The sequence below is a fragment of the Nannocystis sp. genome, assembly GCF_016714285.1.
Taxonomy (GTDB): Bacteria; Myxococcota_A; Polyangia; order Nannocystales; family Nannocystaceae; genus Nannocystis.
The window spans coordinates 115,344-172,661 of record NZ_JADJNN010000042.1; the positions used below are offsets into that span (position 1 = coordinate 115,344).

Here is a 57,318-nt window from a genome sequence, read left to right on the forward strand (position 1 = left end):
GACCCCGGTGTCGCCCAGGGCCTCGACGTAATGACACACGACATACGGGAGCCACAGATAATCGTCGGAGATGTGGGTGCGGACGCCGCGGCCGGTCGGCGGGTGCCACCAGTGCTGGGCGTCACCCTCGCGGAATTGCCGGCCGGCCGCGCGCAGGAGCTGCTCGCGCAGGACCGCCGGCTCGGCGTGGACCAGGGCGGTCGCGTCCTGCAGCTGGTCGCGGAAGCCGAACGCGCCGCCGGATTGATAGTAGCCGCTGCGACCCCACATTCGGGCGGCCAGCACCTGGTAGAGGAGCCAGCCATTGGCGAGGAAGTCGAGCGCGGGGTCGGGGGTCTGCACGTGGACTGCGCCGAGGGTGCGGTTCCAGTAGGACCAGACGGCGGCGAGGGCGACGCGGGCGGGTCCGGTGCCGCGGAAGCGGTGCACGAGGGTGCGCGCGTCGGCGAGGTCGCGGCCGGAGCCGAGGCAAAAGGCCAGCTCGCGCTCCTGGCCGTCGGCCAGATCGACGGTGACCTGCATGGCCATGCAGGGGTCGAAGCCGGCGCCGACGCGGCCCGAGAGGCGGGCGCGCTGCATGGCGGCGGGTCGGGCGAGGTCGCCGTTGCGGCCGATGAACTCGAGGCGATCGCCGGTGACGGAGCGCGTGCCCTCGCTGCAGTCGAGGAAGGCGACGCGCGCGGCGAATTCGCTGGAGTAGGCGTTGCGGGCGAACAGGGCCCCGCTGCCGAGGTCCTGCTCGGTGACGACGTGGGGCAGGTTGCTGGCGCGGCTGGTGCCGAGCACGAGCTCGAAGAGGCCGGTGATCGACAGCCTGCGCGCGCGCCCGGAGTGGTTTCGCAGCTTGAGGACCATGAACTTGATCGGCGCGTCGGTGGCGACATAGCAGCGCAGCTCGCTGGCGACGCCGGCCTCGGCGTGCTCGAACACCGAATAGCCGAAGCCGTGGCGGGTGGTGTAGGGCGCGGCGCCGCCGGCCGGGAGCAGGGTCGGCGACCAGAAGCGGCCGTCGTCCTCGTCGCGGAGATAGAAGGCCTCGCCGCCGGGGTCGCCGACGGGGTCGTTGTGCCAGGGAGTAATGCGATAACTGTGGGCATTCTCGCACCAGGTATATGCGCTGCCGGCCTCGCTGACGACGGTGCCAAACCACGGGTTTGCGATCACGTTGACCCACGGCGCGGGCGTGCGGTGGTCGCGGCTGGTGGTGATGATGTATTCGCGGCCGTCGCGGGTGAAGCCGCCCTGGCCGTTGAATGCGACGAGGTCGGGGCGGACCAGGGCGCGGGTGGGCGAGGGCTCGGGCGGGGCGGGCAGCGGAGCCTTGCCGGGGTGCAGGGGCGGCGGCATCTCGGCGTGCGCGCGGCGCTTCATCTGGTCGACGAGCGGGCCGTCAGCGCCGTGGACGATGAGGCGCGCGACGGTCTGCATGAGCACCCTGTCGTCCTCGGCGAGCTGCTCGCTGCGGGGCACGAAGATGCCGCCGGGGCGGTCGAGCAGGCTGCCCTCGGAGAGCGAGCCGATCACGGCGAGGATCTCGTCGTGCAGGACCTGGCGGTAGCCGGACGGGTCCTCGTTCCAGATCACGAGGTCCGCGGCGAGGCCCTTGAGGCGCCAGAAGGCGTGGGCCTTGACCATCTGGCGCAGCAGCGCGAGGTGGCCGCTGTCGGCGATGCGGACCAGCGCGATCGGCAGGTCGCCCGAGATGCCGTAGGCCCACAGCGCCGACTGGCCGTTGCGGTTGCGGGCGAGCACGCTCCGGGGCGCGCGCAGGCGTGGGTTCGAATACAGGATGTGGCCGGCGAGGCGCTCGTAGAGCTGGGTGTCCGCCTCGCTGGCGTCGATGCGGCGCAGCAGCACCTGGCTGTGGGTCCACGACAGCCCTAGCACGCGCTCGGCGGAGTGGCGATCGCTGTACTTCTCGATCAGGGCGAGGGCGGCCTCGCGGGTCTCGGCGATGCCGGTGACGAGGTGGATCCGTACGGTCTCGTGCGGGCGGAGCAGCACCGTGTTGCGGATCGCCACCACCGGATCGAGGACGGAGCCCTCGCTGTCGGCGAGCGCGGGGCGGTGCATCGCCGCCGGGTCGGCGAGCGATCGACCGCGGCCGATGAACGCGGCGCGGTCGGTCTCGTAGGAGGTGGGGCCGAGGGTCGCGCCCTGGACGCTCATGAGGTGCAGCATGTGCGGCGGCTTCTCGCCGCCGGAGCGCGGCCGCCGGGTGCACAGGATGGCCTGGCGCGGGCGCACCAGCTCGGTCTGGACGAACAGGTTGCTGAACGCGGGGTGGGCCGCGTCGGCGGCGGGGGTGGTGAGCACGACCTCGGCGTAGCTGGTCAGCTCGATGCTGCGATCGGGTCCGGCCGCGGTTGGTGACGCACACCCGGCGCAGCTCGACGTCGTCCTCGGGTGACACGCTGATCTCGACGTGGGTCTCGATGTCGCCGTCGCGGCGGCGAAACTCGGCGCGGCCCTGGGTGTAGATCGCCTCGTAGCTCGCGGCGGCGACCAGGGTGGGCTGGAAGGCGACCGACCAGAACGCGTGGCTGGTGACGTCGCGGAGGTAGCAGAAGCTGCCCCAGCTGTCGCGGGTGGGGTCCTCGTGCCAGCGGGTGACGGCCAGGTCGCGCCAGCGGCTGTAGCCGGCGCCGGCGTTGGTGATGGCGACGTGGTAGCTGCCGTTCGACAGCAGGTGCAGCTCGGGCGCCGCGGTGTTCGGCGTGGTGAAGATGCGCAGGTTCGGCTCGGCCTCGGCCGGGGTCACGGTGCTGAGGGCGACCTCGGCCGGGTGGGGATAGATCGGTGGGGTCCGGGCGACGCGCTCCTGTAGCAGGAGGTCGGTGGCGCGAAACGCCAGCTGGGCGTCGAAGCGGCGCTGCATCGGGCGGCCGAGCAGGAGGTAGGCGAACGACAGGAAGGCCATGCCCTGGTGGTGCGCCATGTACGAGCGCACGCTGACGCTGTCCTTGCCGCGGGGCAGACGGGCGGGGGTGTAGTCGATCGCCTCGTAGAAGCCGTGGCCGCCGAGCATGCCGTCGCGGGCGAGCCGGCGCAGGTTGTCGGTCGCGGCGGCGGGGTCGACCATGAGGGCCATCGCGGTCGCATAGGGGGCGACGACCAGGTCGTCGGCGAGGCCGCGCTTGAAGCCGAGGCCGGGCACGCCGAAGGCCCGGTATTGATAGTTGAGCTGGGCGTCGGTCTTGTTGTAGCCGGACTCGGAGACGCCCCAGGGCACGCCGCGCTCGCGGCCGTACTCGATCTGGCGGGCGACCACGGCGCGGTAGGTCTCGCCCAGGATCGTGCCGGCGTAGGTCGGCATGATCAGGAGCGGCATCAGGTACTCGAACATCGAGCCGCTCCACGAGAGCAGCGCCGGCTTGCCGCCGGTGGTGGTGAGCAGGCGGCCGAGGCTAAACCAGTGCTCCTGCGGGAGCTTGCCCTGGGCGATGGCGACGAAGCTGGCGAGGCGGGCCTCGGAGGCGAGCAGGTCGTAGTAGCTGGCGTCGAGGCGGTAGTCGTGGACGTTGTAGCCGATCGCCAGGAGGTGGCGCTCGCGGTCGTACAGGAAGTCGTAGTCGAGGTCGGCGAACTCCTCGCAGCGGGCCAGCGCGAGCCGGTGAGCGATCGGGCGCGCTCGCTGGCCGCGCAGGCGATCCGCAGTCGGCGAGCCAGGCGTGGTGTCGGCGGCGGGTCGTGGAGGCGCGATCGATCGGGGCCAGCGCGTGGGCGAGGCCGGCGACGTCCGTGAGGTCGGGCCCGCGTCGAGGCGGGCGAGCGACGCGGCGAGCTCGCCCGGGATCGACGCGGGCCCGACCATCATCGGGGCCGAGAGCAGGGCGGTCCACGGCGCCATGTGCTCGAGCTCGGCGAGCGCGTGCTGGCACTGCGACGCGATGGCCTGGGCGCACCAGTCGGCCTCGGGGTCGCGCTGCAGGCCGGCGAGGCGGGTGAGCTCGCGGGTGTCGGTGAGCAGCGCGGTGAGCGAGCGGTGGGCGGCCGAGAGGGTCGGCGGGGCGACGGCGGTGAGGCGCATTCGCTGGAGCTCGGCGTGCAGGTCGGGCGCCGACGGGCTCAGGTCGGCGAGCAGGTCGAGGGTGTCGACGAGGCCCGCGAAGGTCTCGGGGCGGAGCAGGCGGTGGTCGGCGAGCTCGCCGAGGCCGGCGGCGAGGGTGAGCAGGTGGCCGGCCAGGTTGCCGCTGTCGACGGTGGAGACGTACCTCGGCCGCAGGGGCTCGAGCGTGCGGGTGTCGTACCAGTTGAACAGGTGGCCGCGGTGACGCTGCAGGCGGTCCATGGCGGCGAGGGTCCTGCTGCAGCGGTCGATGAGGCCGGCGGTCGAGAGGTAGCCGAAGTCGTGGGCGGCGAGGTTGGCGGTGAGGGCGAGGCCGATGTTGGTGGGCGAGGTGCGGTGGGCGACGCCCTGGGGCGGGTCCTCCTGGAAGTTGTCGGGCGGGAGGTCGTTGTCCTCGGGGGTCACGAAGGTCTCGAAGAAGCGCCAGGTCCGGCGGGCCACGCTGCGCAGGAAGCGGAGCTCGGGCTCGGCGAGGCGGTGGGGAACGGGGCGCAGCGGCTGGCTGAGCCAGGCGGCCAGGGCGGGCGCGAGGGCCCACAGCGCGAGCACCGGGGCGGCGACGACGATCGCGTCGGGGCGCAGGAGGGCGAGGGCGAGGCTGGTGGCGAGCGCGGTCGCCGGTGCGATCCACATCAGCGCGTAGCAGCCAGCGAGGGTGGTGGCGGCGCCCCGCTGGGCGTCGGCGGCGGTGCGCCACTCGAGCAGCTTGCGGCGGGTGAACAGCACACGCAGCAGGGTCCGGGCGATCGCGCGGAGGGCGAGGAGGGCGTCGTGGGGCAGGGTGGCGACCGCGAAGCCCTCGCGCAGGAGCTGGCGTCCGAGGGTCCGGGCGACCGCGCGGAGGTGCTGGCGGCGCGGCAGCTCGGTCGGTCGGCGGACGAGCTCGGCGGCGGCGGTGAGCAGGCCGGGGAGCGCGAGGACGCCGAGCACGACCAGCGTCACCGCGAGCGCGGCGCCGACGGCCCAGCCGATCAGGAGCAGCGCGAGCAGGGCGACCGGGACCAGGCTGCGGCGCAGGTTGTCGATCAGCTTCCAGCGCGAGAGGGTGGAGATCGGGTTTCGCACCCGGCGCCCGCCGCTGTCGTGAACATGTCCCCAGAGCCAGGCGACGATCTGCCAGTCGCCGCGCATCCAGCGGTCGCGGCGGCACAGGTCCGCGGCGTGGGCCGAGGGATAGTCCTCGAACAGGGTGATGTCGCTGACCAGGCCGGCGCGGGCGTAGGCGCCTTCGAGCAGGTCGTGGCTGAGGATGTGATTCTCGGGCAGTCGGCCGTGCAGCGCGCGGGCGAAGGCGTCGACGTCGTAGATGCCCTTGCCGACGAAGGAGCCCTCGGCGAACAGGTCCTGGTACACGTCGGAGACGGCGAGGGTGTAGGGGTCGATGCCGGGCTCGCCGGCGAACAGGCGGGCGAAGCGGGAGCGGCCGACGCTGGCGAGGGTGATGGCGACGCGGGGCTGGAGGATCGAGTAGCCGCTGGTGACGCGGCCGAGGCGCTCGTCGTGGTGCGGCCGGTTGAGCGGGTGGGCGAGGGTGCCGGCGAGCTGGCGGGCCGCGTCGCGCGGCAGCTGGGTGTCGCTGTCGAGGGCGATGACATAGCGGACGCCCTGCAGCGCCGCGAGCTCGCCGACGATCGTGGAGAAGCCGTCGGCCTGGCCGCGCAGGGCCGCGTTGAACTGCTCGAGCTTGCCGCGCTTGCGCTCCCAGCCCATCCACACGCCCTCGCGCGGGTTCCAGCAGCGCTTGCGGTGGAACAGGTAGAAACGCCGGGCCGCCCGCGGGCGTGGCGGGCGTTCATGGCCTGGATGCCGGCGCTGGCGCGCGCGAGCAGGGCGTCGTCGCCGGGCATGCGCTCGCTGGCCGCGTCGCGGAAGTCGGTGATCAGCGCGAGGGTCAGCTGATCGTCGCGGTTGGCGAGGTAGCGGACCTCGAGCGCCTCGAGCAGCGCGTCGACCTCGGCGGGGTCGGTGAGCAGGGTCGGCACGGCGACGACGGTGCGGTGCTCGGCGGGGATCCCCGCCGAGAAGTCGAGGCGGGGCAGCAGGTGCGGGCGCACGAGCAAGGTCGCCGCCCAGTGCACGACGGCGAGGGCGAGCTGGCTGCACGCGAGCGCGAGGAGCAGCACGGCGGGGGCGAGCGCCCAGGTCGGCAGCGCGGCGTCGGCGGCCGCGTCGGCGATCATGCCGGTGGCCGCGAGGGCGAGCACGGTGACGGCGCTGGTGTAGGCGAGCAGCGGGTGGCGCCCGGCGAGGCGGCGGAGGCGGCTGCCGGGGCCGCGGTGCATCCTGGCGGCGCGCTCGAGCGCGGGTCGGCCGGCGTCGATGAGGAAATAACCGACGTGGCCGCGACCTGGCGTCGCGGTGTCGTCGGCGTGGGGATCGTCCGTCAGGCGCAGCGCGGCCTGTGCCACCTCGTCCTCGCGCAGCGGGCTGCGCTTGGCGATCGCCTCGACCACGTGGCGGTAGCGATCGCGGGTGGCGAAGTCCATCGCCGCGTACACGCCGGCGGGGTCGCGGCGCAGCGTGGCCTCGACGACGCTCATCGCCTCGACGAAGTCCCGCCAGTCGGTGGCCCCGAGGAAGCGCAGGCTGCCGATGCTGTTGCCGATCGCGACCTGGTCGGCGGCCTGGCTCTGGGAGGCCAGCTGAAACACCTGCTCGATGCTGAGGCCCTGCTCGGCCAGGCGCTGCTCGAGCCAGCTGACCGGGAACATCAGGGCCGGACCCTGGCCCTGCAGCAGGCTGGAGAACTCGGCCACGAAGGCGTTGGAGAGGGCGGGGCTGGCCTCGACCATGGCGGCGAGGACCAGCACGACGCGGGCCGGATCGACGGCGGCGACGGCGAGCATGCGCCCGACCCAGTGGGTGGCTCGCTGGCGATCGCGGCGCCCGGCGGTGACCCGCGCGGCGATGCGGCGCAGGTTCTCGACCAGCGCCAGGCGCAGCATGATCGGCATCGCCCACAGCTCGCCGAGGGCGGGCGGGCGCGTGGCCTGGTAGGCGGCGACGAAGGCACGCAGGCCGTCGATGTCGACGCGGCCGTGCGCGTGCGAGATGAGCTCGATGGCGATGTCGTAGACGCGGGGGATGCCCGGGGTGAGCGCGTTGGCGAGGCGCGGCAGCTCGCGGCTGTAGCCGCGGGGCAGGTGGCGCCGGGCGGTCCGGATCTGCTCCTCGATCAGGTGATAGTTGTCGATGAACCACTCCGCGGCGGGCGTGATGCGCGTGCCGGCCCGGACCGCGGTGGTGAGCAGGGCGTGGGCGTCGCGCAGCGCGAGCTCGTTGGCGCTGAGGCGCGGCAGCAAGTGATCGACGAAGCGGCGGCCCGGGGCGGCGAGCTCGTGCCAGCCGGCGAGGGTGCCGGCGTAGTGCTCGAGCTGGCTCACGCTGAACAGCTCGGCGCGCAGCGGCTGCTCCTCGCGCACGATGGCGTCCTGCGTGCGGGCGCGCGACCAGGCGCGACGCCAGGCGCGACGCCAGGCGCGGCCCGCAGCTGCGGTGACGCGGGTCAATCGTTCACGACGCTGTCGTGGCCGGGCCAGGCCCGGGTGAGCGCGTCGGATGCATGGTGGTGCGGCGCGTGAAGCAAGCTGGACCTCGATCGAGGCGCGAGGGTAGGCGAGGTCCCGGAAAGCGGTATTGCAAATCCGCGGGCAGTCGGCGCCGGCTGCGCTGATTGTGGATGCCGCTTCGGGGCAGCGCTCTGGGCGACATTCGCGGCCGTATTCGCGGTGCGACTCACGCTGCGAATCGCGGTGCCGTTCGCGGTGCGAATCGCGGTGCGAATCGCGGTGCGAATCGCGGTGCATTCACCGCTGGACGCCCGGGCTGGTGCTGCGCACGGCTTCGCGCGTTGGCGTGGGCCCGGGAATCAGCGATGCTCCGCTGGGACCCGGACCGCATGCTTCGCCAACACCACGCCGCAGTTTTCGTCGCCTCGCTGGTTGCGTTTCCATCGGCGTGCCGCAGCGACCGTCCGGGTCCGGAGCCGCGGCCGGCCCCCGCCAGTCACGCGGTCGCGCCGCGGCCGCCGGCGACGCGGCAGGATACGCGGGAGGCGGCGCCGGCGTCGAAGGCCGATCCCGAGTCGGGTCGACTCGTCGGCATCACCGCGGCGCACAACCGGGTGCGCGCGAGTGTCGGCGTCGGGCCGATCGAGTGGTCGCCCGAGCTCGCCCGCTACGCCCAGCGCTGGGCCGACAAGCTGCAGCGGCGCGGCTGCCCGCTCGAGCACCGGCCGCACGCGGGGCCCGACGCGCAGCGTCACGGCGAGAACATCTACAGCGCGACGGGCCAGGCGCCGGGCGCCGGCGAGGTGGTCGACACCTGGGCCGCGGAGCTGGCCGACTACGACGCGAAGCGCAATCGTTGCAAGGGGGTGTGCGGGCATTACACGCAGATCGTGTGGCGCGCGAGCCAGCGCCTCGGCTGCGCGATGGCGGCGTGCGGCGACACCGAGGTGTGGGTCTGCAACTACGATCCGCCGGGCAACTTCATGGGCCAGCGGCCGTACTGAGCCGCGTCCGCGGCCGGGTCACGAAGCCCTGCCCTCGATCGCGTGGCGCCCGACGCTGGCCGCACATGCCGCGCGCGTCGGGTCAGCCCGGAGGGACCACGACGTCGCTGAGCGTGCGGGTGCTGCCGCCGGCTGGATACGCGTACGACGAATAGCTGTCGAGGCCCCAGACGACCACGCCGAGGGGGCCGTCGCTGCTCGCGGTGTGGTGACCGTTGGTGCCCCCCCGGGGCGCCGGGCCCGCCCCCCCCCCCCCCCCCCCCCCCCCCCCCCCGCCCCCCCCCGGCCCGGCCCCCCCGGGCCCCCCCGGGGGCCCCCGGGCCCCCCCCCCCCGGCGGCGCGGCGGCCGGGGCCCCCCCCGGCGCCCCCCCCCCGCGGCCCCCCGCCCCCGCGCCCGGGGCCCCCCCCCCCCCGCCCGCGCGCCCGCGGGCCCCCCCGGCCCGGCGCCCCCCGGCGCCCGCCGGGCGCGGCCCCCGGGCGCCCGCCCCCGGCGCGGGCCCCCCCCCCGCCCCCCCCCCCCCCCGGGGCCCCCCCGCCCCGGGGGGCGGGGGCGGGCGCGCCCGGGGCGCGCGGCGGCGCGGCCCCGCGGCGGGCCGCGGCGCCCCCCCCCCCCGCGGGGGCGGCGCCGCCCCCCCCGCGGGGGCGGGGCGCCGCGGGCGGCCCCGACGCGGGCGGGCGAAGGGGGGGTCGGGCGGCGCCCCGGCCGGGGACAACCCCAGCGGCCGCCCGCCACCCCCACGAGGGGCGGCCCCCCCCCGGCCCCCCCCGCCCCCGCCCCACCCCCACCGGCGCCGGCCAGGGCCCCCCCGGCGGACAGGAGCGCGCGCCGGGGCCCCCCGGGCGCATGCCGGGCGAGGATATCAGGATGGGCACCCGGGATCGCGCAGCCGCGCCGCAAATAGCGAGCGCGAGCTCCGTCTGCGCGGGCCCTGTCCTGATATGCTGCCTCGATGGTGCACCGTACGATCCCAGGGTTGCTCGCGTCGCTGTGGTTGGTGAGTTGCGAGGAGGCGCCGGCGCCGGGGCGCAGCGAGGCGGTGAAGGAGCCCGTCGCCGTGCCCGTGGTTGCGGACAAGGCGGGCACTCCATCACCAGAGTCGGAGCGCTTGCAGGGGCGCCACGGCGAGCGCATCCAGCGGCTCCTGGCCCATCGCGAGATCGGGGCGGCCTACGCCGCCGGGACGCTGGGTGATCGCCTGGTGACCGACGGGTCGCTGCTCGTCGACGCCAGGGCCCCGGCCGATACCTCGCAGATGCGCTACTTCCTGCTCAACGGTGAGGTCCGGCCGGCGACCGACCTCGCGGGGCTCAAGGCGGCCCGGGGCGCCGACGGTGGGGCCGCGCGGGCGCTGCTCCTCGGCGGCGAGGACGGCCCGAGGCCGGCGATCTTCGACGATATCGCGGCCGGTATCTACACCGTCTGTGCGATCGTCGGTGGCGCCGCGCAGGGCCGCTGCGCCACGGCGACGGTCGACGCGACGGCGGCCAGTCGCGTCGTCGTCCTCGCCGAGCGATAGGGGGACCGCGCGAAAAAGCGCTGGTCACCCGGCGCGGGGCGGCCTATGGTCGCGCCGATGCGTCGCCTCGCCCTCGGCCTCTTCAGCCTCGCCCTCGCCTGCAACGGCGAATCCAACAACAGCAGCGCGGCCTCGGGGTCGACCGGGGCCGACCTGGGCTCGACGAGCGCGCCGGGATCGTCGAGCGATAGCACGGGCTCGTCGCTGCCGACCACCGGGGCCAGCTCCGGGGTGGTCGACACGGGTGACACGGGGGATACCGGGGCGAGCACCGGGTCGGTCGACGCGAGCACGACCGCGGTGACGGGCGCCAGCAGCTCCGGTGTATCGTCCGACTCGAGCAGCGGCGCCGAGGGCAGCTCGTCGAGCACCGGGGAGCCGCCCGAGGCGTTCGCGCCGGCCTCGCTGGTGGTGCTGGGCGACTCGATCAGCGACGGCGGCGGGCAGCCCCCGTTTTATTACAACCTCCTGCGCGACGACCTCGCCGCCAAGTACGGCCCGGGGTTCAAGTATGTCAACAACGCCCAGAGCGGCAGCGAGACGGGCGCGCTGCTGGGCCAGGCCAAGGGGCTGCCGAAGCAGCTGCCGGGGCCGGTCGCCGTCGTCATCACCAGCGGCGGCAACGACATGAAGGCCGCGCTGCCGCAGGTCCTCGGCGGCCTCGACGGGCCGATCAAGCAGAAGGTCGCGGCCAACGTGGACGCGGCGCTGGCCGAGCTGCTGGCGCCGGACCGCTTCGGCGCCGGCGTCCTGGTCCGCGTGTTCGAGGGCAATATCTACGACGCCAGCGACGGCCAGGGGAATTTCAGCCAGGGCAAGTGCGCGTTCGGCAAGGGGCTGCCGGCGATCCCCACCGATATGTACTTCGACGCCTGGAACCTCAACATCCGCGACGTCGTGCTGGCGCGCGACCAGACCGCGGTCGACATGCACGCGCACTTCTACGATCACGGCTACAACAATCCACCGAACTGGTACGCGTCGGATTGCACCCACCCGAGCACGCTCGGGCACGACCAGCTGCGGCACCTGTTCTACTTCGAGATCACCGGCGAGATGCTGCCGTGATCGTGGCCTGATCGTGGCCTGATCGTGGCCTGATCGGTCCCGCGCGCGAGCGCGGGCTATCAGCGAGCACGCGGGCCGTGGTAGCGTGACGGCTTGCGCTGCATCACCGTATCCACCGTCGTCTTCGCGCTGACGCGCACCGCCCTCGCCGCCGATCCCCTGCCCGAGGGCGATCAGGGGATCGCGGCGAAGTACCCCGGCGACGCCGGCATCGACGCGGACCCTGCGGTCGTGTTCGCCGACGACTTCGAGGGCTACCAGGATGCCTCGCAGCTGCCGACGCGCTGGGACGCGGGGGTCTATCAGGTCGATCAGATCCGGCTCGCGACCGAGCCCGAGAACGTGTTCGCGGGCGGCCAGGCGCTCGAGTTCACGGTGCCGCAGCAGGAGGCCGAGCTCAGCAACGCGACCGACCGCAGCGTCTCGCCCGAGCTGGATACCCTGTATCTGCGCTACTACTCGAAGTTTCGCGGGCCCTACGACATCGTCGGTTCGAGCCACAACGGCTCGATGATCTCGTCGCATTATTTCATCAACGGGCAGGCCACGCCCGGGGTGCCGGCCGACGGCACCAACAAGTTCCTCGCCAACCTGGAGAACTGGCGCGGCGAGCCCGAGACGGCCTCGCCGGGGCTGCTTAACATCTACGTCTACCACCCGGAGCAGCGCTCGCAGTACGGCGACCATTTCTACTCGGACGGCACGATCACGCCCTACGACCCCGACCCGCCGCCGAACTACTTCGGCCCCGACTTCATCCCGCGGGCGAACATCATCCCGGAGCTCGACACCTGGCACTGCTATGAATACATGGTCCAGGCCAACACGCCGGGGCAGCGCGACGGACGGATCGCCTTCTGGTACGACGGGGTATTGGCGGGCGACTTCCAGAACCTGCGCCTGCGCGACGTCGACAGCCTGAAGATCGACCGCTTCGGGCTCTCGTTTCACATCGGGTCGAACCCGATCGCGGAGAATCGCAAGTGGTACGATAACGTCGTCGCGGCCACCTCGTACATCGGCCCGCTGTACGAGGGCGGCGGCGGCGAGACCGGCACCGGCTCGGCCAGCGCGGGGGATGCCAGCGGCGAGGCCGGCGGCACCGATACGCCGACGGGCGGCGGCACCGATACGCCGACGGGCGGCGGCACGAGCTCCAACCCGAGTGGCAACCCGACCCGAGTGGCGCGGACACCAGCGCCGCCAGCAGCGACGGCGCCAGCGCGACGGGGGCCACGCAGGCCAGCGATGGCGGCGGCGAGGGTGGGGGCGGCGGCTGTGCTTGTGGTGCAGCGAGGCCCCTCTCGCGCGGGGAGGGCCTGGCGCTTGTGGTGCTGGTCTTCACAGCCGCGGCAGGTCGGCGAAGCCGCGGGCGTCGTGGGCCGGGACCATCGTGATCTCGGGGAAGCGCGCCGCGATCGCGGCCATGCGCAGGAGGTTGTCGCGGACGCCCTGGGCGTCGCTGTCGGCGAGGCAGCGCTGCAGCCACGGTCGTTCTTGACGCTCGGTGATGCCCTCCGTTTGCCACGCGAGGTCGCCGACGAAGGCGTGGCGGCGTCCGTCGGGCAGGGCGACGAACACGATCACGGAGCCGGGGGTGTGGCCGGGCGCCGGGACGATGACGATGGCGCCGTCGCCGTGGACGTCGTGGCTGCGGGGGAAGCCGAGGTAGGGGCCGCCGGTGAATCTCGTATTCCTCATAGTTCACGTCGGCGAGGCCGCGGGCCACTGCGGTGATCGAGCCGCCCTCGGCGATGAAGCGGCGCTCGTCGGCGGTGATCAGGACGGGGGTGCCGGGGAGGTCGGGGATGCCGCTGACGTGGTCCCAGTGGGCGTGTGTGAGGATAATGCCGCGGAGCTGACCGCGGTCGTAGCCGGCCGCGGCGAGCTGGTCGGCGGCCGCCTGGCTCCGTGTGTAGCTCGTGATCAGCCGGAAGCCGAGGGGCATCTGCGAGAAATGTGCGTCGATATTGCGGCCGAAGCCGGTGTCGATGAGCAGGTCGCCGCGCGGGTGCTGGACCAGCACGGCGCTCATGCTGAAGTCGCGGTGGTCGGTGAAGGAGCCGCCGCGGTAGGCGAAGCCGGCGCTGCGGTGGGTCACGCCGGTGGGCAGGTGGAACATCGCCATCGTCGCGGGCGGCGAGGCGAGCGGCAGCGGGCCGGTCAGCGGCGCGGGCGGGGGCAAGGGCGAGCCGCAGAATGTGCTCAGGAACAGCGCCAGCAGCAGCGACGCGAGGGCGAGGGCGAGGAATCGTCGTTTGTTCGGGCCGGTCACCGCGTCTCCGCGGGGCACGATACGCGCGGTGGGTCCGGGCGTACAGGATCGCGGGCCCGCGGCGCAGGGCCGCGCGTTCAGGGGGCGACGTGGCGGTGGGGCGGCGGCCCGTGGACCGGGTCGTGGCGCCATGATAGCGTGCGCCGCAGCGGATCCGGAGGACGACATGGGCGAAAGCGGTTGGCAGAAGCAGATCGGAACTTTGGTGCATATCTCGGCGGGGGACGACGGCGAGATATGGGGCTTGACCGCGGCGCAGCAGATCCGCCGCTGGAATAACGGTGAATGGCAGCCAGTCCCGGGGTCGCTGAAGCAGATCTCGGTCGGGTCGATCGATCACATCTGGGGTGTCAACGACGCGGACCAGATCTTTCGCTGGTTCGGAGATTGGCAGGAGATGCCCGGGCGGCTGCGCTGGGTCTCGGCGGCCGCGGACGGCACCGTCGTCGGCGTCAACGCGGAGGACGACATCTTCCGCTGGAACGGCGGCGGCTGGGACCAGCTGGACGGCAAGCTGCGGATGGTGTCGGTGGCGAGCCAGAAGGTGATGTATGGCTATAACGCGGAGAGCCAGATCTTCCGCTGGAACGGCGGCGGATGGGACTTCCGCGGCGGTGAGGCCCGCGGCGCGCTGTCGGTCGGCGTGCGCGACGGGTCGTCCCACCTGTGGGCCTGCCTGGTCAGCTCGAGCAAGCAGGTGGTGCTAGCGGCGGTGACCCAGGGGTTGATCGGCGGCGAGCGGACTGCGTTGTTCGAGAGCGTCGATAACGCGGGCTGGGAGGACCGCGACGGCATGCTGACCCAGATCTCCGCGGCGGCCCAGTACGTGGTCGGCGTGAACGCGGCCGGTGAGGTGTACTCATGGGGATGCGCCCTTCCGGCGGGCGATCGGCCGCTCGTCACCCGGCAACGCGGGTGGCGCTGGTGCAGCAAGTGCCAGGGGCTGTTCTTCGGCGGGCACAGCAGCCAGGGCAGCTGCGCCAGCCGGCCCGTCGGCGTCATGGCGACGACGATCGTGCCGCACGACCCCAGCGGGAGCGGAGAGTATGCGCTGGCCAACTCCGTGGGGGCGCCCGGGCAGTCGGGCTGGCGCTGGTGCCGGAAGTGCGAGGGGCTGTTCTTCGCGGGCGCCAGGGGGAAGTGCGCCTCGGGGGGCGCGCATGACGGCTCCCAGAGCGGCGACTACACATTGGTCCACAATGACCCCGCGGCCCAGGGTCAGGGCAGCTGGCGCTATTGCAAGAAGTGCGATGGGCTGTACTTCGCGGGCGGCGGCGTGACCCATTGCCCGGCCGGTCTGGCCCACGATGGCTCGGCCTCGGGTGCATACACGGTGCGGGTCATCGGTTGAGCGCGTGTCGGTCGTTCCCTGGCTCGCGCAGGGGGTCGCGGGTCTGCGTTTTCCCGGGCGCGCGGGCCTGCGCGACGGGGCCTGGATCGGTTAGCTTGGCGCCCGTGCCCGCCATCGACCTCACGACCCTCATCGCACCCCTGCGCCGCCCCGCGATCGCCGAGCTCCTCGGCGAGGCGGACCTCGAGCTCGACGCCGACGACGACCTGATCGGGCACCTCGGCAAGGCTGTCCCGAAGGACAGCCTGATCGCGTTCGGTCAGCACGGCAGCGGCTCGCTGCTGGCCGTGTGGCGCCGCGACCCGCGGACCCCGCTCGCGCGCTGTCCGGTGATCTGGCTCGACAGCGAGGGCGAGCCGGTCGAGGCGCTCGCGTCGGACTTCGCCGCGTTCCTCACCCTGCTGCCCTACGGGCTCGGTCAGCTCTACGACCTCATCCGCAAGGCCCAGCGCATGCGGGACGGCGACTTCCCGGGCTGGGAGCCGGCGGCGATCGAGGTCGACATCGCCGATCTGCGCCAGGGTCTCGCGCTGGTCGCGGAGGATCTCGACGACTGGCGCGAGGCGGGGCTGCCGCCCGCCCGCGACCCGCTCGCGGTCGTCGAGCAGGCGGTCGCGCTGCCCTTCGCGGCGTGGTGGGCCGGGCTGCCGGCCCAGGAGTAGCTGTCCCGCAGGACAGGTGCCGGTCGGCGCTCGCAGGGGCGGGCGCGGCGGGTTCGTGTGGAGATTCACGGGTTCGTAGATCGACGCCGCGGGGTGGGCGTTGAGGCCCCCACACCCTGCGTCCAGGGTGCCCCCCACTCCACCGCTCGTCCGGGTGGTCCGTGCATCGGCAACTCGCTCCGTGGCCTCTCAGGCCCGGCGTGGGGCGCCGGCGCGGCGATCCGGCGCGGGCCCGAGGTGTCCACCATGAGCCACAGCCACGCCCAATCTGCATTCCTGGCCCCCTCTGCTCGGTTCGACGGTGAGGCGTCGGGCCTCATCGATGTGCGAAGGATCGGCTCGCCGGTCGCCGCGAATGTGGTGCGTACCGGCGGCGGCAATTTCCCGGGGCGGGTGCTCACGCCGCTGCCGGTGGCCCGTCCGGTGACCGCCGCCGCGCCGGCGCTGCGCAGCCAGACGCCGCTGTATGCATTGCTGGCGACGCTGACGCTCGGGTTTTTCGGGCTCGCTGGCTATGTGGTGACCCGCCCGTCGCCGCCGCCGCGGGAGGTCGTGCGGGTCATCGAGCCGACCGCGCTGGCGAGCGTGGCGACGGCGCCGACGCGCGAGCCGGCGCCGGTGGTCGCGGCTGCGATCGCCGCTGCGGTGGCGCCGGAGCCGGAGAGCCAGCCGACGCCCGTGGTCGTCGCGCCGTCGCGGAGGCCGGGCAAGGTGACCAAGCCGGGCAAGCCGGTCGTCCCTGGCGGGCCGGCGCCGGAGCGGGCGGTGGAGGTTGCGGCGAAGCCGGCGAGCAAGCCCGAATACGGGGTCGACTGCATCCTCGGCAAGGCGTCGTGCGGTGACAAGGCCGCGGCGAAGCCGGAGGCGGAGACCCAGGCCGCGCCGCCCGACGATCTGCCGGAGCGGCTCGAGCAGGCCGACATCAGCGCGGGCACCAGCGCGGCGCGGGCGGCCGCCGCGAGCAGCTGCACGCGTCTGGCCCGGGGCGGCGAGAAGGTCCAGGTCAAGCTGTCGATCGCCGGACCGACGGGGGCGGTGATCGGGGCCAGCGCGCTGGAGGACGCCGGCAATCCGCAGCTGGCCGCGTGCTGTGTCGGTCAGCTCGAGCGGGCGAGCTTTCGCCAGGTGAAGAAGCAGCAGATCGGCACGGTGGTGACGATCAAGTTCTGAACGCGTTGCATTCGCCGCGGCTCCGTAGGAGGCTCGCGGGACCATGTCTCACGAGCGCAACACGATGACCTCGGCGACGAGCGCCGTCTGGAACAACCACGTGACCGCCCCCGGCACGCCCGCGGGCTTCACCGTCCGGACCACAGTTCCGGGCAACCCGGACGGCGTCGAGGTGATGCTCGAGCGCTGGGAGCCGGGCAGCGAGGAGCCGCCGCATTCGCACCCTGGCGACGATATGACGGTGGTCGTCGAGGGGCGCATGGCGATCCAGTTCTATCGCCGTGAGGCCGGCGCGCTGGTCCCCGACGGCGAGCCGGTCGTGCTCGCCCGGGGTGACGTGGGTTACGTGGCGGCCGGGCGGATCCACGACGCGAAGTACATCGAGGCCTGCAAGCTGGTCTATGTCCACGATCGGGCGTTCGGCTTCGAGGCGGCCGGGTGAACGGGCGCGGTCGATCACCGCGGTGAATTCGCGGTGGTCGGGGCGTCGGCGAAGCTGTCCTCGCGGACCAATTTGTCGAGCTTGCGATATTCGGCGCGGGCGGCGTCGAGGACGTGGCGCAGGCTGATCGTCGCGCCCTCGTGGGCGGCTGCGTAGGCGGCCGCGAGGGCGATGTTGCGGATGTGGCCGCCGCTCAGGTCGAAGCGCTCGGCGAGCAGCACCGGGTCGACGCCGGGGTCGACGGGCGCGGCCGCTGGCCACACCTGACGCCAGATGCGGGCGCGGCTGGCCACGTCGGGCGCGGGGAACTCGACGATGACCTGCAGGCGGCGGAGGAACGCGGCGTCGATGTTCTTGCGGAGGTTGCTGGCGAGGATCACGAGGCCGGGGAAGCGCTCGATCCGCTGGAGGAGGAAGCCGACCTCGATGTTGGCGAAGCGGTCGTGGGCGTCGCGGATCGCCCCGCGCTTGCCGAAGATCGCGTCGGCCTCGTCGAAGAAGAGGGCGACGTCGGCGGCCTCGGCCTCGGCGAACAGCGCCTCCAGGTGCTTCTCGGTCTCGCCGATGTACTTGCTGACGACCTGCGAGAGGTCGATGCAATACAGGTCGCGGGCGCAGGCGCGGGCGACGATGCCGGCGGCCATCGTCTTGCCGGTGCCCGGGGCGCCGGCGAACAGCGCCGCGAGGCCGCGGGTGCCGGTGAGGCCGAAGCCCCAGCGGTCGAGCACGGTGCTGCGCTGCTGGACGCGGCGGACGAGGTCGCGCAGCTGGGCGGCGTGCTCGGCGGGGAGGACGAGGTCGTCCCAGTGGTGCGGCGTGCTGATGGGGGCCGCGAGCGCGCCGAGCTTGGGGGTGGCGTGGCGGCGGCAGGCGAGCAGGAGGTCGCCCTGGTCCGGGGTGGTGGCGCCGCGGCCGTCGGCGAGGCCGCGGGCGGTCACGGCGGCGGCGAGGATCTGGCGCGGGGTGAAGCGGAAGTTGTCGGCGGCGGCGCGGCGCGGGCCGGCGGAGCTGTCCGGAAGGACAGCTTGCCAGAGGGCCTCGCGGATCGGCAGGTCGGGGACCGGGACGTGGAGCTCGGCGATCGCGGCGATCCCGGGCGGCGGGGCCTCGGGGTGCCAGGGGCCGGCGGCGATCACGAAGAGCAGGTCGGCGGGCGCGAGGGGGGCGAGGAAGGGGCGCTGGTTGTCGGCGAGGTGGTTGTCGGCGAGGACCCAGGCGATCGCGGCGCGCTCGAGCCGGGCGGCGCGGGCCAGCATGGCGAGGAGGTCGTGGTGCTCGTCGTCCCCGAGGGTGGCCGCGCGCGCGCCGTCGACGACCAGCAGCGGTCGGCCGAGGGCGCCGCACAGGGCGGCGGCGAGCGAGCGCCGGCCGACGCCGTCGCGGCCGTGGAGGTTGATCGCGAGGCGGGCGCCGGCGGCCGCGGTGTCGCGCCAGCGGGTGAGCGCGGCGGAGAGCTGCGGGGTCAAGGCGAGCGCGCCGAGCAGCGCCGGATCAGGCTCGCGGCGCTCGACGCAGGGGTGCACCGAGCTGTCGATCGAGACATGTCCCGAGAGCCAGGTCAGCAGGCCGGGCGCGAGCCGCAGCGCGTGGCGCAGCGGGGGATCGCCGGCGGCGTGGGGGCGCAGGTGGACCAGGCCGAGGCGGCGCAGCGGGCCGGCGGCGGTGAGCGAGGGCAGCAGGGCGAGGCGGGCGGCGGGCTCCGGGGCGAACAGCTCGAGGGCGAGCTGCACGCTCGGGTGGCGGCGGGTGATGTCGTCGTGCAGCCAGCCGAAGATGCGCTCGTAGCGGAGGTCGAATTCGGGGGCGAGGGTCAGCAGCAGGAGCTGGCGCAGGGGCAGCGGGGCGCAGGCCTCGGCGTGGGCCGCGACGAGCTGCTCGAGGCGGAGCACACGGCCGGCGTCGCGGGTGGCGGCGATGCGGGCGTCGATCTCGGCGCGGCTGGTTGCCGCGGCGGCGCCGAGCTCGGCGAGGGCGCCGTCGACGGGGACGCGCTCCCACAGCGGGGCGGCGAAGGGGCGCGCGAGCAGCTCGCGGAGCTCGTCGTCGGAGATGTAGAGGCCGCGCTCGCTGGTCTCGTGGCCGGCGGCGCGGCGGACCCGGACGGCCTCGCGGAGCAGCACGAGGTCGAGGGCGGCGAGCTCGGCGGCGAGCAGCTCGGCGTCGTCGGCGAAGGGGGCGGGCATGGAGCTCAGTAGCTGCCGATGGCGATGAAGTGGAAGCGGCGCCACGACTGGTCGCCGTCGCCGTTGCCGGTCTTGATGTAGGCCTCGCCGGACTTCACGGCGACGACGATGGCGTTGTCGCGGGTGTTGCCGGAGTCGCTGTTGTTGTTGTTGTCGGGGTACTGCTGGGTGGCGATGACGGTGGGCTCGCCGGAGAAGGCGCTGGCGAACACGATCTTCCACAGGATGCCCGACTTGCTGACCGAGAAGCCGCTGCCGCCCGAGATGCCGCCGTCGGCGGTGACGGTGCCGCGGATGATGCGGAGGCGCTCGCTGGTGCCGGTGGTGACCTTCAGGCCGTTGGCGAACATGTCGCCGGCGTAGAGCGCGCGAAAGGTGTTGCTGGCCGGGTCGCCGTCGCGGAGGTAGAAGCCGTCCCCGCGGGACTCGATGCGGTGCCAGTAGCGGTTGCCGTGGTGGAAGCGCAGCGAGACGCCGACCTCGGGGACGGTCGGCGGGTTGTTGTCCTCCTGCTTGAGCTCGAGGAAGATCTTGGTGCCGCCGGTCGTCGCGGCCTTGGAGCGCTGGATGAACAGGTTGGGGTCGTCGTTGAAGAGGGTGACGTTGCCCTCGAGCGCGAGCGGCTTCTTGAGGGAGGTCTCGCCGGTGACGGTGAGGGTGGTGCCGACGCTGAGGCTGGTGGCCACGCTGGCGGCTTTCTTGAGGGTGGCGTCGCCGGTGACGGTGAGGGTGGTGCCGACGCTGGCGGCCTTCTTGAGGGTGGCGTCGCCGTCGGCGGAGAGGGTGCCGCCGGTCGAGAGGTTGCCGGTGACGGCGAGGGTCTTCTTGAGGGTGGCGTCGCCGTCGGCCGAGAGGGTGCCGCCGGTCGAGAGGTTGCCGGTGATCGCGGCGGCGCCGGTGATCGTGAGCGACTTGAGGCCCTTGAGGTCGCCCTGGACCTCGGTGGTGGCGCCGCCTAGCCGGGTGGTGGCCCAGTCGCCGGCGTAGTTGATGGTGAGCGTCTGGCTTTCGTCGACGAGCGCGCGGCCGGGTTGGCCGCGGCGGGTCGAGTGGCCGAACACGAAGTCGCTGGCGCGGACGGTCGCGGCGGGCTGCTCGGCGGCGTTGAGGCGGCTCTGGGTGCCGGTGTAGGCGAGGTCGCCGGCGGCGGCGAGCGAGCCGGCGACGCTGAGCGGGCCGCGGAGCTCGATCTGGTTGTAGGTGACGCCGAGCGCGACGCGGTCGCGATCGAAGGCGGGGTCGATGTCGGCGCGCGGCGCCAGGGCCTCGCCGCCGAAGTTCTTGGCGGCCGCCTTGGCGTCGACGAGCTCGGTGCGCTGGTTGGCCCGCCAGGCGTAGGTCCGGTTGCCGCGCAGCCAGACGACGAGCAGCGCCTCCTTGGCGAGCGGTCGGGCGGCGGCGATGAAGCGGCGGGTCTGGACGATCTCGCAGGCGATGAGGTCGGAGCCGTGGCCGTCGGCGGCGTGCCAGCGCAGCCGGGCGATCAGCGAGCCGGCGTTGGCGACGTCGGCCTGGGCGTTCGGGCGCGAGATGTCGAGCACGCTGGCGCCGGCGTTCCAGTCGAGGTCGCGGAACACGATCGGGTAGAACTTGGCCTCGTCGCCGTCGACGCGGAGGCTGTGCTCGCGCAGGGAGAGGTCGTCGAGGCGGGCGAGGCCGCGGACGTCGAGCGCGGCCTCGGGGTCCAGGGTGCCGACCGCGAGCTTGCCAGTGATGGCGAGGTCACCTGTCCCCTGGAGCAGGTTCGGGCGGGTGCGCCCACCGGAGCGCAGGGTCGGGCCGCCGTCGGGTTCGGCGGGCAGGCGCAGGCCGGCGCTCACGCGCACGTTCGCGGGCGGATCGAGGGTGATCGTGCCGTTGTTGTCGACGCGGAGGCGGCCGAGTAGGACGGCGCCGGCGTGCGAGGGGGCGACGCCGACGGCGTGGAACTCGATCGCCGGGACCTCGCGCATGCGCGTGGCGCCGCGGGTGCCCTCCTCCTCGGAGCTGCCGCCCTGCACGCGCGACTCGACCTCGGCGTAGAACAGCGAGACGTCGGCGGCGCCGCCCGGGAGGTCGTGCGGGACCGGGATGCTGTCGCGGACGGCGGGCACGACCAGCAGACGGCCGCGATCGTCGATCGCCGTGCCGGCGGCGAGGCGCAGCAGCCACGGGCCGGTGGCCGCGAGATCGAGGCCCCTGGCCACGCCGGCGATCGTGAGCAGGTCGAGGACGCGGCGCAGGCGGTCGCTGTGGTAGCGCTGCTCGTCGACGAAGTCCTGGGCGGTCAGGAACTGGCCGTCGAAGTAGCGCCCGCGCTCGTCGGTCTCGACCTCGGGATAGAGCGTGTACACGGTGGTGTCGGACACGGGGGATGCCTTTCTACTGGCGACGCGAGCTGCCGAGCAGGGTGTTGACGCCGAGGCGCAGGCCCGGGCGCTCGGGGGTCGGGTGGTGGACGATCTGCATCGAGGGGACGGCGAAGCGCAGGCCGTAGAAGGTGTGGGCCGGCTTCTCCTGATCGATGATCGCGCGGATCGAGCGGTCGTAGCGGGCGAGGGCCCTGGGGTCGCGGCTCGGCACCTCGACCTCGACCTGGAAGAAGTGGGCGACGGCGGTGAACTCGAAGATGGCGACCGCCTCGGGCAGGCCGACGTAGACGCCGATCATGCGGCGCAGGCCCTCCTTGGTGCCGCGCAGGCGGTACAGCTGCATCGCCTCGGCGACCACGCGGCGCCGGGTCTCGTCGTCCCACTCGTCGCGCAGCGACACGGCGACCCAGCGCGCGAGCCACGGGACGAACTCGGCGGGGGCGCGGCGATCGTCGGGCTCGCCGGGCCCGGGGCGGAGGAAGTTCGGCAGGCGCTCGACGGTGCGGGCGAGGCCGGGCTCGGCGGGACCGGCTGTCCCTTCGGGCAGGTCGGCGCCGTCGAGGATGCGCTCGAAGGCGAGGAGCACCCGGCCGAGCCGGGGGTCGCGGCGCAGCCAGGCTGGCAGGTTGTCGAAGTAGCCGCTCACGCCAGCACCTCCTTCCAGCCGTCGCTGGTCGGTTCGAACAGGCGGAGCTTCGAGCCCGCGAGATCGAGGCCGACCTGCTCGTGGGGGTCGACGCGCAGGCCGACCGGCGCGCCGTCGCCGGTCTTGAGCGCGCGCTCGGGGGCCGGGCTGCGCGCGCCGACCGCGGCGACGAAGTCGACCCCGGGCACGCCGTCGAGCAGCGCGTAGAGGTCGGAGAGGAAGACCTCGCCGCCGAAGGGCCAGCCGTCGCCGTCGACGCCGCCGCTGTACGGGTCGAACCAGCCCGACAGCGCGTCCAGGACGCGGGCGCGGGCGGTCGCCGGGGCGACGTCGTCGTCGAGGTAGAGGCTGGCGTCGACCATGATCGCGACGGGTGTGGGGGCGACGACGTGGAGGCGGGTCGTCAAGATCCGGCGCGGCTCGAAGAAGCGGCGCAGGGGGGTGTACACGCCGGTGTGGCCCGGTTCGGCGAGGACCACGAGGGTGACGTGATCGGGGGCGAGGGCCAGCGGGGCGCCGCCCTCGACGTCGCGCTCGGCCAGGCACCGCACGCGGCGCAGGCCGGACTTGCCGGCGAGCGCGAGGGCCTCGGGGCTGTGCGGCCAGGCGTCGCGGGCGAGCGACTCGTAGTCGGCCGGAGTGACCGCGCGGTAGGGCGTCCAGACCTGCGCGAGGGCGAGGCGCATGGCGGCGGCGAGGTCGGGCTCGCGGGCGATGTCCTTGCCGGCGAGCAGCTCGAGGAAGGCGCGCGTCATGGCCTCGGTCTCGCGGCGGGTGCGGTAGCGGATCATCTCGACCAGCGCAGCGAACAGCTCGATGAGGGTGATGCCGAGGTCGGCGGGGCCGTGGTCGGTCCACTCGGGGCACAGCGCGGGCAGGCGGGCGCGGGCCTCGGCGAGCAGGTCGTCGTAGCGCAGCTCGGGGATCTGCGTGAGCGTGCTGGACATCAGACATCCTCCGTCTGGCCGACGAGGGTCAGCTCGTGCGCGCCGGAGTAGACGAGCCCGCCAGCGAGCGCGCGTCGCTGCGGCTCGGACAGCGGCTCGCTCGCGTCGGGCAAGGGCGGCGAGGTGATCACGGCGAGCGACTCGATGTGGTGGACGCCGGGGAAGCGGGCGAGCAGGCGATAGAGGTGCGAGCGCCGGGGGATGCGGCCGAAGTCCCAGCCGAGCCCGAGCTCGCCGCCGGTGAGCGGGTGGAGGAAGCGGGTGATCTCGCCGCGCAGGTCGCTGATGAGGCGGTCGGCGGCGGCGTTGACGGTAGCGACGACGGCGGCGCGCACGGTGACGCGGATCCACCGCGGGCCCGAGACGTGGGCCCGCATCGCCGGCGGGCAGCGGTCGCGGAGGTAGGCCTCGACGTGCTCGAGCAGGCCGAGGCTCGGCACCGGCTGCTCGACCTGACCGTGGGGGACGATGACGACGCGGACCGCGGCGGCTCGGCCCGCGACCTCGGCGGTGTCCGGGGGGACGTTGCCGCCGACGACCCAGCCGTCGGCGCCGAGCGTGCCGGCGTCGGCGGCGTCGAGGTTGATGCCGACGTCGATCGGGTTGAAGCTGGTCGTGAGCGCGTGGGCCCGCGCGACCTCGGGGGCTGCCTCAAAGGCCAGGTCCTCGAGGTCCGCGGCGGTGACGGCCCGACCGCGGTGACGCAGCCGCTTCGGCCCGCGGGCGCGGGCGCGGGCCTCATCCTCGCGGCTGGTGCCGCCCGAGGCGGCGTCGAGGTTGCGGACGCCGTCGATGTAGGGGATCGCGGTCTTGAGCTGGTCGATGGCGCCGGCGGGCCGATTGCCGCGCAGGCCGCCGCCGGTGCGGTAGACGGCGGCGCGGATGTTGGCGCGGCCGCGCGGCGGGGCGCGCCCGCCGAGGCCGTCGCCGAAGCGCAGGTCGCCGGTGTCGGCGTCGAGGACGTAGTGGCGGTCGGCGGGGCCCGAGCCGTGGAAGTGGGTGACCGGCGTCCAGCGGATCCAGACGGCGGTGAGCGTGCCGCTGTTGTTGCGTTCGACGGTGACGGCGTCGTCGCCAAGCTCCTCGCGCAGGGCGGCGACGTCGCGCTCGCTGGTCTGGTCGCGCTCGCGGACCTCGATGCGCTCGTCGGCGAGGACCGGACCCGCGAGCAGGTGAAAGCGCTGGTCGGGGGCGCCGGTGCCGGAGCCGAGGACCTCGTCGCGGTGGGTCACGGCGTGCAGCGCCCAGACCGTGTTGACGGCGACCTTGGCGATGCGAGGCGTGACGCGGAAGCTGCCGGAGACCCAGCGCGCGCGCAGCCAGACGCCCGTGCGACCGAAGACGGCGGCGACGGCGAGGTCCTGCGGGGCGACGAAGCTGAGGATGCCGCGCTGGCGCAGGGCGTCGCTGCCGTCGCGCACGCCGAGGCGGGTCCAGCCGCGGGCGCCGAGGTACTCCCAGGCGATCTTCGGGACCTCGCTGGTCGGTGGGATCTGGTCGGGCGGCTCGGTCTCGGTGGCGTCGGGGGCGAGCACGTCGAGGTAGAGGTTGACGGGCCTTGCCTCGAAGCCGCGATCGAAGCCGAGGTAGAGGGCAGGGCGGGCGCCGAGCTCCACGGCGCCCTCGGGCCTGGTGGTGAAGGCCTGGACCGCGCCGGTGCCGTCGAGGACGCCGAGCTCGCGGGTGTGGCCGAGGTCGCGGGCGACGCTGCGGTCGGCGACGACGGCCTCGAGGGTGTGGCTGTACGACAGGCGCAGCTTGCCGAGCTGCGGTGCGCGACCGCTGGCGTAGGCGCCGGCGAGCACGCGCACGCGGACCCAGCGGCCGACCTTGCCGTTGTGCCGGCCCTCGCTGGCGGTGAAGGGCAGGCGGAAGCGGACCCGACCGGATCGCGTGAGCGCGTAGCTGTCGTCGACGAAGCCGTGGGGGTTCTTGCCGTCGACCAGGATCGCGGGGTCGCTGCCGGAGCAGCGGCCGAGCTCGATCCAGGCGCCGGTGTCGTCGCGCAGCTCCCACACGAGGCGCAGCTCGGCGGTGGCCAGCGGGCGCGCGCCCTCGGCCGCGACCGCGGCGGCGAGGGTCACGTCGAGGACGACGCTGGCCCCGGGCGGTTGGGCCAGGATGTCGCCGCCGTCGAAGGCGCAGGCGCTGCCGATCGTGGGCGTCGCGTCGAGCGGTGCGAACTCGGTGGTCGCGTCGATCTGGGTCGCGCCGCGCAGCACCTTGGCGGGCGCGACGTTGTCGGCGGCGAAGGTCGCGGCGAGCTGGACCTGGCGCAGGCGTGGGACCGGCGGCGGCGACCCGGCGCGCGGGACCTGGCGCGCGACCAGCCAGACCTCGTCGTGACCTGCGATCGTGGTGACCTGCAGCGACGGCGGGCTGGTGATCGTGGCTGTGAGGCGCTTGTCGACGATCGCCACGTTCGCCGCCAGCGGGGTGCTGTCGTCGCCCAGCCAGGTGAGCTCGAGCTTGGTCGGCGGCGCCTCGAAGTCGAGGCGGACGATCCACGAGCCGGCGTCGGCGCGGGCCAGGATCGCCGGGCAGGCGATGTCCAGCTCGTGCACGCCGGCGGTCTGCGGATCGAGGGCCCGCAGCGGGCCGGGCCCAGGGCCGAGGTGGTCGAGGCGGTCGCGCTCGGGCGCGTGGGCGCAGGTCGTCATGAGGCGGGCGCGGGTGACGACCAGCTCCTCCTCGGTCTCGAACAGGATCGGCGCGGGGACGGTGTCACCCTCGTCGGCGCTCGCCTCGACCTGCGTGCCTGCGGGCACCACCGCGTCCTGCGGCGCGTCGCCGACGAGGCGGAAGGTCAGCGGGGCGCGGGCGGGCGCGGGGCGCTGGACCTCGACGCCGATCAGGCGCAGGAACGCGGCGAAGCTGGCGTCGGGCACCGCGTTGATGCCGTCGAGCACGTGGCCGCTGAGGCCGGCGAACACCCGCACGAGGGCGCCGAGCGGGTCTTGCCCCTGTCCGGGCGCGGCCGGCGTCCAGGCGCCGTCGGTGAGCTCGTGCAGCAGCGCGTCGGTCTGCTGGGCGATGGTGTCGGTCGTGCGAGCGTCGACCTTGGGGGCGCGCGTCCAGTCATCCGTCACGGTCGCTGCCTCCGCGCTCGAGGTAGAAGGGATAGACGAAGCTGAAGCGGCTGCTGGCCGCGCGCAGGCGGTAGTCGATCTCGATGCGCATGAGCCCGGGCTCGCCGTCGTCGGGCACGACGTCGACGCCGAGCAGCTCGATGCGCGGCTCGAACTGGCTGAGCGCGCTGACCACCGCGGCGTGGATCTTGCCGATGAGCTGCGGGCTCGGGGCGGCGAACACGAGGTCGTGGATCGTGCAGCCGAAGTCGGGCCGCATCAGGCGCTCGCCGGGGGCGGTCTCCAAGATCGCCCAGATCGCCTGCTCGACGCACGCCTCCTCGCTGGCCGTCTGCAGGCGGCCATCCGTGAACTCCAGCGGCGTCTGCCACCCTGTGCCGAGGAACTTCCAGGCCATGACCGTCGCCCCCTAGCTGCTCACCTCGAGCGCGCCGTTGTTGAGGTTGATGCCGCTGCCGCCGCTGAGCGTGAGGCTCTGGTCGGCGTCGACGGCGATCGATCCGCCGGCGATCGCCACGTCGCTGGCGTCCTTGATGACGAGCTGCTTGCAGCTCAACGTGACCACGCCCTCCTTGAGCGTGAGCGTGATGTCGCTGCCGACCTTGATCTCGACGCACTTGGCGGCGCTGATCGTGACGGCCCCGTCGGCCGTGCTCAGCGCCAGCGAGTCCTTGGCGCCGGCGGCGATGATCTCGATCTTCTCGGCGTCCTTGGTGTCGTCGAAGCGCAGGACGTGCCCACGCGCCGACTGCAGGACCCGGTGCGCGGCGAGGCTGGCCTCGGGGACAGGTGCGGGGCGTTTCTTGCTCCACAGGGCGCCGACGACGATCGGCAGCTCCATCTGGCCGCCGAGGAAGCCGACCACGACCTCGTCGCCGACCTCGTAGGGCCAGTAGAGTCCGTGCGCGGCGGCGGCGTCGTCGGCCCGCGCCCCGGCGGCGGGGCTCAGCACGCGGGCCCAGTGCGACTCGACCGCGCTCGAGATGGTGGGGAAGACGACCTTGACGCGCCCGAGCTTGTCCGGGTCGCGGACGTTGCAGACCGTGCCGATCACGAGGCCGCCGAAGGGGCCAGGCGGCGCGTCGTCGTCGAGGAGGTCGAGCTCGCTCATGTCGCCGTGCGGCTCCCCTCGAAGTCGGTGGTGAAGCCCTCGCGGTCGTAGGTGTGCACGACGCTGGTGAGCCAGTAGTTGCCGGAGAAGCGCTCGCCGAAGCCCTTGAGCGTGAGGATGACGCCGGGCCGCAGGGTCGCCGTCCCGAGCAGGCGGCCGCGGCAGCGGACGTGGGCGAGCGCGAGCGCCTCGAGCTCGGCCGCGGCTGCCAGCTTGGCCGCGTCGGCGCTGACGATCGCCAGGTCGGTGACGACGCTGGTCTCGGGGGCGAAGCTGTCGTCGGCGAGCTTGGGCCCGCTGGTGCTGCCGCCCATGCGCGAGGCGAGCGCGGACTCGGTGACCTCGGCGACCAGCGCCTTCTGCTCCGCCGGATCCCAGCCGCGGGCCGCGACGGCGCCGACCTGGCCGAGCAGGCTGGTCGAGACGTGCAGCTGGAGCAGGTTGCGGCCCATGGTCGCGACCACGCTGCCGTCGGCGCCGAGCTCCCGCGGGCCGAGGTGCAGCGCGGTGTCCTCGACGCGGAGGACGTGGCCGAGGCCGCGGGCCCGCGCGAGCAGGAAGGCGAGGTCGGTCTGCTCGCGCTGCATGACGTAGGGGTGGACCAACTGGGACTCGGGCCCCTCGAGGCGCAGGCCGTGCTCCTGGGCGATCGTGGCGGCGATCTGGCTGTCGCGCTGGTTGAGGAAGACCCGGGTCTTGCGCGCGCGCGCCAGGCGATGCAGTCGGTCGTAGCCGCGGATCGACACCTGCGGGGCCTCGCCGGGGCCGACCTCGAGGTCGAGCCCGAGGATCTCGCCGACGAACACGGCCTTGGTGGTCTCGCCGAGGCCCATGGCGATGGTGATCGGGCGGCCCTCCTGCACGGCCGAGCCGTCGATCCACTCGAGGTCGACCGCCTCGAGGTCGGCGGTCTCGATGACGCAGCTGCTCGGGCGTCCGAGCTCGTGGCGGACCTCGACCCGCAGCACCGAGACGCCATCGTCGCCGCGGGTGATGTCGGTGCCGTCGACGTCGATCGCCACGCGCGCGACCTCGGCGCGGTCGAGCCCGGACGTGGTCGTATCGGTGGGCAGGAGCGGCATGAGGTCAGCGGATGGCGGGGATCGTGAGGACGGTGCCCGGGGTGAGGACGCGGGGGTCGTCGATGTCGTTGGCCTCGGCGATGCCGCGCCAGCGGGTCGCGTCGCCGTAGCAGCGGGCCGCGATCGCCTGCAGCGTGTCGCCGAGGCGGACGGTGTGGGTCTTCTGGACGTCGTTCGAGTTGAGCTCGCCGCTGTCGATCGAGGCGTCGGTGAAGGTGCAGCTCAGGTTGGCCCGCACGGGCGTGCCGTCGGGCAAGAAGCGGGTGTACTGCTGCGTGAGCGAGGTCAGCGGGCCCTCGATCAGGCGGACGTTGCCCCACCACACCTCGCACAGCGGCGGGCGGTGCAGCTCGGTGTTGACGAGCTGGAGCGCGGCGACCTGGGCGGTGTAGGGCAGGACGCTGACGCCGGAGGGCGGGGTGAAGAGGTGCAGCGCGGTCGGGTTCGGCACGCTGATCAGGCCGCCCCAGCCGCCGCCGCCGCCGGGGGCGCCCTCGTAGGTGTCGATCGAGACGTCGAAGGAGAGGGTCGCCGGCGTGATCGCGTCGCCGTTGAAGGTCAGGGCGTAGCTGCGCTTCTGCACCGTCGCCGCGAGGTTGACGGCGCGCCAGCGGACCGAGCTCGAGCTCGAGAGGGTGGCCGGGTTGAACGGCAGCTCGAACTTCTCCGCGTAGTCGCGCGGACTGCTGAGCTCGTACCAGATCGTCAGCTTCGACGGCGTGCCCTGGCCGAGGCCGGGCAGGCCGAGCGACGAGAAGAAGCCGCCGAGCAGCACGCGGCTGCGGTCGCGCATCAACATGGCCGTGTCCTCCTCACCGGATCGCTCTCCTCAGCTCGCGCGCCCGGCCGAGCTCGCGGGCGAGCCGGCGTTGCACGGTGTCGATCAGGGCCTCGATGTCGAGGGCCGGCGCGGGGGGCTGCGCGGGCGCGGAGACCGGGGTGGCGGGCTGGATGTCCGTTCGGACAGGTGAGGACGCGATCGTCGGCGGCGCGCGGCGGGGCTCGTCGGGCCGGGTCGCGGCCGCGTGGGTGTGCGGGAGCTCGGTCCGCGGCGGACCGGGTCGCGTCGGCGTGGGCGGATCGCCGGACCAGGTGGCCGGGGCGGCGAGTGGGGCTCGCTCGCCGGGCAGGCCGCGGGCGCGGACCGGCGCAGCGGGCTCGGCGGGCCGCAGGACGGCCCGCGGCGGGGCAGCGGGAGGGGCTGTACTTTGGGACAGGTCGCGTGGCGGTGTGGCTCTCGGCGGGGCGGCGGGAGGACGGCGTGCCTCGGCGACCGGCAGCGCGGCGGGGACGGCGGGTTCGCGGGGCGGCGCGGCTGCGAGGCGCCCCGAGTGCGGCGTGGGCTCGTCGGGCACGGGCGGGAGCTGGTCGCGCGCTGGCCCGGGCGGCGGCGGCGTCGTCGAGCTGTCCCCAGCGACATGTCCCGAGGGACCTGGTGTATGGGACAGGGTGTTGTGGACGAGCGGGAGGACGTCGATCGGCGCCTGGACCGGCGCGCGCGGCGGTCCAGGCCGGTGCGTTCGCTGCGTCGCGGGCGTCGCTGGGGTCGCTGCCGTTGTCGGCGTCGGCGTCGTCGGGGACGTCGGGGTCGTCGCTGGCGTGGCTGCGATCGCGGCGATGGGGTCCTGCGACGCCGCGGGGCGCGGCCCGGTCGTCGTGGGCGCGGGCGCTTGCCCGTGGCGCCCTGGACGTTCGCGTTGGAACGCCGCGACCACGCGCGGGAGCTCGGCGCTGCTCGGGCGCTGGCGGCTCGGCTCGTCGGTCGTGGCGCGTGCGGGCGGCCGCGCTGGTTCGGCGTGGGCGCTCGCTGCGAGGTCCGATGTGGGCGCGCGAGGCCCGGGCGTCGGCTGCGGCGACGCGGCGGACGGCGCGGGGGCAGACGCGACGACGGCTGCGGGCGCGTGGGCCAGCGGCGGCGCGGGCGTGGGCGTGGCGTCGCGGAGTGGTCGCAGGGCGGCGCGTGGGGGCGGAGCAGCGGCCGCTTCGGCGGGCGCTGACGGCTGCAGCTGGACCTGCACGACCAACCCGGGCGCGTCGGTCGGCGGGCTCGGCCCGAGCGGCCGCGCGTGCACGACCGGCAGCGCGGGCGCCTCGTCGTCGCTGTCGGGGCTCCACTGGGCGGTCCACGACGCGAGCAGGGGCAGGCGCAGCTCGGGCCAGGCGCTGCGGCCGAGCAGGTCGCCGAGCCACCCGGCCTCGACGTCGCGGGCCAGCGCGGTCGGGCGCAGCAGCTCGCGGACGAGCCAGGGGCGCAGCCCCGCCTGCCACGCAGCCGCGGAGGTGGACGCGTCGGTCACAGGCTCTCCTTGCCGGTGGCGAAGCGGGCGATGCCGCGGGCGTAGCCGGCGACCTTGATCCAGTCGGGCTTCTCCAGGCCCTGGTGCGCGAGCTCGAGGCGCTCCACGGCGAGCTGGCCCGAGTTGGCGTCGAGGCTCGGGCCGCTCCAGTGCACCGGGATCGCGGCGCGGAAGTTCCACTGCGTGACCGGGATGTGCTTGCGGTCGAGCAGGATGATCGTGCCGTTCTTGCGCTTGATGACCCCGCGTGCGGTCGCCTCGTACCAATTCCACAGGGTGTCGATCTCGACGATGCCGTGGGTCAGGACGAGGTTGTCCCAGCTGGAGGCGCCGAGCTGCTGGCGCGGGGCGCCGAGGCTGCCGCCGTCGTTTACCGATTCGACGTTGATCCGGCCGCCCATGCCCTCGACCTGCGAGAAGCCGCCGGTCAGCAGCCCGTCGATCTCGACCAGGTAATTGAAGCTGAAATAGGGGTCGAGGCGCCGGCCGAGCGCCGCGCCGCCGAAGGCGAAGATTGCGTTGAGTCCGAACATTAGCTCACCTCGGCTCGTATGCGCTCTCGGGCAGGTTGCGCGCCCGATTCATCACCGCCACCTGCTCGACCCAGCGCCGCCGCGCCCCGTGGTCGAGCCCCATCACCTGGTCGTGGGGCCAATGCAGGTACATGGACAAATAGGCTACCTCCTCGTGCAGGCGGTCCGCGGGGTAGCCGCTCATTTTCCCGGCTCGGGGCCCTCCACCTCGAAGTCGCCGGTGCAATGCGGGCAGGTGACGAGCATGCGCTCGCGCCCGCTGCGATTGAGGCGGACGTACATGTCCTGCAGGTACGCGAGGTCGGAGGCGAACAGGCCCTCGATCACCTTCGGGTTGATATAGTCGAGGCTGCCCAGGCGCGTGACGACCCGCGAGAGCAGGATGACCACGATGTACCCGGGGTTCTGCGCGACCCGGGTGTCCTTGAGCGGCGCGATCTCGTCGAAGGCGGTGGCGAGGCGCATCGTGCCGGCGCGGTGCCGCCGACCCTCGCCGTCGAGGAATCCGTAGGGCAGCTCGAACGGGAACTCGGGCGCTGCGCCCTGGGTCACCTCTACCACTTCTGCACCTCGATGCCCTCGTGGACCAGCTCGAGCGACTCGATCGCGGCCTCGGATCCGCCGGCGTCGAGGCTCGGCCCGGTCCACTTGGTGGGCCACGCGTTCTTCACGTTCCAGCGCACCTTCTCGGCGCCGGTCTCGTCGCGCAGGATGATCGAGATGGTGTGGCGCTCGACGTTGCCCTGGGCGGCCTTGTTGTGCCAATCCCACAGGGCCCGATCCTCCGCGAGGCCGCGCTTGAGGGTGATCGAGCTCGCCTTGCGCTGACCGGGCAGCTTGCGGGCGATGTTGCTCGCGTCGGTGCCCTCGCGATAGTCGAACGAGTCGACCGAGGACTCGATACCCGAGCAGTCCTTGAACCCGGCCCGGGTCAGCCCGTCGAGCTCGACCATGAAGTTGTAGTTGCCGTATGGATCTCTGCGCTTGGCCATCGTCTTGGTCTCCCTGGGCTGCCGATCGGTCAGCCGGCTGCGGCGTCTGTGAGGCTGGTGCCCTCGCCGCGCTGGATCAGGCGGAGGGCGATGAACTCCTGCGGTACGAGCGGCGCGACGCCGATCTCGGCGACCAACATCCCGGCGTCGCGGACCTCGGGCGGGTTGGTCTCGGCGTCGCACTTCACATAGAAGGCCTCGGCGGGGATCCTCCCCTTGAGGGCGCCGGCGGTGTGGAGGCGCTCGCAGTAGTCGCCGACCTCGCGCGCGAGGCGGTTCCACACGGTGCTGTCATTCGGCTCGAAGGCGAAGTCGGCGAGGCGGAGCTCGAGCCAGCGGGCGATCGTCTGCAGCAGCCGGCGCACGCTGAGGGCCCGCCAGTCGCGCTCGTCGCTGAGGGTCCGCGTGCCCCAGATCCGCAGGCCGCGGCCGCGGAAGGCGCGGATGCAATTGACGCCGACGGCGTCGAGGCGCAGCTGGGCGTCGTCGTCGACGCGGTCGCTGAGGTCGCACACGCCGGCGAGCACGACCCCGGCCGGCGCGCGCTGGATCCCCTCGCGGGCGTCGAGGTCGGCGATGGTGCCGGCGATGTGCCCCGAGGGCGGGACGAAGCGCCGCTCGCCCGGCGCGCGCACCCACGGGAAGTACAGCGCCGCGTCGCGCAGCAGCCGGGGGTTTATCGCCGCGATCGCGGCCCGCAACGCGGTCGCGTGGGCCTCGGCGGCGGCGAGCCCGGCGGGCGCGTCGAGCAGGACCATGCAGCGCTGGGACCCGCCGCAGCGGCGCACGAGGTCGGTCTGCGCGGCGATCAGCTCGGCGCTCGCGTCCGGGCCCGACGCGGCCAGCAGATCCGGCGCGCTCACGAGGTCGACGTCGCCGCTGTCATCGAGGCCGCCGATCGCCTCGCTGAGGCCAGCCGCGCCGCGCGAGGCCGGCGACGTGAGGACCACGCAGCGGCGACCACCGGCCTCGAAGAAGCCGCGGACCGCGGGCGCGAGCAGGCCGTCCTCGGGGACCTCGCGGACGCGGGCCGCGAACTGGGCCCAGCGGGTCAGCACCACCGGCGGGCCCTCGGCGGCGTAGCCGAGGAACGCGGGCACGCCGGTGCGAAAGAGCAGGTCCTCGCCCTCTCGCAGCACCTCCCGGTGGACGCCCGGGACCCGCTGTGTCCGCTCGTCCATGGCCTCACTTCGCGGCCTGGGACCGCTGGCTCAGGCGGAAGATGACGAACTCCGCCGGCTTGACGACCGCGACGCCGATCTCGGTGATGACCTGCCCGAGGTCGCGGACCGCGGCGGGGTTGGTCTCCTCGTCGCACTTGACGTAGAAGGCCTGCTCCGCGGTCGCGCCGAACAGCGCCCCGCTGCTCCACACGTTGGTCAGGAAGGCGCCGGTGTTGCGCACGATCTTGGCCCACAGGTCGCTGGTGTTCGGCTCGAACACGGCCCACTGCATGCCCTCGTCGATCGACTCGCGCAGGAAGCAGAACAGGCGGCGGATGTTGATGTACGTGAACTCGTCGTTCTGCTTGAGGGTCCGCGCGCCCCACACCTTGATCGAGTTGCCGAACAGGCGCAGCGCGTTGACCCCGTGCGGGTTCAGGTCGTCCTGGATCGGCTTGCTGACGCGGTACTTGAGCCCGAGCGCGCCGCGCAGCACCTCGTTGGCGGGGGCCTTGTGCACGCCGCGGGTCGCGTCGACGCGGCCGTACATGCCGGCGATGTGGCCGCTCGGCGGCACGTAGTCGCCGTTGCCGGTGACGTCGATCCAGGGGAAGTAGAGCGCGCCGTACGTGCTCTCGCGCAGGTCGTTGATCGCGGCCGCGGTCTGGGCCGGCACCACCTCGGTGGAGTCGAGAATGGCGAAGCGGTCCTGCAGGCGCTCGCAGTGGTCGAGCAGCTTCTCGCGGATCGCCTTGAAGCGGGCCGCGTCGACGCCCTCGGGCGGCTTGATCGGCGCCGCGACCAGGGCGATCTCGTCGACGCTCTCCATCGCCGTGAGCGCCTCGTCGATCGGGTCCCTGGTGTCCGCCGCCACCAGCGAGTTGACCCGGGTCACCCAGGCCCGCGTGCCGCCATTGAGGAAGTAGCCGCGGACCGCGTGACCGAGGGCGCTGTTGGCGTCGACGCGGGCCGAGACCTCGCCGAAGCTGTGCGTGAACTCGGTGAAGTTGGTGATGAGCTGCGGGGTTTGGACCGGCGCGAGCGCGTAGGCGACGCCGTCCGGGCGCAGCGGCATCTTCGCGCCATCGGGGACGAGACCGACGAATCCCGCCGTGCTCGTGCCGACACCCGCGATCGGTGCGGTACCGGAGGGGACCTCCTCGACGTAGACGCCTGGTGACATGTACTGGGGCACAGCGACACTCCTCTCTCGCAGCTCAGGGCTTGCGTACGATATCGACGCGCGGATCTGTGACCGCGGCGGTTGAAAGCTCAGGGTCGCTGACCGGCAACGCGAAGATCAGCGAATAGTTGAAGAAGGGCCTCGGCTTGCCGCCCAGGGCCTGCCAGAATTCGCCCGGGCTACCGAGTCGTCCGCCCTCGAGCGCACGGACATGTATCAGGTAATTGCGGCGCGCAAATTCGCCGACCACCGCCATCGGCGGCAAGATTCGGTATCGCAGCAGGACCCGCATCGCCTCGCCGAGCAGGCGAAACTCGTCGTCCTCGGGCGCGGGCACGCCGTCGCGCGCCCAGGCTGTCACGATGTAATGACACGCGATGCGGAAGGGGTCCGGGGCCCGCAGGAATTCCCCCTGTCCCTGGGGCTCCCATCCCCCGCCGCTCTGCCGCAGGTCCGCATTGCTGACGATGTCGTAGAGGAACAAATTAAGCGCCGGGAGGGCCACCGAGGCCGGCGGGAAGTCGTCTCCCGGGGTAGCGAACGATATCCCGATCTGCGCCCGGATGTCCTCCGGAAGCTCTGCGCGCAATAGTGCGGTCAATCCACGGTGGAGGTCCTGCAGCATCAGGGACGGCGGAGGCTTCCATGGTTGCGATGATAGTGTCAATGGAATTTGATCGCGCGGAGGATATGCGCGTAGTCGCCAGTGGCACAATTGCGGCCATCACCTGGCCTCCTCTGGCGGCTCCTCAGTTGGCTGCCCCGCCGCTCCGGCGCGAGGTCGAGCCAGCGTGCCGGTGCCTGTACAAGCAGCCACACGCTCATGCCGAGGTCGACCACGGGCGCCATGTTGCGGCCCAGCCGTCGCCGCGTCTCGTGTACGATGCCGGCTCACGGGAGCGCGCAGAGATGTCCGACAACACGAGCGACTCGATGAGGTGCTGGACGAGGTACTGGTTGGCGGCGCTGCTCGTCCCGGTGGCGGGCGGCTGCGGCGATGACGGTGGTGCGAGCGCGTCGGCGGGCAGCACCGCGATCACGACGGTCAGCCCCGACACCGGCACCGACCCGACGGTGCCCACGACCAGCGCGGCGTCGGGCTCGGACTCGAGCACCGGGGCGATCAGCGGCACCGCGGCGGACTCGTCGGGCGGCGATTCGGGCGGCCTCAAGTTCGACCTCCCGCCGGGTCAGGACCTCGGCACGCAGGGGCCGACCTGCAAGGTCGTCGACGACATGGACGCGGTCGGAGATTGCACCGACAAGGCCCCGCCGGACGCCTTCGAGCCGGAGCCGCAGTGGAGCTTCATGGGCCCGCCGGGCTTCGAGAACTGCATCGTGATGCCGCTGGTGGCCAACTTCACCGACGACAACGACGATGGTGAGATCGATCTGTGCGATGTCCCCGACGTGGTGGTGGTGGCGGGCCCCGATCAGGGCTCGGACACCCCGCCCTCGCGCCTGTATCTGCTCGACGGCCTGACCGGCGTGGAGCACGGCTACGCGGCGGAGCTCGTGCAGTTCGGCGGGACGCCGGCGCTCGGGGACATCGACGCCGACGGGCTGCCGGAGATCGTGGCGCTCTCGGCCGACGCGCACCTGGTCGCGTTCGAGCACGACCTCACGCTCAAGTGGAAGAGCGCGGCGACGGTGCCCGGGGCCCAGTCGAGCGCGGTCGGGCTGGCCGACGTCGACCAGGACGGCGACGTCGAGATCTTCGTCAGCAACCAGCTCTTCGATCACATGGGCGCCGAGCTGTGGGCGAAGGGTCCGGCGTCGATCTACTCGGCGACGATGGCCGCGGACATCGACGGCGTGCCGGGGCTCGAGATCCTCAACGGCGACGCCGTGTTTCACGCCGACGGCAGCGACTACTTCAACCTCGGCGGCGGCGGCAGTTGGGTCCACGCGCAGGTCGCCAACCTCGACGACGACGCCGAGCCGGAGCTGCTGCTCGCGTACAGCGACCGCATCGCGCTGCACGAGCACGACGGCGCGCCGGTGTGGTCGTTCGCGCCGGGCGGCCAGGGCGACCTCGACCGCCCGATCAACATCCACGACTTCGACGGCGACACCAAGGCCGAGTTCGGGGTCAGCGCGCCGGGCTCCTACGGCGTCTACGAGGCCGACAAGACGCCGCTGTGGGAGGCGATGATCCTCGACCCGAGCGGCCAGGCCGGCGGCACCGCCTTCGACTTCATCGGCGGCGGCAAGGCCCAGGCGGTCTACGCCGACGAGTACAACGTGTGGGTGTTCGACGACGTCGGCACGCCGCTGATGAACACGCCCCATTTGTCGGGCACGATCATCGAATATCCGGTCATCGCGGACATCGATAACGACGGATCTTCGGAGATCCTGGTCGTCTCCAATACGGTGCTGCACGGCGGCATGGTGCCCTTCACCGTGCAGGCGGTCCGCGATATCGAGGACCGCTGGGTCCAGGGGCGCCGGATCTGGAATCAGCACACTTATCACGTGACCAACGTCCGCGAGGACGGCACCATCCCGCAGGTCGAGCCCAAGCACTGGGAGCTGCTGAACACTTTTCGCACGCAGGCGCAGATCTCGGGGAGCGGCGGGGTGTGCCAGCCGCCCCCGCCGGGCTGAGCCTGGCGGCGCGGGGCACGATGGACCCGGAGACGACGATGGCGCCGGCGCGCAGACCCTCGACGCTCGGCTTCTACATCGGCGCGGGTGGGCACGCGCTGGCGTGGGGCGTCTATTTCCTGCTCGGGGTCGCCGACGACCCGGTCGTGCCGGGCTGGGCCGCGCTGGTCCTCGCCTTCGGTGGTCGTGAGGCCATCCTCGCCGTGTTCTCGCTGGCGTCGATGCTGCCGCTCTACGGCGAGGTGCAGGAGCTCATGGAATGCGGGTGGCCCCGGCTGGCGCGCGCGCTCGGCCTGCTGTTCGCCGCGGTCGCGCTGGCGCTGGCGTGGCGCTGGTATGGCCAGGGGCGCACATTGTTGCTCGTATTCGCGGTACTCCTGAGCCTGCCGGGGCTGCTGGGACCGGCCCTGCCCCGCGATCGGGCGCCAGGTCGCTGATCGGTTGTCATACCCGCGATGCAACTCGGGTATGCCCGGGCCTCGCTGCGTGTTAGCGTCGCCACATGGTGCGAACCAGCGCAGCGCTCCTCACCACGACCTTCCTGGCGCTCGCCAGCTCCCACGCCCGCGCCGGCGAGGTCCCGGTCGCCGACGTGCCCGGTTTGCTCGCCGCGATCCAGGCCGCCAAGCCCGGCGACGTCATCGTGCTCGCACCCGGCACCTACGAGGTCCACCAGAGCAAGATCGCCTGCGAGGCCGCCGGCACCGCCGACGCGCCGATCGTCGTCCGCGCCGCCGAGCTCGGCACCGTTCATATCAAGTTCGACGCCGTCGAGGGATTCCACGTGCGCGGGCCCTTCTGGGAGTTCGCCAACCTCGACATCGAGGGTATCTGCGCCGCCGACAGCGACTGCGAGCACGCCTTCCACGTCACCGGCGCAGCCGAATCCACCTGGCTGCACCACAACCGCCTGCACGGCTTCAACGCCATGGTCAAGGGCAACGGCGAGCCGATCGGGCCCAACAGCGCGTTCGTGTGGCCCGACGACGTCGTCATCGAATACAACGAGCTCTGGAACCCCGCTCCCCGCGACACCGCCAATCCCGTGACCCCGCTCGACATCGTCGGCGGCCAGCGCTGGGTCCTGCGCGGCAACTTCATCCACGATCACGCGAAGGGCGGGGGCGACAACATCAGCTACGCGGCATTCCTCAAGGGCCACAGCAAAGACGGCATCATCGAGCGCAACCTCGTCGTCTGCGAATTGCTGCACACCGGGCAGATCCGCCTCGGCCTCTCCCTCGGCGGCGGCGGCACCAGCCCCGACTCCATCTGTGAGGACGGCTCCTGCAAGCCCGAGCACGAGCGCGGCACCCTGCGCAACAACCTCATCGTCCACTGCCCGGCCGACGTCGGCATCTACATCAACGCCGGCGCCGACAGCAAGATCGTCCACAACACCCTGTTCGACAGCGCCGGCGTCGACATGCGCTTCCCGCAGACCACCGGCCTGGTCGCCAACAACATCATGGACGGTAAGATCCGCGATCGCGACGGCGCGGTCACGGCGCGGATGAACAACCTCGAGCAGGCCAACCTCGCTGCCTGGTTCGCCGACCCCGGCGCGTTCGACTTCACCCTCGTCGACGGCGCAACCCTGATCGACCTCGCCAGCCCGCTCCCCGAGGTCACCGATGACTATTGCGGCAACCTCCGTGACGACGGCAAACCCGACATCGGCGCCATCGAATACGACGGTGACGGCTGTGTCGGCGGACAGCCCGTCGAACCCGGCGACCCCACAGGCGGCGACACCGATACGACCACGGGTGATACCACCAATAGTACCACCGACACCAACCCGACCAGCGAACCTCCCGCCACCACCACCGCCGCTACCGACACCCTCCCCACCTCCGGCGACCCCGATACCGACACCGCCCTCACGATCACGGACGACTTCACGGCCAGCCACACCGGCAGCTCGACCCCCGACAGCACAGGCGATACTGCAAGCAACACCGACGGCGCAGACCCCGGTGCAAGCGGCTGCAGCTGCCGCAGCGGCGCCCCCACACCCCCCTGGCTGCTCGCCCTGTGCCTCCTGGCCCTGCCGCGTCGCGGCCGCAAACTGCACGGATAACGAGCCGCGCGCGCGAGCCTTCAATCGCGATACGGATCGCGCCCCTGAACCGCGAAAGCAAACTTCGACGACCGCAGCGCAAGGAGTGCCGGCCCGCGGATGTGCAGCTGCCGCGCGGCCGCGGCATACTTCGTTGGTAGCACCGGCACGATCGATCGATCCATGCGTATCATAGCTCGTATCTCATGCATCGTGCTCGCGCTGCTCGGCTGCAACGCCGACAACGGGGACACGCTCGCCGTGGAAGATCTGCCCGCGGAGCAGGCGGCAGCGTTTTGCGAGCTGTTTCTCGTCGTGCAGCCCGGCGCGCTGCGAACTCCCTTGCTGGAAGGCGGTCGCGCTGCGGACCCCGACCCGCCGCGCCTGGCAGGCTCGTGGCCAGCCAAGGGCGGCAAGCCGGCCAAGGGCGACACGGAGGAGCAGCCCCACGGTGGAAGTCGGCGCCGTCTACTGCGCGATGCCCGCCGCTGGCTCGCGGCGGGGGCGGGTGAGCGCAAGGGTTTCGTCTTGTCGAGACACGAGCCCGGTTGTACTATTGAGATCGGCGCTTACCGCTGGTCCGTTCGCAAGCAGACACCATGCAATCCTTCTTTCGCCTTGTATTCGTGCACCGCATGACCTTCGTGGCCCTCATCGTTGGCGGCTGCGTGACGGGAGGCAACAGCGTCGAGGGCAACGGTGGAAACGCCAAGCTGGAGATTCCGGTCAACGTCTACTTCAACGGCGGAGGAGGCAACCAGGGAACCGGAGCGGGAGCGCCAATGCAGCCGGTTGTAGGCTGTGGTTGTTGGGGACCGGCGCAGCCCGGCAGCTACAAGGATGGCCGATGCGCATCTGGCTATTCGTCGCCGGTCGCTTGCCAGGGATTCTGCCCAATGTGGGGCCAGCCATGGGGAATCATGTGTCAGTGACAATAGGAAAACTATGAAGGTCGAATTCGCAGTGAGTGTATTGGTCCTAGTACTGGCATCCTGTGCAACAGGAGGCAATAGTGTGAATGGCCGGGGGGGAAACGCCGAGGTGAATGTGAAAGTTAGCCCCAATGTCGATCTCAGTAAGGAAAAGACCGAGGTCCACGAGGCCCCCGAGGCCAACGCGGCCCCCAAGGAAACCAACGACACGACCGACGGGACCTCCGACAAGGAGTGAGGGTACGAGGAGGGTCGCCGGGTTCCCGGAAGCACGGGACGGGTGAGACCAGCATCACGGCATAAGTCGCTCGCGTCGGACGATCGCGGCGCCGCCGCCCGGCGCCGTCGTTCGCGCTGGGCAGCGTGCATCGTCAGGACGCGCTCACAGATGAAACAGCGTGTAGTTCCCGCTGGGGTTCATGATGTGGCCTCCCCCTGCCGGGCACACACCGGGGCCATTGCCCCCGAAGTGCAGGCCCTCACACTTGTTGCAATAGCGCCAGTTGCTCTGACCGTTGGCGGTGCTGTCCTCGTGCGCGAGGGTGTAGTTCCCGCTGCCCGCGGCAGTATGCCCGCCGCCGGCCGGGCATACGCCGGGGGTATTGCCTCCGAAGTGCAGGCCCTCGCACTTGCTGCAATAGCGCCAGTTGTTCTGTCCGGGCACGACCGATGTGTTATGGGCCAACGCGTAGTTACCACTGCCCGTCGTGATGTGTCCGCCGCCGGCCGGGCACCGCCCCGGAGTATTGCCTCCGAAGTGCAGGCCCTCGCACTTGCTGCACCACCGCCAGTTCGGCTGGCGCCAGACGGCACCGTAGATCGCCTGGATCCCGCTGATGTCGTCGCTCTCGAGGTTACGGTGGGCGCCGCCGTAGTAGGCGTACATCAGCGCGCCGTTGATCGATGAATGCGCCAGGCCGAGCGCGTGCCCGATCTCGTGGGCCGCGACGGTGGTCAGGTCGAAGCCGGTGGGCGGCGTGTTCACGCTCCAAGTCTCGGCCTCGTCGAAGTGGATGTCGCCCGGGTACGTACCATTGGGCGGCGGATAGAAGCCGTGGGCCAGCACGCCGCTCGGGCCGTCGAACGGGTAGCCGCAGCCGTGGTCACCGGGCGCAAAGCGCAGGATCATGTCCGCGGCGCCACCCGCCGCGACCTCGTTAAACGTCAGCGGCGTGACCTCGGCCCACAGCAGGAGCGCCTGGTAAAAGGCTCGCTTGACCTCGGCCTCAGTCAGGTCGGCGGTGGTGTTAGCGAACGAGTACGTGATGTTGGTCTTGTTCCACTTGCCGCCCTGCAGCGTGAACTCGCCGAGCGGGCCGCTCGCGCCGCCCGAGTCCGGGAATCCGCAGCGCGGCTGACTGATCTTCGCGAGCGTCTCGTCGCCCAGCGTGCCGGTCTCCGGCAGATGATTGAGCCGCTGAAACTTGCGCAGCGCCTGCTCCGTCGAGTCGTCGAAGCCGGCGGTCCGGGCACCCGCGTTGAGATAGCCGAACTTCTGCAGGTATTGCTGCAGGCGATCGACCTGCACGCCGCTGTCGCCGCGCTTGAGGCCCGTCACCGACGGGACATACGGCTTGGCCAACGTGTGGCTCTTCATCTCGGCCATCGATATCGTGCGTAACTTCGCCATCTTCCAAACCTCCCGGCGCCCAGGCGCCACGGCTGGCAGACTAGGCCTGGTGACCGGTGCGCTGCAAGATGCCATGATCGCGCCAGGCATCCCCCGCTCGTGGATCGGCGCGTAGGGGCGGCGAGCCCCCCCACCGTCGTGCGGCGCGCGGCCGGGCAGCGTCGCCCCCTGGGCTGTTGCGTAGCAATCTCGGCGGCTTCGTGAGCGTCGCCGCGTGGCCGTGCGGATGCAGAGGCGGGCGTCATGCCTGCATGCGCACGGCCGGGCACCTACGTCCCGCGCCAGACCCACGACTGCGACGCGGCGGTGCTCGTGCGGCGGCACCTCCCGGGTTTCCTCGTGCGCCTCGAGGATAGCGGGTAGGGTCCGCTGCCCGAGTTCGTGAGGGCCAAGCTCGAGGGCTTCAGCGGGTGCGGCGATTATGCGGAGCCCGGAATTATGTGGAGGCCTGCACGCGCACGGCCACGCGCGATCGCTCAAGAAGTCGGTGGGATTGCTTCGGAACGCCGCACCGCTGGTCCCGAGGCCGGCCCACGGGCGGGCCACCCCGGTCCGCCCGTGGGCCACCAGGACGCCTCTGCGACCCGCCTGGAGGCGTTACGCCCCCGACGAGGCGTGATGGCATACACCGGCCCTGCCCCGCGATCGGGCGCCGGCTCGCTGATCGGTTACCATGCCGGCGATGATCCGCATGATGGGCGTGGACGACACGATCGAGACCGGTCGCACGGGCATTGAGCTGCTGGACGACCCCTTGCTCAACAAGGGGACCGCGTTCACGGAGGAGGAGCGCGACGCGTTCGAGCTGCACGGGTTGCTGCCGCCGCACGTCGGGAGCCTCGAGCAGCAGGTCACGCGCAGGCTCAAGGCGCTGCGCGCCTGCGACAATCCGCTCGAGCGCTACGCCTTCCTGCGCGACCTGCAGGACATCAACGAGACGCTGTTCTATGCGCTGCTGGTCGGTCACGCGGCGGAGCTGCTGCCGCTCGTGTACACGCCGACGGTCGGCGAGGGCTGTCAGCGCTTCAGCGAGATCTGGCGCCGACCCCGCGGGCTGTTCCTCAGCTACCCGAACCGCGCTCGCATCGCCAGCATCCTGGCGAGCCCGCGCCTCGATCGGGTGCGGGTGATCGTGGTCAGCGATGGCGAGCGGATCCTCGGCCTCGGCGACCAGGGCACCGGCGGGATGGGGATCCCGATCGGCAAGCTCTCGCTGTACACCGCCTGCGCGGGCATCCACCCCGAGCGCACGCTGCCGATCTTCCTCGACGTCGGCACCGATAACCAGGAGCGCCTCGCCGATCCGCTGTATGTCGGCTGGCGCAGCCCGCGGGTGCGCGGCGCGGAATATGATGCATTCGTGGCTGAATTCGTCGCCGCGGTGCACCGGCGCTGGCCCGACGTGCTGCTGCAATGGGAGGACTTCGCCAATCACAACGCCGGGCGTCTCCTCGATATTTATCGTGATCGGCTGTGCTCGTTCAACGATGATATCCAGGGCACGGCCGCGGTGGCCGCGGGCACGCTGCTCTCGGCGATCGCGGTGACCGGGGTGCCGCTGTCCGAGCAGCGGGTGGCGATCGTGGGGGCGGGCTCGGCCGGCTGCGGCATCGCCGACCTGCTGTTGCGGGCGATGATCGACGCCGGCGTGCCGGAGCCGGCGGCGCGCCGGCGCTTCTTCGCCGTCGATCGCGACGGGCTGCTGGTCGACGATATGCCCGGCCTGCGCCATGCGCAGAGGCCCTTCGCGCGGGCGCGTGACGAGCTGGCGGGGTGGCAGCTCGAGCAGCCCGGCGCGATCGGCCTGCTCGACGTCGCCAGGAACGCCCGGCCGACGGTGCTGATCGGGGTGTCCGGTCAGCCGGGGGCGTTCTCGGAGGCGGCGGTGCGAATGCTGGCTTCGCAGGTCGAGCGCCCGGTCATCTTCCCGCTGTCCAATCCCACGTCGCGCGCCGAGGCGACGCCGGAGGACCTGATGCGATGGACCGAGGGTCGAGCGCTGATCGGCACCGGCAGCCCGTTCCCGCCGGTGCTGTGGGCGGGTCGACAGGTGCCGATCGCCCAGACCAACAACTCGTACATCTTTCCGGGCGTGGGGCTCGGGGTCCTCGCGGTCGGGGCGCGGCGCGTCACCGATGCGATGTTCATGGCCGCGGCCCGGTCGCTGGCCACGCTGTCACCGGCGCGGAGCGACCCGCACGCGCCGCTGCTGCCGCCCGTGGCCGAGCTGCGCTCGGTCGCGCTCACGGTGGCTGCTGCGGTCGCGCGGCAGGCCCAGGCGGACGGGGTCGCCGATCCTTGCAGCGACGAGGAGTTGCAGCGGCGCCTGCGGGCCGAGATGTGGGCGCCCGTGTATCGGCCGTATCGTCGCGTTCGGTGAACGTGGTGGCGCCCCCGTGGTCGGGTGACGGTGTATCGTGGCGCGGCATGTCGCGCGGAAGATCCATCTGCAGTGTCCTCGGGCTCGCGTGCGTGGGGCTCGCGTGGATTGCTAGCTGCGACGGTCAGGCCGGCCCGAGCACGGCCCCACCGGTCGCAAGTCCCCCGGAAGCGCCGCGTCCTCCAGAGATGTCGCCGGCAGAGACGTCGCCAGCGACGCCCGTCGTAACACCGCCCGCGACGCCCGTCGTAACACCGCCCGCGGCGCCCGTCGCCGTGGACGCAGCGACGCCCGTCGCGGCGGCTGCCTCGACGCCAGCCTCGCCGGCGGCGCTGATCGGCTGGTGGCGCGGCGACAGGGTGTGCCTCGAGCTGTTCGCCAACGGCGACTTCGAGCTCAGCGATCTCGGCGATGAGCCCAAGGTGATGGTGATGGGCAAGGCCAGCGTCGTTGCCGAGGGCGATGGGTTCGCGCTGCAGCTGGCGACCGAGCGCATCTGGAAGGGCCGCTATGTCAGCTCGTGCCGCAAGCACCACGAATACGGCGGCTTCATCGATTCGCGCGATATGCTCGGTGTGCAATTCGAGCCGGGCAAGGCGACGCAGCTGAAGCTGCGGCGGATCGGCGACGCGCAGGTCGAGCTGTGCGGGGTGGCGTGTGCGACGCTGACGCGCACGACCCCGGCGCTGGTCGCCCGCTGGCGCCGGGCGCAGATGGAGTTCCCGGATCGTCCGAAGGCGACCTGGCAGGCGGGCGACCTGCTCGAGCTCGACCTGAATCGGAGCCTGGGGCACGTGTGGGCCGGCGCGGCCGACGGGAAGTTCGCCACGGTGTATGCGCGGATCGAGGTGCAGTATGTGGCCGTCGATCGCTTCACGGTGACGCTGCGGCCGGAGTACTACGCCGACGCAGTGGTGGCGGGCGTGGCCCCGACGGCGCTCGGGCTGGCGTTCCCGGTCGGGGCGAGCCAGGTGCTCGAAGTGCGTAGATTGGCCGGGGAGCGGATCGAGGTGTGCGCCGCGGCGGATCGCTGCGCGACGCTCGAGCGTCAGTTCGACGGCGGGCACTACGACCTCGATTGAGGTCGCTTTAGAACGCGTGCTCGGCCTGGACGTAGAGCGCCGCGCCCTCGCGGCCGAAGCCGGCCTCGACGCGGAACACGGCGAAGCGGTCCCAGATCATCAGGAGCCCCGGGCCGCCGGTCGGGTACACCGATTTGTAGAGGTCGATGGGGTTCATCGCCACCGAGCCGACCTCACCGAACAGCGTGAAGCCGAGGCCGGCGGTGTGCCGGCGGAGCTTGCGTTCGAGCGGGGTGAAGCGCAGCTCGGCGGTGGCCATCGCCTTGACGTTGCCGATGAAGCGGCGGCGGACGAAGCCGCGGCCGACGAAGGCGCCGCCGTAGGCGTCGACCGGGTTGAGGCCGCCGAGCTCGCCGAGGGCCATCAAGGCCGGTGTGCCCCACAGCGCGTCGAAGGTGACGCGGGTCGCCAGCAGCAGATCGGGCGTGCCGAGCTGCAGATAGTTGCGGGCCGACAGGTGCACGCGGCCCCAGTTGCTGGTCGAGCCGGTGGAACGGCCGGCGAAGTCGAGGGTGAGGTCGACGAGGCTGCCCTCGCTGGGGCTCCAGTCGTTGTCGCGGCTGTCCCAGCTGAGGCCGAGGCGGACGATGCCGCGGCGCTCGATGCCGACGCGCTGCGGTTCGTCCTCGGCCATACGACTGCCGGGCAGGGCGCGGATGACGTCGACGAAGTAGAACACGCCCGAATAGTGGCGCAGCAGGCCGGGGGCGCGGCCGGGTCGCTGCAGCTGCCACAGCGGGTGCTGGTAGGTGAACCACCCGCCGTAGTTGTCCATATGGATCCAGTTGTACGGCCCCGACAGCTGCGAGCCGGAGAGGTTCTGGTGGTTGTTGACGCCGAAGTACGGGAACACCGGATCGCGGATCGCCAGGGCGCCGAATTGCAGCACCTCGTTGTGGTTCATGAGGTCGCGCAGGCGGGCGCTGAGGTTGTGGTTCTGCACGAGCCGCGTCGAGACCTGCGACCAGGCCTGCACATATGCGCCGTTGAACTCCTGGCCGGGCCGACGATAGGAGTAATTGACCGAGCCGCCGAACATCGGGCCGATCTGCGGCTGGGCGCTGAAGTGGGGCAGGGGCAGGATGCGGTGCTCGCCGCGCCCCGACGGCTCGCCGCGGCCGCCGCGGGGCGTGCCGGGCGTGCGCGACTCGGCGAACACCGACATCGGGTGCAGGCCGAGCGGCGGCAGCGGGTAGAAGCGGAAGCTGCGGCGCATCAGCGGCTCGTGGATCGGTCCGTTGTCCTGCGCCGGCGTCGGTGCGCCAGAGCTGGGAACAGCTGCACGTGGCACGACGCTCACGCGCTCGATCTGCAGCGGCGCTGGTGGGCCGCCGTGGGCGGTCGCCTCGGGTGGGATGGCGCCTGGTGTCGGCCCGGGCGTGCTTGGAGCCGCGAGCGCGAGGGTGATGAGGAGTGGCAGCACCGACGGATGCACGGCAAATGCGCCGGCTCGCGCTGCCGGGCAAGCTTCTGCGTGTGGTGTCGGGCCGGAAGCTCCGGGACGCGGTCGCTGGCGCAGGCGGCGAGACAGCGCAGGCTCCGCGAAATACGGGGCCCGGGCGCGCTGCGATGCACGCCTACGCGGTGGCCGCGGGCGTGGCCGGGGGCGTGGCCGCGGGTGTGGCCGGGGGCGTGCGCTGGCGCAGCCGCCCGATGCCGAGCCCGAGCCCGAGCTTGGTCGCCAGGGCCCCGCCGGCGCCGATCGCCAGGACAGCCGGCGCCGCGAGGCCGCCGGTGAGGGCGATGATCCCCGCCGCCAGGACGACGCCGGTGGCCGTCGACACGGCGCCGGTGCCGGCCTCGACGGCCGTGTGCACGCACGCCTGCTTGCCGGTCATGGTCCCGCGGCGATACGCCCGCAGGCCGACGACCGCGCCGATCGCCCCGTCGATCGCCATGCCGACGCCGCCGGCCCGCAGCGCGCTGCGCAGCACCTGACCCGCCGCGGCCCTCGCCGTCTGGCCGACGACCACCCCGGCCGGCGCGATGAACGAGCGCAGCCCGGCTGGCAGGGCGGTGGTCCCCACGAGCGTGGCCGTCGTGCTCTCGATCAGGAGTCCTGGCGCGAGCAATGCGACAGTGTCGACCGCGCTGCGGGTGCAGACCCGCCGCACTCCGGCCTGCAGCGCGTCGCCCAGCAGATGCTTGCCCCCGGCCTCGTGCAGCGCCTGAGCGGCCTGTTGCACGCCGAGCGCGCCCTGACCGGCGATCACGCCGATGATCGAATTCACCGAGATCGACGGGTTCACCGAGTTCAGCGGGTTCACCGAGTTCAGCGGATCTCGCGGGTCGTGCTGCGCCTGGGTCATGATGCACCGAGCCTAGTCCATCACTGGCCCTGGTGCCCGGGCTTCGCACGAATGCGGCGCATTCGGAGTCCCCCCAGATCGCCCAAATTCCCCCTTATCCCCGATATCCGCGGTGCGGGCGCGGCATGGCCCTGCGCACCATCATGGGCTTGCGAGCGAGCCAGGGTCGCGCGATGATGCAGGATCATGTTCATGACACGAGCTGCATTCCTGGTCCTCACGCTCACGCTCGCCTGCGGCGGCGACCCTGGCGGGTCGTCCGCCAGCCAGGGCGGAACGACCGGGACGGTCACTGCGGTCGACCCGACGACGGGCAGCCCGGCGGTCACCGAGGGCACGAGCGCCAGCGGCAGCGACAGTCAAGGGCAGACGGGCGGCGCGTCGACGGGCGCATCGTCGGGCCTGAGCACGAGCGCTGGCGACAGCAGCGGACCGGACGCGACGACGGCGATGACGGGCGGCACGACGGCGACGACGGGCGGCACGACGGCGACGACGGGCGCGCCGGACAGCAGCTCGGGCGGGAGCTCGGGCGGGGTCGACCTGTGCGCAGATTTCAAGCAGCCCAATTGCTTCAAGTCGGGCTGCGACGGCGGCTTCGACTGCGAGCAGGTGGTGGACGACTGCGTGCCCTCGAATTGCAGCTGCGACCCGCAGACGGGGCTGCCGGGCGCGTGCACCGAGGACTGCGGCGGCGGGACCTGTGTGCCCCAGGGGGGGGATTGCACGTGCATGAAGGACACCGACTGCGTGAAGACCAGCTCGGGTTGTTGCCCGTGCAACGCGGGCGGCGACGAGGTACCGGCGCACAAGGCCTGCATCGCGCAGGTGATGCAGTGCAACCTCCCGCCGGACCAGATCAACTGTCCGCAGGTGTTCCTGTGCACGGACGTGAAGCCGGCGTGCCAGGCCGGCGTGTGCGTGTTGCAGTGACCGCGCCGCGGCAGTGACTGCGTCGCGGCCGGGAGTGTCGAGCTGGGCGATATCGAGTCCGCGCGAGTGGCGCATCCTCGCGTTGGCCGCGAATTGCGTCGATCGTGGGCGGGCGCGGTACCATCGGCGGCCGTGCTCGCCGAGGGAACGCCGCTGCCGCTGATCGCCGGCAGGTTTCGCCTGTTGCGGCTGCTGGCGGTCGGCGGCATGGGCGAGCTGTACCTGGCGATCGCCAAGGACACGGAGATCGAGGGGCTCGAGCAGCTGGTCGTGATGAAGCGGATCCTTCCGGAGTTCGCGACCGACCGGGATGTCGTCACCATGTTCCTGATCGAGGCCCGCATCGCGGCGCGCCTCGACCACCCGAACGTCGTGCGCGTGTACGACATGGGCCGGGCCGACGGCAGCCTGTACTTCACGATGGAGTACCTGCACGGGGCCGACCTCGGGCGGCTGTTCGACGTGGCGAGGGCCCGCGGCGGGGACTTTCCGCTGGGGCACGCGCTCACGATCATCCTCTGCGTGTGCGCCGGCCTGCACTTCGCCCACGAGATGTGCCGCGTCGACGGCCGCCCGCTCGGCATCGTGCACCGCGACGTCTCGCCGGGCAACGTGTTCATCACCTACAACGGCGAGGTCAAGATGGTCGACTTCGGCATCGCCAAGGTGCTGTCGCCGAAGCGGCTCACGCTCGACGGGACGCGCAAGGGCAAGGTCGCCTATATGTCGCCGGAGCAGGTCGGCGACCAGGCGATCGATCGCCGCAGCGACGTGTTCGCCATCGGCATCCTCCTGTATGAGCTCGTCACGCTCACGCACCTGTTCGACGGCGAGAACGAGTATGCGATCATGGATCAGATCGCGAAGGGCGAGGTCCCGCCGCCGTCGACGCGCCGCCCGGGCATCGCGCCCGAGCTCGAGCGGATCATCCTCAAGGCTCTGGCGCTGGCCCGCGAGGATCGCTATTCGACCGCGCTCGAGCTCGCCGAGGACCTCGAGCGCTTCGCCTACAAGCACGAGGTCAGGGTGTCGACCCTGGCGGTCAAGCAGTTCCTTCGGCGCATGATCGGCGACGTTGAGTATCCGTGGTACCTCGACGAGGAGGGCCCGGAGGAGGCGGCGGCCGTGCAGAACTGGTTCGCCACGGCCCAGCCCGACGAGGTCGTGGACGAGGTCGAGGTCGACATCAGCCTGAGCGACCTGTTCCAGGTCGACGAGGAGCTCTACGAGGACGATCCGATCACCCAGGAATTGCCGGCCGTGCCGGTGGCACCGGCCCCGACGCGGCCGCGGCGCGAGCTGCCACGCAGGCAGCTCCTGGTGGCGGCGGGGATCGCCAGCCTCGCCGCGGCGCTGTGGATCCGGCGCTGCCGTCTGGACGAGCCGCCGCCCCCGCTGAAGCCGGCTCCGGCAGCGATCGAGGTTTCACCGCCACCACCCGCGTCGCTGCCAACCGCGCCGCCGGTCGCGGCCCTGGTGCCGGCGGCGGCGCCCGAGACGATCGTCGTGCCGCCGGCGCCGACGACCAAGCCCGCGAAGAAGAACAAGAAGAAGAAGAAGAAGAACACCAAGAAGGCACCCAAGCCGCGCAAGTGAGCGCCACGATCGCGTGGTCGCGAGTCAGCGCTCGCCGGCTGGCGCGTCGGGAGCGGCGGGCACGAACACGTCGGCGTCCTGGTCGCTCTTGGCGTACCAGCCCCACAGCGTGCTGGCGAGGCAGGCGACGACGAAGACCAGCGGGAAGAGTTTGCGCCCGATGCGGTCCACGCTCTCGGCGCGGCGTTCTTGGCCGCTGCGCGCCCAGTGGGCCTCGAGCACCGCGCAGGCGAGCGCCACGGCGATCAGGATGTAGCAGATGGTGTAGATCCGATCGGCGATCGTCAGGTACGGGACGCGCGGCAGGGTGTCGGCCTGCGACAGCTGAAATGCGATGATCGACAGCATGCAGGTGATGCCGATCGCCGATGAGCTGCCGAGGTCGTCGGGCTTCACCCAGAAGATCGAGTACGCGATGGCGACGAGCAGCAGAAGCGGCACGAAGAAGCGTGTCATGTAGAACCACGAATGGCGCACGACCGGGATGTGCACGAGGATCAGCTGCGGGTGGGGGGCCTCGGCGGGGAAGGCGAAGGTGGAGACCTTGATCTCCTCGATGTGCGGCGCGGCGGGGATCGTCCACGCCGTCAGCTCGCGCAGCGCGTCGACCGAGATGGTGTTGGGCCACAGCTCCGGCTCGTAGCGCAGCTGCTCGGGCGTGTATTGCCGGTCCTCGAGGTTGAGGCGCAGCGAGTGGCGGTCGAAGGGGAAGCGGCGCAGGCGAAACCAGGTCTGGAAGGTGCCGACCAGCCGCCGCTCGCGGTAGCAGTGGCCGTCGCGCAGGTGCGTCTCGTCGAGCGAGGTGACGACATCGACGGCGTTGCGCGGCTGGGGGCTCGGCCGCAGCCCGCCCGCGGGCCACTTGTGGGTCAGCGTCAGCTCGCCCGAGTAGTTGCCGTCCTGCTCGACGATCTTCTCGATCCGCATCACCCGGAGCCCGAGTCGCACCCGCGTCGGGAGCGGCGACGCGGCCTGATCGACCCGCGTGACGCAGCACTCCGGCGGGCCTTCACAGTCGGCCGCGCTGGCCGTGCCTCCGAGCAGGAGCAGCGCGAGCCCGCCGAGGGCGGGCCAGAGACGCGACGACAGCATGTCCATGACATATCCGGGTGCGCGGACCGCCGCTACCGCAAATCCTCGCGCGATTTCGCCGACCGCGGGGGCTAGCTCTTCGCCGCGGTGACGCGCCGCGAGCCCCACAGCAGGATCAGCGCGACGCCGACGACGAGCCATGCATCGGCGACGTTAAAGCTCGGCCAGCTGGCGCCCCAGGGGTCGGCCCACGGGTAGTAGACCTTGATGAAGTCGACGACGCCGCGGCGGCCAAGATCGTCGAGGCGGAAGAAGCGGTCGTGGAGGTTGCCGAGGGTGCCCGCGACGATCATGGCGGCGCCGATGATGCCCGCGCGGCGGGTGCCCGGCGCGCGGACCAGCCACGCGACCCAGACGAGCATCAGCGCGGCGACCAGCAGCAGCCACAGCGGGCGCTCGCCGACCTCGCGGACCACGCCGAAGGCCGTGCCCTCGTTGTACGCGAAGGCCAGCTCGAGCACCCGCGGCCACACGACCAGCGGGCTGCCCGCGGGCGGCCGGAGCGTGTCCCAGACCCACTGCTTGGTCCCGAGGTCGAGGGCGAGCGCGGCGGCGCACACGCCCGCGAAGAGCAGCCAGCGGCGGGCCGCGGCGGTGGGTTGCTGATTTTCTAGCATGGTGCTAGAAAAACAGCACATTCGATGCCACGACGCAAGTCCGGACAAGATCCGCTGAGTCGGCGGGAGCGGCAGATCATGGACATCGCCCACCGGCGCGGGCGGGTGACGATCCGCGAGGTGCTCGAGGAGCTGCCCGATCCGCCGAGCTACTCGGCCGTGCGGGCGCTGGTCGGGGTGCTCGAGGAGAAGGGCCACCTGCGCCATCTCGCCGACGGGCCGCGCTACGTGTACACGCCGACGCAGAGCCGTGAGCGGGTGCGCAAGTCGGCGCTGGCGCACCTGGTCGACACCTTCTTCGGCGGGTCGAAGGCCGAGACGGTGGCGGCGCTGCTCGACCTGGGCGGCCGCGAGCTGACGGTCGCCGAGCTCGACGACCTCGGCGAGATGATCGAACAGGCGCGCAAGGAGGGCCGCTGAGATGATCGAGGCCCTGTCGGCGCTGCGGTGGCTCGCCGCGCTCGAGCTCGCGGGGACCGTGGTGTTCGGGCTGGCCCTCGCGCTGGAGGTCTGTCTGCGCCGGCGCAGCGCGGCGACGCGGCGCGGGCTGTGGGCCCTGGCGATCGCGGTGGCCCTGGCGTTGCCGCTGACGCGCCTGGCCCTCGGCGCTCCGGCGATCGCGGTGGCGCCGTGGTGCGCGGCGACGCTGCTCGCGGTGTGGGCGACGGGCACGCTGGCGCTGCTGCTGCGCCTCGGTCACGGCGCGCTGCAGGCCCGGCGCCTGCGCGCCGCGAGCCGCTTGTTGTGCGAGCCCGGGTGGCAGGCCAGCCTGCGGGCGTTGCCGGCCGCCTCGTGTCCGGTCGAGCTGCGTGTCAGCGACGAGCTGCGCGTGCCGCAGGTCCTCGGCGCGTGGCGCCCGGCGATCGTCGTGCCGCGCGTGATGCTCGGGTTGGCGGATCGCGAGCGGCGATCGTTGCTGGCGCACGAGCTGGCCCACGTCGCTCGCAGAGACGTATTGCTGCTCACCGCAGGGGCGATCGCGCGGGCGCTGTACTGGGTCTGTCCGCTGGCGTGGTCGGCGCTGCGGCGGCTGCGAGCGCGGGCCGAGGACGCCGCCGATGACGCGGTGCTGCAGGCCGGGGTGCCGCCCTCGAGCTATGCGGCGCAGTTGGTCGCCCTGGCCCGCGCGCAGCTCGAGCGAGCCGGACGCGTCGCCGCGGGCGGCCTGCGGGGGCGCGTACGTGCGGTGCTCGACGTCAGCAGGGTCCGCGGCCCGGCCCGGGCGCCGCGCTGGGGCCTCGCGCGGCTGGTGGGTGCGGCGCTGCTGGTGGCCACGACGGTGACGGCTTGCGAGGCGCGATCGAGCGACGGAACGGCGGCTGTAACAATAACGGTCCCAAGGTAGAGTCGTCCGCGTCGGGCCGCCGCTCTTCACATTTCACTCTGTCTATTTCACTGGCAGGCGAGATATACGTCGACGACCTCGCCGCTCTGCAGCTCGCCGGTCGGCCCGCGGAACTCGAAGCGGGCGCGCTCACGGCCGCAGTTGCCGCGGTCGTCGCATTCGCTGCGGCGGTCGAAGTCCAGGTGAATGGCGACGAGGTCGACGGCGCTGACGGGGACCAGCTCGGCGAGCTCGCCGCGGCGGTCGTCGTCGTGGTCGGACCACAGCACGAGCTCGGCGAAGGCGGGGTCGGCGGGGGTGATGCTGCCGTCGCGGTCGGCGTCGAGCTCCGCGAGCGCCGCGAAGCCGTGGCTGGCGCGGCCGCCGGCCGCGAGCACGGTGCCGCTGCCGAACAGCTCGCGGCCGCTGGCGATCTCGCCGTCGCCGTCGCGGTCGAGCGCGAGCCAGGGCAGGGTCGGCCAGTCCGTGCTGAGGCAGGCGCCGACGCCGGAGATGTCGAAGGCGGCCGCGGCCGCGGCCTCGAAGCGCAGCGGGGCGCCGTCGAAGTTGAGGACCAGCGGCGTGTCGCAGTTAGGCTCGCTCCACGAATACAGGTAGAGCTGCTCGCCATCGAATGCACAGATCTCACCGATGCAGCCCATGTCCCAGTTGTCGCCGGGCGTGCACGCGACCTCGACGCTGCATTCGGTCCACACCTCGGCGTCGCCGACGGCGACGCAGACGCTGGTGCCCTCGACGCCGTCCGCCGTGGTGCAGGGCATATCGTAGGGGTACTCGAGGCCCGGACAGGGCAGGGCGGGGGCGGGCTTGGGCTCGGGCGGGGGCAGCGGCTCGCCGGTCGTGCCGTCGGACTCGGACCCGGACCCGGACTCGGACTCGGACTCGTTCGTGCTGCTCATCCCGTCGCCGTCGGTCGGGTCGGTCTCGGCCTCACCCTCGGAGTCGGCGATCGGGTCCTTGCCGTCCTTCGGGTCGGAGGGGTCCTTGTCGCAGCCAGCCGCGAGCGTGAGGGTGGGGAGGAGGGCGAGGGCGAGGGCGAGGCGGGTGGTCAGCATGGCTTGGTCCTGGGCTGGCCCCGAATAGCAGGACTCGTGCCAGCCGCCGCTTGCCCTCCAGGACCCATCCTGGCCGCATTTGTGGCCTCACCGCGACAGCTCTGTCGGGATCGGGGCACGCCGGTCAGGCGTGCGCGGTGAGCTGGGCGAGCGCCCGCAGTGCATCGGTGGTGGTGAACAGGCCGACGACGTGACCGGGATGCTCGCGGTCGACGACGATCGCGGCGCCGTACTTGTGTGCGGCCATCTCGGCAGCGACCGCGTGCAGGTGCGCCTCGGGGCCGCAGGAGAACGGCTGGGCCGTCATGGCCTGGCGTACGGACAGTCGATCGAGGTCGCCGGACAGGCTGTCGGCCAGGGCGATGTCGCGGTCGCTGAGGATCCCGACGAGCTCGCCGTTGTCGACGACCGGGAGGTGGCGGGCGCCGAGCTGATACATGCGCTCGCGCGCCTGCGTGAGGGTGAGGTCGGCCGCGATGGTCTCCGGCGAGGGCGTCATGAAGTGGTGGATGGTGTGGATGTGCATGGCGGTGGCGCGCAGGATAACCCGATCGGGGTGGTGGCGCCGTGGCGGTGACGTTACCGGGCCGGCTCGATCGGCGAAGGGACGCGCAAAAAAACGACCTGGAAGCGGAGCGGCCCGAGCGGCTCGACGTGGTGCGGGAGCCCGGGCGGGATGATCGCGTGGTCGCCGGCCGCGATGATCTGGTCCATAGCGAGCGCGGGCATCACGAAGCGCAGGCGCCCGGCGAGCACCTCGGCGCGGCCCCACACGCCCGCGGCGGTCGTGTGATCGCGGCGCAGGCCCGCGGGGAGGGTGGTCTCGTCGAACACGGTGGTCGTGCGATATGCGGCGGCGTCGTCTGGCAGCTCGGCGCGGGCGCAGCGCTCACACTCGATCTGTGCGCCGATCTTGCTGGCGCGCGCCGCCGCATCCGTGATCCACGGATAGTCGGCGAGCGGCGGGCGGTGGCGGATGTGTCGCCGGTGGCCACATTCGAGGCGCGCCACCCAGTCGCCGTCGGCGTCGCGGGTGAAGCTCAGGATGCGCCGCGGCACGAAGGTGAGGGTGGGGTCTTCAGGCATGTCGCTCGGTCGCTGGGTTATACCGGATCGGCGTCACTGCGACAGCACGTATGCGGCGGCTTCGGCGACGCCGGGCTCGGCGTCGCTGCGCAGGCGCTGAGCCAGATCGCGGCCCCGCTTGCGGTCGTGCCGCCCGACTGCGTGGAGCGAGAACTCGCGGGCGTCGACCTGCGCGGTCGACGAGAGGGCGATCGACTCGAGCAGATCGGCCGCCTCGTCGCAGGTGTCGGAGCCGACCTCGACGCATTCCTCGGCGAGGTGGCTGACAGGCAGCAGCAGGTCGTCGTTCATGCCGCCGCGGGCGAGCTGGGCGCGGACCAGCGCGAGCAGCTGGGGGTGGTAGCGTGCGCAGCGGTAGCCGATATGCGACGCGGCGCTCTGCTGCACCCGCGGCCGCGGGTCGTGCAGCCACGCCGCGAAGGCCGTGCACAGGGTCTTCTGCTCGTCCTCCGTGACCTCGTCGTCGCCGCAGCTGCCAATGACCGCGGCCGCGGTGTCGTCGTCGGCTTCGGCGATGATGCGCTGGAGCGTGGGCCACAGGCGCATGCCGGCGAACTTCCACAGGCTATGGTAGCCGACCCGGCGCAGATCCGGTCGGCGAGGCCGCCGAGGTAGGCGAGGATCTCGTCGTCGCGCCCGAGTCCGACCGCGAATTCAGTATAGACGCCGACGAGGAGGAAACCGTTGAGCGAGCCGGGTGTGGCGGCCTGTTCGCGGAGGCAGGTGAGCAGGGCCTCGTCGGCGACCTCGGCGATCCGACCGCCGCGCTTCAACGCCCCGGTGGTGGTGGAGAGGCGTGAGAGCGCCAGGCGTGCGAGCTCCGGATCGGGCTCGCTGAGCAGCCGACATTCGAGCGCGAGCGCGGCGTGCAGGTCCTCCCATTCGAGCGCGCCGATGTCGTCGAAGTAGCGATAGCCGTCCTGGCACTTGGCGAACGAGCCGCTGTCGGACACCTCGCAGTCCGCGATGGCTCGCTGCATCAGGCGCAGCAGCGGCGTGTCGGGCAACGGCGGCCGTGTGGTCGCGGCAGCGTCGGGCGCGGCCGTCGGGCCCTGGCAGGACAGGAGAGCGAGACTGAGGAGAATGGCGGTGCGCCCCACAACGCGAGTGTAACCGGGCGGGCCGCGCGGGGGAGCCCACATGCGCCGCTTCCTGCAAGCAGCGCGGGTCGCCCGCGTCGATCTGCGGGCCGGCCGCGCGATGTGGAGCTTTAGCGGACCCAGATGGTCCAGCGCGCCTTGGCGTTGGCCGAGCTGTTTTGGCAGCAGGTGCTCGAGTTGTTCAGGATCGCGGCCAGCCCGCCGCCGCAGCTGCGGCACCACGCGCTCGGCTCCTGATTGTAATTGCCGTAGCTCTTGTAGCTCGAATAGGCCGAGGGGAAGTGCATCTCATTCCACAGGTTCTGCGACCAGAAGCCATCGTTATCGGTGTCCTGGTGGTGGACGCCGAAGTGGCAGTTCTTGCCGCCGCAGTTGCCCCAGCCGAGGCTCGTGCCGCACTGATAGGCGTTGCCGGCCATGCCGGCCTGCGGTCCGACCAGCTTCTTCACGTTGACCGCCGCCGAGACGCCCGGGCACGCGTTGGAGTACCCGGGCATCCCCGGCTTGGTGGAGCGGAGCGCCGAGTCGTACTGTGAGATCGTGCAGGCGTTGCAGTTGTCGTTCTGCTTGTCGGCGAACACGAACTCGGTGGCGTCGGTCCAGAACAGGTCGACGTCGTAGTTCCAGTTGGTCGCGCGGGTGTTGTCGAAGGCGCCGTTGGCCAGGTTGATGTCGGGCTGGCCGGTGTTGTCGGAGTTGACGTTGCGGTTCAGGATCAGGGTCCAGCCGCCGCCCTCCATCGTCATATCGCAGTAGGCCTGGAACGGCGGGTTGGGGCCGCCGCCGTCGCTGTCGAGCATGAAGAGGCCGCTCTTCGCGCCCGGCTGGGCCGCGAGGATCGCCTT

Annotated in this window: 47 protein-coding genes and 2 pseudogenes (2 of these 49 running past the window's edge); 19 read left to right on the forward strand and 30 right to left on the reverse strand. The window is 72.2% G+C overall.

The genetic code is table 11. The features are described 5' to 3' along the window. Window positions 1–7,494 (reverse strand): annotated as a pseudogene (locus IPJ59_RS38795) (GH36-type glycosyl hydrolase domain-containing protein); it reaches 1,173 nt to the left of the window's first position. A 473-nt stretch (window positions 7,495–7,967) separates the two neighbouring features. Between IPJ59_RS38795 and IPJ59_RS36830 the strand changes: the two are divergent. The 4 genes from IPJ59_RS36830 to IPJ59_RS36845 all read left to right on the forward strand — a co-directional run bounded on the left by IPJ59_RS36830 (window position 7,968) and on the right by IPJ59_RS36845 (window position 12,904). Beyond that, window positions 7,968–8,582: a CAP domain-containing protein gene (locus tag IPJ59_RS36830; RefSeq protein WP_293257736.1), complete on the forward strand. Its 615-nt coding sequence runs from the start codon at window positions 7,968–7,970 to the stop codon at window positions 8,580–8,582. A 950-nt stretch (window positions 8,583–9,532) separates the two neighbouring features. Next, on the forward strand, window positions 9,533–10,099 hold the full coding sequence (locus IPJ59_RS36835) for a hypothetical protein (protein WP_293257739.1): 567 nt from the start codon (window positions 9,533–9,535) through the stop codon (window positions 10,097–10,099). A gap of 57 nt (window positions 10,100–10,156) precedes the next feature. Then, complete coding sequence (locus tag IPJ59_RS36840; protein WP_293257742.1) at window positions 10,157–11,167, forward strand: SGNH/GDSL hydrolase family protein; 1,011 nt, start codon at window positions 10,157–10,159, stop codon at window positions 11,165–11,167. Between the two features lie 93 nt (window positions 11,168–11,260). Continuing rightward, the gene (locus IPJ59_RS36845; protein WP_293275846.1) at window positions 11,261–12,904 is read left to right on the forward strand and encodes a hypothetical protein; all 1,644 of its coding nucleotides are present in this window, start codon (window positions 11,261–11,263) and stop codon (window positions 12,902–12,904) included. A 115-nt stretch (window positions 12,905–13,019) separates the two neighbouring features. Here IPJ59_RS36845 and IPJ59_RS38640 read toward each other — a convergent pair. Then, window positions 13,020–13,610, reverse strand: a pseudogene (locus IPJ59_RS38640) (hypothetical protein); the annotation flags it as partial. Here IPJ59_RS38640 and IPJ59_RS36850 point away from each other — a divergent pair. The 4 genes from IPJ59_RS36850 to IPJ59_RS36865 all read left to right on the forward strand — a co-directional run bounded on the left by IPJ59_RS36850 (window position 13,609) and on the right by IPJ59_RS36865 (window position 17,067). Then, window positions 13,609–14,793 carry a tectonin domain-containing protein gene (locus IPJ59_RS36850; protein WP_293275847.1) on the forward strand — a complete coding sequence of 395 codons (1,185 nt, stop codon included), beginning with the start codon at window positions 13,609–13,611 and terminating at the stop codon, window positions 14,791–14,793. The pseudogene IPJ59_RS38640 and the gene IPJ59_RS36850 overlap by 2 nt on opposite strands. A gap of 104 nt (window positions 14,794–14,897) precedes the next feature. Then, entirely contained in the window at window positions 14,898–15,455 is a 558-nt protein-coding gene (locus IPJ59_RS36855; protein ID WP_293275848.1) for a hypothetical protein, read from the forward strand. A gap of 246 nt (window positions 15,456–15,701) precedes the next feature. After that, window positions 15,702–16,625 (forward strand): hypothetical protein, encoded by a 924-nt coding sequence (locus IPJ59_RS36860; RefSeq protein WP_293257754.1) that lies wholly within the window; start codon window positions 15,702–15,704, stop codon window positions 16,623–16,625. Between the two features lie 43 nt (window positions 16,626–16,668). After that, window positions 16,669–17,067, forward strand: coding sequence for a cupin domain-containing protein (locus tag IPJ59_RS36865; RefSeq protein WP_293257756.1), 399 nt, complete (start codon window positions 16,669–16,671; stop codon window positions 17,065–17,067). A gap of 14 nt (window positions 17,068–17,081) precedes the next feature. Here the strand turns inward: IPJ59_RS36865 and IPJ59_RS36870 are convergent, their stop codons facing one another. From IPJ59_RS36870 to IPJ59_RS36950, 17 genes are read right to left on the reverse strand one after another with little or no spacing between them, the layout of a single operon-like run. Continuing rightward, window positions 17,082–19,250: an ATP-binding protein gene (locus IPJ59_RS36870; RefSeq protein ID WP_293275849.1), complete on the reverse strand. Its 2,169-nt coding sequence runs from the start codon at window positions 19,248–19,250 to the stop codon at window positions 17,082–17,084. Between the two features lie 5 nt (window positions 19,251–19,255). Further along, window positions 19,256–21,598: a hypothetical protein gene (locus IPJ59_RS36875; protein WP_293275850.1), complete on the reverse strand. Its 2,343-nt coding sequence runs from the start codon at window positions 21,596–21,598 to the stop codon at window positions 19,256–19,258. A 13-nt stretch (window positions 21,599–21,611) separates the two neighbouring features. Further along, complete coding sequence (locus tag IPJ59_RS36880; RefSeq protein ID WP_293257762.1) at window positions 21,612–22,247, reverse strand: phage tail protein I; 636 nt, start codon at window positions 22,245–22,247, stop codon at window positions 21,612–21,614. Beyond that, window positions 22,244–23,194: a baseplate J/gp47 family protein gene (locus tag IPJ59_RS36885; protein WP_293275851.1), complete on the reverse strand. Its 951-nt coding sequence runs from the start codon at window positions 23,192–23,194 to the stop codon at window positions 22,244–22,246. Before IPJ59_RS36885 ends, IPJ59_RS36880 begins: the two co-directional genes overlap by 4 nt. Beyond that, window positions 23,194–26,283, reverse strand: a complete 3,090-nt coding sequence (locus IPJ59_RS36890; RefSeq protein WP_293275852.1) for a putative baseplate assembly protein — start codon at window positions 26,281–26,283, stop codon at window positions 23,194–23,196. Before IPJ59_RS36890 ends, IPJ59_RS36885 begins: the two co-directional genes overlap by 1 nt. Continuing rightward, entirely contained in the window at window positions 26,273–26,680 is a 408-nt protein-coding gene (locus tag IPJ59_RS36895) for a GPW/gp25 family protein (protein WP_293257768.1), read from the reverse strand. Before IPJ59_RS36895 ends, IPJ59_RS36890 begins: the two co-directional genes overlap by 11 nt. Window positions 26,681–26,692: 12 nt before the next feature. Beyond that, window positions 26,693–27,394 (reverse strand): phage baseplate assembly protein V, encoded by a 702-nt coding sequence (locus IPJ59_RS36900; RefSeq protein ID WP_293257771.1) that lies wholly within the window; start codon window positions 27,392–27,394, stop codon window positions 26,693–26,695. After that, window positions 27,391–28,476, reverse strand: coding sequence for a phage late control D family protein (locus tag IPJ59_RS36905; RefSeq protein WP_293275853.1), 1,086 nt, complete (start codon window positions 28,474–28,476; stop codon window positions 27,391–27,393). The genes IPJ59_RS36900 and IPJ59_RS36905 overlap by 4 nt, the downstream gene beginning before the upstream one ends. 4 nt (window positions 28,477–28,480) lie before the next feature. Next, window positions 28,481–29,275, reverse strand: coding sequence for a CIS tube protein (locus IPJ59_RS36910; RefSeq protein ID WP_293257777.1), 795 nt, complete (start codon window positions 29,273–29,275; stop codon window positions 28,481–28,483). A gap of 13 nt (window positions 29,276–29,288) precedes the next feature. Then, window positions 29,289–30,773, reverse strand: a complete 1,485-nt coding sequence (locus IPJ59_RS36915; protein WP_293275854.1) for a hypothetical protein — start codon at window positions 30,771–30,773, stop codon at window positions 29,289–29,291. Then, window positions 30,770–31,306, reverse strand: coding sequence for a phage tail protein (locus IPJ59_RS36920; protein ID WP_293275855.1), 537 nt, complete (start codon window positions 31,304–31,306; stop codon window positions 30,770–30,772). The genes IPJ59_RS36915 and IPJ59_RS36920 overlap by 4 nt, the downstream gene beginning before the upstream one ends. Before the next feature lie 4 nt (window positions 31,307–31,310). Beyond that, complete coding sequence (locus tag IPJ59_RS36925) at window positions 31,311–31,490, reverse strand: DUF6760 family protein (RefSeq protein ID WP_366524768.1); 180 nt, start codon at window positions 31,488–31,490, stop codon at window positions 31,311–31,313. After that, window positions 31,487–31,858: a hypothetical protein gene (locus IPJ59_RS36930; RefSeq protein WP_293257789.1), complete on the reverse strand. Its 372-nt coding sequence runs from the start codon at window positions 31,856–31,858 to the stop codon at window positions 31,487–31,489. The genes IPJ59_RS36925 and IPJ59_RS36930 overlap by 4 nt, the downstream gene beginning before the upstream one ends. A gap of 2 nt (window positions 31,859–31,860) precedes the next feature. Beyond that, window positions 31,861–32,298, reverse strand: a complete 438-nt coding sequence (locus IPJ59_RS36935) for a phage tail protein (protein ID WP_293257792.1) — start codon at window positions 32,296–32,298, stop codon at window positions 31,861–31,863. Between the two features lie 29 nt (window positions 32,299–32,327). After that, the gene (locus tag IPJ59_RS36940; RefSeq protein ID WP_293257795.1) at window positions 32,328–33,479 is read right to left on the reverse strand and encodes a phage tail sheath family protein; all 1,152 of its coding nucleotides are present in this window, start codon (window positions 33,477–33,479) and stop codon (window positions 32,328–32,330) included. Window positions 33,480–33,483: 4 nt separating this feature from the next. Then, window positions 33,484–34,656, reverse strand: a complete 1,173-nt coding sequence (locus IPJ59_RS36945) for a phage tail sheath family protein (protein WP_293275856.1) — start codon at window positions 34,654–34,656, stop codon at window positions 33,484–33,486. A 22-nt stretch (window positions 34,657–34,678) separates the two neighbouring features. Continuing rightward, on the reverse strand, window positions 34,679–35,269 hold the full coding sequence (locus IPJ59_RS36950; RefSeq protein WP_293257801.1) for a Pvc16 family protein: 591 nt from the start codon (window positions 35,267–35,269) through the stop codon (window positions 34,679–34,681). 284 nt (window positions 35,270–35,553) lie between these two features. Between IPJ59_RS36950 and IPJ59_RS36955 the strand changes: the two genes are divergently transcribed. From IPJ59_RS36955 to IPJ59_RS36965, 3 genes are all read left to right on the forward strand, one after another. Continuing rightward, window positions 35,554–37,254 carry an FG-GAP repeat domain-containing protein gene (locus IPJ59_RS36955; protein WP_293275857.1) on the forward strand — a complete coding sequence of 567 codons (1,701 nt, stop codon included), beginning with the start codon at window positions 35,554–35,556 and terminating at the stop codon, window positions 37,252–37,254. Further along, window positions 37,230–37,691 carry a hypothetical protein gene (locus tag IPJ59_RS36960; RefSeq protein ID WP_293257807.1) on the forward strand — a complete coding sequence of 154 codons (462 nt, stop codon included), beginning with the start codon at window positions 37,230–37,232 and terminating at the stop codon, window positions 37,689–37,691. The genes IPJ59_RS36955 and IPJ59_RS36960 overlap by 25 nt, the downstream gene beginning before the upstream one ends. Window positions 37,692–37,756: 65 nt before the next feature. Further along, a complete protein-coding gene (locus IPJ59_RS36965) occupies window positions 37,757–39,337 on the forward strand; it encodes a chondroitinase-B domain-containing protein (protein ID WP_293257810.1) in 1,581 nt (526 codons plus the stop codon). A gap of 20 nt (window positions 39,338–39,357) precedes the next feature. On the opposite strand, the gene IPJ59_RS36970 is transcribed toward IPJ59_RS36965, so the two are convergent. Further along, window positions 39,358–39,501 carry a hypothetical protein gene (locus IPJ59_RS36970; RefSeq protein ID WP_293257813.1) on the reverse strand — a complete coding sequence of 48 codons (144 nt, stop codon included), beginning with the start codon at window positions 39,499–39,501 and terminating at the stop codon, window positions 39,358–39,360. Window positions 39,502–39,529: 28 nt separating this feature from the next. Here IPJ59_RS36970 and IPJ59_RS36975 point away from each other — a divergent pair, with 28 nt between their 5' ends. Continuing rightward, a complete protein-coding gene (locus IPJ59_RS36975; RefSeq protein WP_293257815.1) occupies window positions 39,530–39,955 on the forward strand; it encodes a hypothetical protein in 426 nt (141 codons plus the stop codon). A 402-nt stretch (window positions 39,956–40,357) separates the two neighbouring features. After that, window positions 40,358–40,486, forward strand: a complete 129-nt coding sequence (locus IPJ59_RS36980) for a hypothetical protein (RefSeq protein ID WP_293275858.1) — start codon at window positions 40,358–40,360, stop codon at window positions 40,484–40,486. 144 nt (window positions 40,487–40,630) lie between these two features. Here IPJ59_RS36980 and IPJ59_RS36985 read toward each other — a convergent pair whose 3' ends face one another. Then, a complete protein-coding gene (locus IPJ59_RS36985) occupies window positions 40,631–41,878 on the reverse strand; it encodes a matrixin family metalloprotease (RefSeq protein WP_293275859.1) in 1,248 nt (415 codons plus the stop codon). A 682-nt stretch (window positions 41,879–42,560) separates the two neighbouring features. Between IPJ59_RS36985 and IPJ59_RS36990 the strand changes: the two genes are divergently transcribed. Beyond that, complete coding sequence (locus IPJ59_RS36990) at window positions 42,561–44,258, forward strand: NAD-dependent malic enzyme (RefSeq protein ID WP_293275860.1); 1,698 nt, start codon at window positions 42,561–42,563, stop codon at window positions 44,256–44,258. A gap of 275 nt (window positions 44,259–44,533) precedes the next feature. Continuing rightward, window positions 44,534–45,340: a hypothetical protein gene (locus tag IPJ59_RS36995; RefSeq protein WP_293275861.1), complete on the forward strand. Its 807-nt coding sequence runs from the start codon at window positions 44,534–44,536 to the stop codon at window positions 45,338–45,340. A 7-nt stretch (window positions 45,341–45,347) separates the two neighbouring features. Here IPJ59_RS36995 and IPJ59_RS37000 read toward each other — a convergent pair whose 3' ends face one another. Together IPJ59_RS37000 and IPJ59_RS37005 are read right to left on the reverse strand one after the other, a co-directional pair. Further along, window positions 45,348–46,763 (reverse strand): BamA/TamA family outer membrane protein, encoded by a 1,416-nt coding sequence (locus tag IPJ59_RS37000; RefSeq protein ID WP_293275862.1) that lies wholly within the window; start codon window positions 46,761–46,763, stop codon window positions 45,348–45,350. Between the two features lie 154 nt (window positions 46,764–46,917). Beyond that, entirely contained in the window at window positions 46,918–47,649 is a 732-nt protein-coding gene (locus IPJ59_RS37005) for a hypothetical protein (protein WP_293257832.1), read from the reverse strand. A gap of 186 nt (window positions 47,650–47,835) precedes the next feature. Here IPJ59_RS37005 and IPJ59_RS37010 point away from each other — a divergent pair, with 186 nt between their 5' ends. Together IPJ59_RS37010 and IPJ59_RS37015 are read left to right on the forward strand one after the other, a co-directional pair. After that, entirely contained in the window at window positions 47,836–48,582 is a 747-nt protein-coding gene (locus tag IPJ59_RS37010) for a hypothetical protein (RefSeq protein ID WP_293257835.1), read from the forward strand. 132 nt (window positions 48,583–48,714) lie between these two features. Next, window positions 48,715–50,178, forward strand: a complete 1,464-nt coding sequence (locus IPJ59_RS37015; RefSeq protein ID WP_293275863.1) for a serine/threonine protein kinase — start codon at window positions 48,715–48,717, stop codon at window positions 50,176–50,178. 24 nt (window positions 50,179–50,202) lie between these two features. Here IPJ59_RS37015 and IPJ59_RS37020 read toward each other — a convergent pair whose 3' ends face one another. Next, on the reverse strand, window positions 50,203–51,270 hold the full coding sequence (locus tag IPJ59_RS37020) for a ligand-gated ion channel (RefSeq protein WP_293257841.1): 1,068 nt from the start codon (window positions 51,268–51,270) through the stop codon (window positions 50,203–50,205). A 71-nt stretch (window positions 51,271–51,341) separates the two neighbouring features. Beyond that, window positions 51,342–51,887, reverse strand: a complete 546-nt coding sequence (locus IPJ59_RS37025) for a signal peptidase II (RefSeq protein ID WP_293275864.1) — start codon at window positions 51,885–51,887, stop codon at window positions 51,342–51,344. A 24-nt stretch (window positions 51,888–51,911) separates the two neighbouring features. On the opposite strand from IPJ59_RS37025, the gene IPJ59_RS37030 reads away from it, so the two are divergent. Next, entirely contained in the window at window positions 51,912–52,307 is a 396-nt protein-coding gene (locus tag IPJ59_RS37030) for a BlaI/MecI/CopY family transcriptional regulator (RefSeq protein ID WP_293257847.1), read from the forward strand. A gap of 1 nt (window position 52,308) precedes the next feature. Further along, entirely contained in the window at window positions 52,309–53,232 is a 924-nt protein-coding gene (locus tag IPJ59_RS37035; RefSeq protein ID WP_293275865.1) for a M56 family metallopeptidase, read from the forward strand. A gap of 47 nt (window positions 53,233–53,279) precedes the next feature. Here IPJ59_RS37035 and IPJ59_RS37040 read toward each other — a convergent pair whose 3' ends face one another. From IPJ59_RS37040 to IPJ59_RS37060, 5 genes are all read right to left on the reverse strand, one after another. Next, entirely contained in the window at window positions 53,280–54,287 is a 1,008-nt protein-coding gene (locus tag IPJ59_RS37040; RefSeq protein WP_293275866.1) for a calcium-binding protein, read from the reverse strand. A 124-nt stretch (window positions 54,288–54,411) separates the two neighbouring features. After that, entirely contained in the window at window positions 54,412–54,813 is a 402-nt protein-coding gene (locus IPJ59_RS37045; RefSeq protein ID WP_293257856.1) for a CBS domain-containing protein, read from the reverse strand. 53 nt (window positions 54,814–54,866) lie between these two features. Beyond that, a complete protein-coding gene (locus IPJ59_RS37050) occupies window positions 54,867–55,373 on the reverse strand; it encodes a DUF3565 domain-containing protein (protein WP_293257859.1) in 507 nt (168 codons plus the stop codon). Between the two features lie 33 nt (window positions 55,374–55,406). Then, window positions 55,407–55,919 carry a hypothetical protein gene (locus IPJ59_RS37055; protein WP_293275867.1) on the reverse strand — a complete coding sequence of 171 codons (513 nt, stop codon included), beginning with the start codon at window positions 55,917–55,919 and terminating at the stop codon, window positions 55,407–55,409. 664 nt (window positions 55,920–56,583) lie between these two features. Then, window positions 56,584–57,318, reverse strand: the end of a protein-coding gene (locus tag IPJ59_RS37060) for a DUF4215 domain-containing protein (RefSeq protein WP_293275868.1). It continues 867 nt past the right edge of the window; the window shows 735 of its 1,602 coding nt (coding positions 868–1,602); its start codon lies off the right edge, out of view — the gene reads right to left on this strand; the stop codon is at window positions 56,584–56,586.

Excerpts from the sequence above, each read along its gene's own strand:
- IPJ59_RS37030 (WP_293257847.1), top strand. The coding sequence starts at position 51,912 with ATGCCACGACGCAAGTCCGGACAAGATCCGCTGAGTCGGCGGGAGCGG.
- IPJ59_RS36900 (WP_293257771.1), bottom strand. The coding sequence starts at position 27,394 with ATGAGCGAGCTCGACCTCCTCGACGACGACGCGCCGCCTGGCCCCTTC.
- IPJ59_RS36940 (WP_293257795.1), bottom strand. The coding sequence starts at position 33,479 with ATGGACGAGCGGACACAGCGGGTCCCGGGCGTCCACCGGGAGGTGCTG.
- IPJ59_RS37045 (WP_293257856.1), bottom strand. The coding sequence starts at position 54,813 with ATGCACATCCACACCATCCACCACTTCATGACGCCCTCGCCGGAGACC.
- IPJ59_RS37020 (WP_293257841.1), bottom strand. The coding sequence starts at position 51,270 with ATGCTGTCGTCGCGTCTCTGGCCCGCCCTCGGCGGGCTCGCGCTGCTC.
- IPJ59_RS37010 (WP_293257835.1), top strand. The coding sequence starts at position 47,836 with ATGTTCATGACACGAGCTGCATTCCTGGTCCTCACGCTCACGCTCGCC.
- IPJ59_RS37050 (WP_293257859.1), bottom strand. The coding sequence starts at position 55,373 with ATGCCTGAAGACCCCACCCTCACCTTCGTGCCGCGGCGCATCCTGAGC.
- IPJ59_RS37005 (WP_293257832.1), bottom strand. The coding sequence starts at position 47,649 with ATGACCCAGGCGCAGCACGACCCGCGAGATCCGCTGAACTCGGTGAAC.
- IPJ59_RS36965 (WP_293257810.1), top strand. The coding sequence starts at position 37,757 with ATGGTGCGAACCAGCGCAGCGCTCCTCACCACGACCTTCCTGGCGCTC.
- IPJ59_RS36835 (WP_293257739.1), top strand. The coding sequence starts at position 9,533 with ATGGTGCACCGTACGATCCCAGGGTTGCTCGCGTCGCTGTGGTTGGTG.
- IPJ59_RS36985 (WP_293275859.1), bottom strand. The coding sequence starts at position 41,878 with ATGGCGAAGTTACGCACGATATCGATGGCCGAGATGAAGAGCCACACG.
- IPJ59_RS36955 (WP_293275857.1), top strand. The coding sequence starts at position 35,554 with ATGTCCGACAACACGAGCGACTCGATGAGGTGCTGGACGAGGTACTGG.
- IPJ59_RS37035 (WP_293275865.1), top strand. The coding sequence starts at position 52,309 with ATGATCGAGGCCCTGTCGGCGCTGCGGTGGCTCGCCGCGCTCGAGCTC.
- IPJ59_RS37055 (WP_293275867.1), bottom strand. The coding sequence starts at position 55,919 with ATGCGCCTGTGGCCCACGCTCCAGCGCATCATCGCCGAAGCCGACGAC.
- IPJ59_RS36865 (WP_293257756.1), top strand. The coding sequence starts at position 16,669 with ATGTCTCACGAGCGCAACACGATGACCTCGGCGACGAGCGCCGTCTGG.
- IPJ59_RS36920 (WP_293275855.1), bottom strand. The coding sequence starts at position 31,306 with ATGTTCGGACTCAACGCAATCTTCGCCTTCGGCGGCGCGGCGCTCGGC.
- IPJ59_RS36830 (WP_293257736.1), top strand. The coding sequence starts at position 7,968 with ATGCTTCGCCAACACCACGCCGCAGTTTTCGTCGCCTCGCTGGTTGCG.
- IPJ59_RS36935 (WP_293257792.1), bottom strand. The coding sequence starts at position 32,298 with ATGGCCAAGCGCAGAGATCCATACGGCAACTACAACTTCATGGTCGAG.
- IPJ59_RS36840 (WP_293257742.1), top strand. The coding sequence starts at position 10,157 with ATGCGTCGCCTCGCCCTCGGCCTCTTCAGCCTCGCCCTCGCCTGCAAC.
- IPJ59_RS36990 (WP_293275860.1), top strand. The coding sequence starts at position 42,561 with ATGATCCGCATGATGGGCGTGGACGACACGATCGAGACCGGTCGCACG.
- IPJ59_RS36870 (WP_293275849.1), bottom strand. The coding sequence starts at position 19,250 with ATGCCCGCCCCCTTCGCCGACGACGCCGAGCTGCTCGCCGCCGAGCTC.
- IPJ59_RS36860 (WP_293257754.1), top strand. The coding sequence starts at position 15,702 with ATGAGCCACAGCCACGCCCAATCTGCATTCCTGGCCCCCTCTGCTCGG.
- IPJ59_RS36970 (WP_293257813.1), bottom strand. The coding sequence starts at position 39,501 with ATGGATCGATCGATCGTGCCGGTGCTACCAACGAAGTATGCCGCGGCC.
- IPJ59_RS36910 (WP_293257777.1), bottom strand. The coding sequence starts at position 29,275 with ATGTTGATGCGCGACCGCAGCCGCGTGCTGCTCGGCGGCTTCTTCTCG.
- IPJ59_RS36905 (WP_293275853.1), bottom strand. The coding sequence starts at position 28,476 with ATGCCGCTCCTGCCCACCGATACGACCACGTCCGGGCTCGACCGCGCC.
- IPJ59_RS37040 (WP_293275866.1), bottom strand. The coding sequence starts at position 54,287 with ATGCTGACCACCCGCCTCGCCCTCGCCCTCGCCCTCCTCCCCACCCTC.
- IPJ59_RS36895 (WP_293257768.1), bottom strand. The coding sequence starts at position 26,680 with ATGGCCTGGAAGTTCCTCGGCACAGGGTGGCAGACGCCGCTGGAGTTC.
- IPJ59_RS36885 (WP_293275851.1), bottom strand. The coding sequence starts at position 23,194 with ATGTCCAGCACGCTCACGCAGATCCCCGAGCTGCGCTACGACGACCTG.
- IPJ59_RS37025 (WP_293275864.1), bottom strand. The coding sequence starts at position 51,887 with ATGCTAGAAAATCAGCAACCCACCGCCGCGGCCCGCCGCTGGCTGCTC.
- IPJ59_RS36850 (WP_293275847.1), top strand. The coding sequence starts at position 13,609 with ATGGGCGAAAGCGGTTGGCAGAAGCAGATCGGAACTTTGGTGCATATC.
- IPJ59_RS36950 (WP_293257801.1), bottom strand. The coding sequence starts at position 35,269 with ATGCTGCAGGACCTCCACCGTGGATTGACCGCACTATTGCGCGCAGAG.
- IPJ59_RS36925 (WP_366524768.1), bottom strand. The coding sequence starts at position 31,490 with ATGAGCGGCTACCCCGCGGACCGCCTGCACGAGGAGGTAGCCTATTTG.